Origin of the sequence: Streptomyces sp. NPDC001668 (genome assembly GCF_042893155.1) — a bacterium.
In the GTDB taxonomy this organism is placed as follows: Bacteria; Actinomycetota; Actinomycetes; order Streptomycetales; family Streptomycetaceae; genus Streptomyces.
This window is the reverse complement of record NZ_JBIAUQ010000001.1, coordinates 355,534-411,908: the sequence shown is the minus strand read 5'-3', so window position 1 is coordinate 411,908 and position 56,375 is coordinate 355,534. Positions and strand designations below refer to the sequence as shown.

Below are 56,375 nucleotides of genomic sequence, written 5' to 3'. Positions count from 1 at the left end.
GCGGCCCCGGCGGGCCCGGCGCGGGTCCTGGTGGCCCCGGTGGTCCTGGTGCGGGTCCCGGGGGTCCCGGGGGTCCGTCCGGCTTCCCCGGCGATCCCTCACGTCCCGGCGGCCCCGGCGGTCCCGGTCCCTCCGGTTTCCCCGGCGGACCCGGTGGTCAGGGCGGGCCCGGCCCCTCCGGATTCCCGGGCGATCCGTCGCGGCCGGGCGGTCCCGGCCCCTCCGGTCCTGGTGGCCCGCAGGGCTTCCCCGGCGACCCGTCCCGGCCCGGCGGCCCCGGTCCTTCCGGTTTCCCCGGTGGCCCAGGTGGCCAGGGTGGCCCCGGCCCCTCCGGTTTCCCGGGTGACCCCTCCCGTCCCGGCGGCCCCGGTGGTCCTGGAGGTCCCAACGGCCCCGGTGGTCCCGGCAACCCCGGCCCCGGCGGCTACGGCTACCCGCAGCCCGGCTCCACCCAGGCCCCGCCCGGTCCGCCCGGTTCCTCCGGTCGCGGCGGCCCCGGCCCCCAGGGCTTCGGCGGCAGCCCCACACAGCCCGGCCCCGGCGGACCCGGTGGCCCGCAGGGCTTCCCCGGCGACCCGTCCCGGCCCGGCCAGGGCGGCGGCCCCGGCGGTCCGCCGAACTTCGGTGCGGACCCCTCCCGCCCGGTCCCGCCGCCTCCGGGTCCGACCCCGCCCGCAGGGCCTGGTTCCACCAGCGGCGCCCCGCAGGGCTTCCAGGCGCAGGGCGCTTCGGCCCCGCCCGCCTTCCCTCAGGAGACCAACCGTCAGCAGCCGGGCAATCCGCCCTTCGGCGGCGGCGGTGCCGACGACTGGGTCATCTCCCCGCCGTCGTCCAACGCCCCCGGCGGTCCCGGCGGTCCCGGTGGACAGGGCGGTCCCGGCGGCTACGGCTACCCGCAGCCCGGCTCCACCCAGGCCCCGCCCGCGCCCCCCGGCCCGTCCTTCCCGCAGCAGCCGGCGACCTGGACCGCGACCATCGGCCCGGACCGCGACTACTTCATGGCGATGATGCAGCGCTCGGGCCCCGAGGCCGCGGGCCTGAACCTGCCCGCGTACTCCCCCGAGCAGCAGCGCACGCTCACCGGCAACCAGGTCACCATCGGCCGCCGCCGGCACTCCACCGGCGACACCCCCGACGTCGACCTGTCGGTGCCGCCGGAGGACCCGGGCGTCTCGCACCAGCACGCGGTGCTGGTGCAGCAGCCGGACGGCTCCTGGGCGGTCGTCGACCAGAACTCGACGAACGGCACCACGGTCAACGGCGCCGAGGAGCCCATCACGCCGTTCGTGCCGGTGCCGCTCCAGGACGGCGACCGGGTGCACGTCGGCGCCTGGACGACGATCACGATCCGCCGCGGCTGACGTACGGCCACGTCACCGGAGGGGCCAGGTGTACGGTCCCTCCGGTGAGTCCAGCCACGCCCACTCCCGCTCTCCCGCGACCGTGATGCCGTACCGCTCGCGAGACGGCTGCCCCTCGCGCTCCCACAGCGCGTACGCCTCCCGCGGTTCGAGGCTGCCGCGGCTCAGGACCAGCAGGAAGCGGAACAGTTCGCTCTCGCGGGCGGGGCGCGGGATCCCGTCCAGGTGCGCGGGCTCCGTGTCCGGCCGGCCGGTACCGCGCAACGGCACGAAGTAGGCGGGCGTGTGCAGGAAGCGCCCCTCGGCGTGCCCGGCGTCCCGCACGGTCAGGGCGATCAGACCGGTGGCGAGCGGGCTCAGGATGCGCGCGCCGGGGCGGCACTGGGCGAGCCAGGCGGTCGGGACCGATGCCAGGGTGCAGGTGGCGATAATCCGGTCGAAGGGGGCGCGTTCGGGCACCCCGCGGGCGCCGTCTCCGGTGACGACGACGGGGTGGTACCCGGCGGCGGCCAGATGACTGCGCGCCGCCTCGGTGATCTCCGGCTCCAGGTCGACGGTGGTGACCTGGTCGTCGCCGAGCCGGTGCGCGAGCAGGGCCGCGTTGTAGCCGGTGCCGGCGCCGATCTCCAGGACGCGGTCGCCGTCCCGTACCCGCAGTTCGGCCAGCATCATCGCCATCAGCGAGGGCTGGCTGCTGGAGGAGAGCAGTTCGCCGTCGCGCAGCCGGGTGGCCAGCGGGGCGTCGGCGTAGGCCCCGCGGATCCACTTCTCCCGGGTGCGCGGGTCCGGGCTCTCGCCCCAGCGCCGCTCGTAGCCGCCCACGACGCCGACGTAGTAGTACGGCACGAACAGATGCCGGGGCACCGCCTCGAAGGCCTCCCGCCACCCCGGGTCGGCGGTCCAGGCCCCGCTCGCGTCGATCCGCCGCACCAGCGCGGCCCGCGCCGAGGCGGCGAGTGCGGCGAGGTCCCTGTCGAGAGCGTGCGCGCCCATGTCTCCACTCTGCACCCTGAGCACGGGAGGTGGAGGTCCTGAGAGCACGGGAGGTCCTAAGCCTTGAGTCCTGGTCCACCCCGTCTGAGACCATGGTTGACGTGAAAGAGATCCGGCGCGGCACGCTTCAGACGCAGACCTTCTACGAGCAGGTCGGCGGGGAGGAGACCTTCCGCCGCCTCGTCCACCGTTTCTACCAGGGGGTGGCCGAGGACCCGGTCCTGCGGCCCATGTACCCCGAGGAGGACCTCGGGCCTGCCGAGGAGCGCCTCGCGCTGTTCCTGATGCAGTACTGGGGCGGCCCCACGACGTACAGCGACAACCGCGGCCATCCCCGGCTGCGTATGCGCCACGCCCCCTTCACCGTCGATCGCGCGGCGCACGACGCGTGGCTGCGGCACATGCGGGACGCCGTCGACGAACTCGGCCTGTCCGAGGAGCACGAGACGCAGCTGTGGAACTACCTGACGTACGCCGCCGCTTCGATGGTGAACACCGCCGGCTGATCACCGTCGGCTGATCACCACCGGCTGACTGCCCCTCATTGAGTGCCGGATTCCGGTCGCGCGGCGCCGGATTCCGGTCACGATCCGGTCAAGTCCGGGCTACAAGCGCTTACCCGCGACCATCCCCTCTGACATCCTCGCCGGAGATCACACGACACGGCGGGGGGCCGGGTGACGGGGTTCGGGGGGATGGCACGTCTGGTGTTCCTGCGGGCGCGGGCGCACCGGCTGCTGCTCGCCGCCGCGCTGCTGACGGTCCTGCTCACCACGGCGGTCCTCACGACCCTGACCGCCTACTCCGGCGCGATCGGTGACGCGGCCCTGCGCCACGCCCTCAAGGACCCTCGCAGCGCCGCCGACACCGCACTGGTCGTCAAGGCGGACGTGGCCGGGGAACACCGTACGGCCGCCGACACCGCCGTACGCACCGTGGCGCGGCAGGCCTTCGACGGGCTGCCGGTGACCGTGCGGACGCTGCTCAGGTCCGGCCCCTACGCGCTGCCGCGGTCGCTCCAGCCCGCGGCGCAGCGGTCCGGGGACCCGGATCTGACGCACTTCGCGGCGCTGGACCGCAGCCGGGTGCGGCTGGTCGAGGGGCGGCTGCCGCGCACGGCGGACGGGTTCGTCGAGGTGGCGCTCCCGCAGGCCGCCGCCCGCGCCCTGCACCTGGTCCCCGGCGCCCGCCTCACCCTCTCCGACCGGCTGCGCGGCCCGGCCGTGCGGGTCACGGTGACCGGCCTGTACCGGCCCCTCCGCGCGGACGACCCGTACTGGCTCCTCGACGAGCTGCACGGGCGGGGCATCAACAAGCTCGACTTCACGACGTACGGCCCCCTGCTCGCCGATCCCGGCGTGCTGGCCGACGGGACGGTGAGCGCCGGGGCGTCGGGCTGGCTGGCGTCGGCCGACTTCACGACGGTGACGACCGCGCGGTCGGACGCGTTGCGGAAGTCGGCCGTCGCGGCGAACGCGGCTCTGCGCAAGGAGTCCTCCCTCGGCGGCGCCACGACCGCGTCCACCTCGCTGCCCGAGGTCCTCGACCGCACCGACCGCTCCCTGCTCGTCTCCCGCTCGACCCTGCTGATCGTCGCCCTGCAACTGGTGCTCCTCGCGGGCTGCGCCCTGCTGCTGGTGGCCGGGCTGCTGAGCAGTGAGCGCACGGGCGAGAGCCGGCTGCTGCTGGCGCGCGGCGCCTCCCGTGCCCGGATCGCGGGCCTCGCCGCCCTGGAGGGGGTCCTGCTCGCGGCGCCCGCGCTGCTGTGCGCGCCGCTGCTGGCGGGCCCGCTGACGCGCACGCTGGCCGGGCGGGGACCGCTGGCCCGGATCGGACTGCACCTGGAGGTGCCCTCGGCCGGGCGGCCCGGAGTGTGGCTGGTGGCGGGGGTGGTGGCACTCGGGTGCGCGCTGGCGGTGACGCTGCCCGCGCTGACCTCCTCGTTCGCGCGCGGCCGGGCCCGGGCGCTGCCCGGTGCGGTGCGCGCGGGGGCGGACATCGGGCTGCTGGCGGTGGCCGCGGTGGCGTACTTCCAGCTCAGCCGCCAGACCTCCGGTGCCGTGTCCGACGACGCCTCCGGCACGCTGGGCGTGGATCCGCTGCTGGTGGCGGCCCCGGCGCTCGCGCTGCTGGCCGGAACCGTCCTGACGCTGCGGCTGCTGCCGCTTCTGGCCCGGCTCGCCGAACGCCGGGCGACCGGCGGGCGCGGGCTGTCCGCGGCCCTGGCGGGCTGGCAGATCGCCCGCCGCCCGATGCGCGGGGCGGGCCCGGTGCTGCTGCTGGTCCTCGCGATGGCGCTGGGCATGCTGGCGATCGGGCAGGGCGCCTCCTGGGACCGTTCGCAGTCCGACCAGGCCGACTTCCGGGCCGGCGCGCCGGTGCGGGTGCTGGTCTCCGGGGACGCGGGGCTCGGCCGCACCGAGCAGTACGCGGGCGTCGCGGGCGTACGGCGGACCGCCCCCGCCGCCCGCTCCGAACTGCCGCTGTCCGGCGGCCGGGAGGCGACGGTGCTGGCGTTGGACACCTCCCGCGCCTCGATGCTGATCCGCCCCGACCTGCACTCGGGACCGTTCCTCCGGGGGCTCGCCCCCAAGGGGTCGACCGCGGGCGTGCAGGTGCCCGCGGACACGGCCCGGCTGCGGCTGACGGCGGCTCTCAGCGGCTCGTTCTCGAGTACGACCGCGCCGGTCACCCTCACCCTGGTGGACCGCTACGACACCCCCTACCGGATCCCGGCCGGCCAACTCCCCGCCGACGGCCGCCCGCACGCGCTGGACGTCTCCGTGTCGGGTGGTCCGCTGACCCTCACCGCCCTGGACGTGGTCGTGTCCGTCCCGGGCGGCAGGGCCGAACAACAGCGCTTCATCGTCACCGAGTTGACGGCCACGGGCGCCGACGGGGCGGCACGGCGGCTGCGGTTGCCGACCGACTGGACGGCCGGCTCGCGGAGCGACGGGCTCGGTGCGACGTCGGACCCCCGGACCAAACCCACCCCACCGCGCCTGAGTTCGGGACCGGGGCGGCTGAGCGTGGACTACGGCACCGGGTTCGTCCCGGGGGACGACGACACCTGGAGCTCGGCAGTGCTGACGGTGCGGTTGGAGGCCCCGCAGCCGCCGGCGTCCGGGGTCACGGGCGTCGCCACGGACCGCTTCCTCACCTCGTCGGGCGCGGCCCTCGGGGACAGCCTCGACGTGCCGCTGGACGGCGGCACGGTGTCGGTGCGGATCGTGCGCTCGCTACGGGAGTTGCCCACCGTCTCGGACAGCGGCGGGGCCCTGCTGATCGATCTGCGGTCCGTGAACCGCGAGCTCCAGGACGAGTCCGGCACCGGTGTGGAACCGAACGAGTGGTGGCTGTCGACGGCGCCGGGCGCGTCGGACACGGTCGCGGCAGCCCTTCGGGCCCGGCCCGACATGGACCCCGCGCAGGTCGTGGTGCGGGACGAACTCGCCGAGCAGTTGCGCGACGACCCGTTCGGCGCGGGCCCCGAGGCCGCGTTCGCCGCGGCGGCCGCGGTGGCGGCGGCACTGGCCGCGGTCGGGTTCGCGGTGAGCGCGGCGGGGTCACTGCGGGAGCGCGGCGCGGAGTTCGCCGTCCTGCGTGCCCTGGGGGCCCCGCGGCGACGGCTGGCCCGCGCGGTCGCCGCGGAACAAGGCGTCCTGGTGGTGCTGGCGCTGCTGGTGGGCGCGCTGCTGGGCGCGGCGTTGACCCAGGCTGTGGTCCCGCTGATCGTGCTGACCGACGAGGCGACGAAACCGGTCCCGCAGGTCCTGGTCCGGCTCCCGCTGTCGCAGGCGGCCGCACTGCTGGCGGCGGTGGCCCTCGCCCCACTCCTGGTCACGGCGGCCCAGGCCCTGCGGCGAGCCGACCCGGCACGGGCACTGCGCGAAGGAGGCGAGTGAGGTGAGACGTCCCCTCACGCACCACGAGAAGACCACCGGAACCCCCCGGCTGACCGCACCCTGGATCCGCACCCGACTGCGGACCTCGCCCGGCGCCGCAATCTGGCCGGCCCCGCCGACGACGCTCACCCTCGCCCCGCTCCCGGTCACAGCGGCCCTGACCCTGCGGCGAGCCGACCCGGCACGGGCACCGCGCGAAGGAGGCGAGTGAGGTGAGACCTCCCCTCACGCACCACGAGAAGACCACCGGAACCCCCCGGCTGACCGCACCCTGGATCCGCACCCGACTGCGAACCTCGCCCGGCGCCGCAATCTGGCCGGCCCCGCCGACGACGCTCACCCTCGCCCCACTCCCGGTCACAGCGGCCCTGACCCTGCGGCGAGCCGACCCGGCACGGGCACTGCGCGAAGGAGGCGAGTGAGGTGAGACGTCCCCTCACGCACCACGAGAAGACCACCGGAACCCCCCGGCTGACCGCACCCTGGATCCGCACCCGACTGCGGACCTCGCCCGGGGCCGCGTTCTGGCTGGCGCTGCTGGTCGCGCTGACGGCGTGTCTCGCGGGCGCGTTCCCGCGGGCGGTGGACCGCTACGAGGACGCCGGGCTGCGCGGGGCCGCCGAACGGGCCCGCCCCGACCGGACCAGCGTCGAGGTGTACGCCCCGCAGCCGTCCATGATGCTGACGCCGAGCGCGCGCGAGGACGTCCTGCGGCCCGACACGCTGGCCCGGCAGTACGCCAAGGTCCGCGCCCAGGTCCCGCGCGCCCTCCCCCTCGACCCGGGCCAGTCGACGTACGGGGTGCGCAACACGGTGAACCTCGAGGCACCGGATCCGTGGCTGCCGAGGCCGACCGGCAAGCCCGCGCAGGTGACGCTGATCGCCCAGGCGGGACTCGGCGCCCACGCCTCGGTCACCCGGGGACGTCTGCCGCGTGCGGGAGACCACGTGACCGCCTCCGCATCCGAGCTGGAGGCCGCGGTCGCCGTCGAGACCGCCAAGTCCCTCCACATCAAGGTCGGTTCGGTGATCCACGTGTCCGTCGTCGGCGGCACCCTCCCGATCCGCGTCACGGGCATCGTCACCCCGCGCGTCCCGAAGGGCGCCTACTGGTCCACCCACCCCATTCTGCGCAGCCCGTCCCTGGTCCGCGAACCCACGCCGTCCACCGACATGCACTGGCTCGGCGCCCTGCTCATCGCGCCCGAGGCGGCCCCGGTCCTGCTGGGCACCCTCGGAATGCCCGAGCCCTACTGGCAGTTGGCGCCCTCGGCGCAGGCGCTGCGGGCCCGCGACACCCCGGCCCTGCTGTCCGCGCTCGCCTCCCTGGAGGCCGGCCCGGCCCTGCAAAAGCTGCGCCTGTCGATCGACGGCCCGGTGACCGAGCTGACGGCGAACGAGGGGCAGACCGAGGTCCTCACCGACCTGGACGGAGTCCTCCTCGACTACGACCGGTTCCGCGAGAGCGTCGCCCCGCTCGTCGCGGTCGCCGCGTTCGGCACCGGCACGGTCGCCGTCGTCGTGCTGCTGATGGCGGGCGGCCTCACCGCCGACCGCCGCCGCACCGAACTCGCCCTGCTGCGCGCCCGCGGCGCCTCGATGCGGGGCCTCGCGGCCCGTCTCCTCGCCGAGACGGCGGTCGTGGCCGTCCCGGCGGGCGCTCTGGGACTCGCCGCCGCGCTGCTCGCGGTCCCCGAGGGCCGCTTCCGGTACGCGCTCGCGGCCGCCGCGGCGGTCACCGCCGTCACCTGCGCGGCCCTCCCCCTCCGTGCCGCCGCCGCGCACCGCGTGGTCCGCGTCCACACCGGCCGCGAGGACGTCTCCTCCGTACGGCCGTCCCGGCGCCGTACGGTCGCCGAACTGACGTTGCTGGTGCTGGCGGTGGGGGCGGTGGCCTCACTGCGCCGGCGTGGCACGTCGGGCGGCTCCGACGACCTCGTGTCGCTGGCACCGGTGCTGGTGGGAGTGATCGCCGCCCTGGTCCTGGTCCGCCTGTACCCGCTTCCGCTGCGGGGTCTGGCCCGCCCGGCCGCCCGTCTGCGCGGTGCCCTGGCCCATCTGTCGCTGGCCCGCGCGGGCCGCACCTCGGCCTCCGCCGTGCTGCCCCTGCTCGCCCTGCTGACCGCCCTGACCACGGCGGCCTTCGGCGGCTCCGTCCTCGCCGGTGTGCGGGAGGCACGCGACCACGCGGCCCTCCTCTCGGTCGGCGCCGACGCCCGCGTGGAGACGGCGGCGCCGCTCCCGTCGGCTCTGCCGGACCGGCTGCGCCGCGCACCGGGGGTGAGCGACCTGTCCGCGGTGAGCGTCACCTACGACGCGAAGACGCAGAACGGCGCACGGTCGGTGACACTGGCCGGGGTGAACCCCCCGGACTACGCGGCGCTGTCGACGCGGACGGGGATCGGGGTCTTCACAGCGGCCCGGTTGCGGGAAAGGGCCACCGGAGGCACGACCCCGGCGCTGGCCTCCACGGCGACCGCGCAGACGTACGGCACCCGCCCCTTCCCCGTCCTCCTCCCGGACGGCACTTCGCTCACCGTCCGCATCACCGCCGTCCTCGACCGCACGCCCGCGGTGACGGGCTCGGACTTCCTGATCGTGGACCGCGAGGCTCTGAGCCCGGCGGCGGCCCGGCCGACCGCGCTGCTGCTGACGGGGACGAACCTGGACGGGACCGCGCTGCGCGAGGCGGCCCCCAGGACGGCAGCGGTGCGCCTGAGGTCCGAGGAACGGAAACGCTACGTCGACTCCCCCCTGCAGACCGGCGCCGAAGGCGTCTACGCGACGGCGGTGGCGGCCGGCACGGGCTACGCGGTCCTGGCCCTCCTGCTGTCCCTGCTGCGCACGGCCCCGGAACGCACGGCCCTGCTGGCCCGCCTGCGCACCATGGGCCTGACCCGGGCGGCAGGCCGCCGCCTGCTGATCCTGGAGTCCCTGCCCCAGGCGGTCCTGGCGGCCCTGGGAGGCACCCTCACGGGCTGGGCCACGATCCACCTCCTGTCCCCCGGCATCGACCTGACCGCCGTCGCCCTCCCCTCGACCGAACCCGCTTCCGTCGCAGCGGAGTTGCGCACGGACGCCCTGTCCCTGGCGATACCGGCGGCGGCCGTGCTGCTGCTGGCGGTGGGGACGGGGGTCGGGCAGGCCTGGTGGTCGGGGAGACGCGGATCGGTACGGGAGCTGAGAGCGGGGGACGCGAGATGAGCGACTTCGTCGCCCTCGGCAGCAGCCGGTCGGGCCGCCGGAGCGCCTCCCGACCCGCCCGGAGCACCTCCCGACCCGCCCGGAGCGCCTCCCGACCCGACCGAGGCGCCTCCCGACCCGCCCGGACCGGCACCCGCCCGACGGCACCACGCGGCCCATCGACAGGCGCCCCCACAGGAGACGGCCAGTGACCACGAACCCCACCCTCACCGACCTCGCCCACAAGGCGAACGAGTCCCGCTCCCGCCCCACCTACGGCCACGACGCCCTGATCACCTGCGACCGGCTCGTCCGCATCTTCACCACGGACGGCGTGGAGGTGCAGGCCCTCCAGGGCCTCGACCTCCTCGTCCGCGAGGGCGAACTCCTCGCGCTGGTGGGCGCGTCCGGCAGCGGCAAGTCCACCCTCATGAACATCCTCGCGGGCCTGGACACCCCCACCGCGGGCGCCGCGCGCGTCGCGGGTCACGATCTGCTGACCATGACCGCGAAGGACCGCCTGGCCTACCGCCGCAAGACGGTCGGCTTCGTCTGGCAGCAGACCTCCCGCAACCTCCTCCCCTACCTCACCGCGGCGCAGAACATCACCCTGCCCATCCAGCTCGCCGGTTCCCGGACGGCCCGCCGCGCCCAGACCGAACGCGCCCTGGAACTGCTGGAGTTGCTGGAGGTGGCCGACTGCCGCAACCGCCGCCCGCACCAGATGTCGGGCGGTCAGCAGCAACGCGTGGCGATAGCGGTCGCGTTGGCCAACAGCCCCGCGGTCCTCCTGGCCGACGAGCCGACCGGCGAACTCGACTCCCACACCGCTGAGCAGATCTTCGCCGCGTTCCGCACCGCCAACGAACAGCTCGGCACGACGATCGTCATCGTCACCCACGACCAGGCAGTGGCGGGAGAGGTCCGCCGCGCGGTGGCCATCAGGGACGGCCGTACCGCCACGGAGGTGCTGCGCCGCAGCGAGGTGGACGCGACGACCGGCCACGAGACCCTGGTGGCGAGGGAGTACGCGATGCTCGACCGCGCGGGCCGCCTCCAGCTCCCGAAGGAGTACACGGAGGCCCTGGGCATGCGCGACAGGGTGGCGCTGGAACTGGAGCCGGACCACATCGGAGTGTGGCCGGACGACAGCGACCGGGACTGACGGCGGCCGCCGCCGTTCGGGCGCCTCAGCGCACGCTGACGCCGAGCATCCCAAGTCCCCCTTGCCGTACGGCGATCGAGCCGTACGGCGTACGCAGCCGCAGCCACGCCCCCGACGAGAGGAGCGCCAACTCCCCACCGGGCCGCAGGAATCCCAGCGACTGGGCCGCGTGCACGGCCCGCACGGGCAGCCGCGTCCCCCCGACCGTCCGGGACCAGATCTCCCGCCCGATCCGGTCGAGTTCGGCCCGCGTACGCTCCTCGGGCGCCAACTCCTCGGTACGGGCCCGGAATTCGGCGACCCCGGAGTGGACGAGCGCCCGCAGCGCCTGCGGCTCGGGCAGCCCCGTCACCGCCTGCCATCCGCCCCGCGGCGGCAGCACCCCGGCCCACGGCGGCCCGGTCACCGCCTCCGGCACGACCGCCGTACCGGCGGCCTCGTCGACGGACTCCAGCAACTCCCCCGCGGAGACGGTGACATCGAGCGTGACGTCGAGCCCGTTCTCGTACGGCTTCGCGAGCCGCACCGCCCGGATCGCCAGCACTTCGAAGGACGGCGGGCGGCCGAAGACGGCGAGCGCGGTGCCGGTGCCCTGGAGGCGCACCGCGGCGGAGCGGTCGTAGTGGAGCAGCCGGGAGAGGAAGGCGGCGAGATCCGCGGCCTCCCCCTCGTCGGCGAGGTGGAGCACCGTCATGCGGCGACGGCCTCGTCCTTCTCGTCGTCCCGGTACCCCTCCAGGAACTCCCGTTCCTCAGCGGTGATCCGGCGCGGCCGCTGCGCCTCGAAGTCGAACGGCACGACCACCGTCGAGGCCCGCACGTAGACCAGGTCGTCGTCCTTCACCTCGTAGGTGATGGTGAAGGACGCCGCCCTGATCTGCGAGACCCACAGCTCGATGTCGACCGGGTGGTGCCGGTGCACGAGCTGCCGCTTGTAGTCGATCTCGTGGCGCGCCACCACGGACCCCTGCTTGAAGTCCTTCTCCGGCCGGAAGAGGAAGTCGATCCGGGCTTCCTCCAGGTAGCGGACGAAGACGGCATTGTTGACATGACCGTAGGCGTCCATGTCGGACCAGCGCAGCGGGCAGCGGTAGAGGTGACGCAAGACCGATCAGCCCCGGGTCAGCTTCTTGTAGGTGGCGCGGTGCGGACGCGCCGCGTCCGGGCCGAGCCGCTCGATCTTGTTCTTCTCGTACGACTCGAAGTTGCCCTCGAACCAGAACCACTTGGACTCGCCCTCGTAGGCGAGGATGTGCGTGGCCACCCGGTCCAGGAACCACCGGTCGTGGGAGACGACCACGGCCGCGCCCGGGAACTCCAGCAGCGCGTTCTCCAGGGAACCAAGGGTCTCGACGTCCAGGTCGTTCGTCGGCTCGTCGAGGAGCAGCAGGTTGCCGCCCTGCTTGAGGGTGAGCGCGAGGTTCAGGCGGTTGCGCTCACCGCCGGAGAGCACACCGGCGGGCTTCTGCTGGTCGGGGCCCTTGAAGCCGAAGGCCGAGACATAGGCCCGGCTCGGCATCTCGACCTGGCCGACGTTGATGTAGTCGAGCTCGTCGGAGACGACCGCCCACAGCGTCTTCTTCGGGTCGATGTTCGCGCGGCTCTGGTCGACGTAGGAGATCTTGACGGTGTCGCCGACCTTGATGGTGCCGGAGTCCGGCTCCTCAAGCCCCTGGATCATCTTGAACAGGGTGGTCTTGCCGGCGCCGTTGGGGCCGATGACGCCCACGATGCCGTTGCGCGGCAGCGTGAAGCTGAGGTCGTCGATCAGGACCTTGTCGCCGAAGCCCTTGGTGAGGTTGTTGACCTCGACGACGATGCTGCCGAGCCGCGGGCCCGGCGGGATCTGGATCTCCTCGAAGTCCAGCTTCCGCATCTTGTCGGCCTCGGCCGCCATCTCCTCGTACCGCGCGAGACGGGCCTTGGACTTGGCCTGACGCCCCTTGGCGTTGGACCGCACCCACTCCAGCTCTTCCTTGAGCCGCTTGGCACGCTTGGCGTCCTTCGCGCCCTCGACCTTGAGACGGGTCTGCTTGGTCTCCAGGTACTTGGAGTAGTTGCCCTCGTAGCCGTGCAGACGGCCGCGGTCGACCTCGCAGATCCAGCCGGCGACGTTGTCCAGGAAGTACCGGTCGTGGGTCACGGCGACGATGGTGCCGTCGTACTTGGCGAGGTGCTGCTCCAGCCAGTTCACCGACTCGGCGTCGAGGTGGTTGGTGGGCTCGTCGAGAAGCAGCAGGTCAGGCGCTTCGAGCAGCAGCTTGCACAGCGCCACGCGGCGGCGCTCACCACCGGAGAGGTTGGTGACGGCCCAGTCGCCGGGCGGGCACCCGAGCGCGTCCATGGCCTGCTCCAGCTGGGCGTCGAGGTCCCACGCGTTGGCGTGGTCGAGCTCCTCCTGGAGCTTGCCCATCTCGTCGAGGAGCGCGTCCGAGTAGTCGGTCGCCATCAGTTCGGCGATCTCGTTGAACCGGTCGAGCTTGCCCTTGACCTCGGAGACGCCCTCCTGGACGTTCTCCAGGACCGTCTTCTCCTCGTTCAGCGGCGGCTCCTGCAGCAGGATCCCGACGGTGTACCCCGGCGACAGGAAGGCATCGCCGTTCGACGGCTGCTCGAGGCCCGCCATGATCTTCAGAATGGTCGACTTACCGGCACCGTTCGGGCCGACCACACCGATCTTCGCGCCAGGCAGGAAGTTCAGCGAGACGTCGTCAAGGATGACCTTGTCGCCGATTGCCTTGCGCGTCTTGCGCATGGTGTAGATGTACTCAGCCAAGAGAAACCGTCCGGCAGCTTGAAATCTGGCAGTGGGCAGATACACCCCATCTTGCCTGAGGTCCACCCTCGGGTGGTAACCCGTTTGGGCGGGCGGCTGTGACCTGGGGGTTTCACGACCGGTGACGGTTGCTCTCCCGTCACCGGGGAGCGCGAGCCATGACCTGGACGAACACACCTCTTTCCGATCACCGTCAGGGATAGCCTGACAACATGCCGGACACCTCAGCCGCCCAAGACTCCTCGGCCGATCCCGGCCTCCACCGCCTCTCCCCCCGCGACGAGTCCCGTGTCGCCCTCGCACTCACGCTGCGCCAGCTCGCCGACGCCGTGCTCGACGCCGTGCCCGTCGACCCGGAGGCCGAGCCCGGGGAGCTGCTGCGTACCGCGCTGAAGCTCCAGCGCCGGACGGAGGACGTGGTGCGGGAGGCCGTGGTCGCCGAGCGGGAGCGGGGAACCACCTGGGCCGAGATCGGGGAGGTCGCCGGCGTCACCCGGCAGTCCGCCCACGAGAAGTGGTACGGCGATGTGCACGCCTGGGCGGCCATCGGCCGCAGCGCCCTGCCACCGCACCTGAGGACACTCGAGGTGGCGGCCGAGGCCGACGCCCGGTACGCGAGGCTGCGCCCCGACCGGCCGCACGCGGTCACCTCGGGGCTGGACGCCGTCCGCTTCCCCGGCTCGCACGCCTACGAGGCCAGCCTTCGGGTCCGCGGCTCCGCCCTGCACACCCGGCGCACCAAGCTGGACGCGCGGGCCACGAAGCTCAACGAGGCCTACAGCGCGCTGCACGCGCACGGCCCTGCCAACTCACCCCTCGGCGACGATCCCCACGCCCTGGACACCCACCGCGGACACGCGGACGCCGTACGCGCCAACCGGCTCGCCATCGCGGCCGTCCACAACGAGATCGCCGCCGTCTACGACCAGCTCGTCACCGCCGAGCCGTCCCTCGCCGAGGAACACCGCACCCAGTCCGACTGGCACCGCAACGCCTCCGAACAGGCCCGCAGCTACGCCGACCTCCTCAACGGCCCGGAGCGCTAGGTTCCGTCCGCCCGGGGCCGCAGCACGTCTCGCTGCACGGCGCTCGTCGACTCGCGGGCCGGATGCGGCAGGGCTCTCTAGTCGTCCGCCCCGCCCCGCACCGCCAGCATCACAGCGGCGCCCACGGCCACCGCCCCCGCCGACGCCATCACCCCACGGGACGTCCGCCACGACAGCACCGACCACTTCGACTGCGCCGACAGCAGTGACCCTGTGCTCAGCCAGGAGCCCGCCGAGATCAGGGACAGGGCCGAGCCGATGGAGCCGACGGACAGGGCGCTGCCGATCGAGCCGACCGACAGGGCGGACCCCACGGAGCCGATGGACAGGACCGAGCCCACCGAGCCGATCGACAGCACCGAGTCCTGTGACCACAGGGACAGCACCGAGTCCGAGGAGGTGTGACGCGCCGGTGATGCGGAGGGCTTGGTCATGACGTCATTGTGCCCGTCACCGGCGCGCCGCGGTCAGTCCTGCGCCCGGTTCTGCTTCCGGCCCGTGAGGACCAGGAAGGCGCCCCCGACCACCACCAGGGCGATGGCGGTACCGGCGATCAGCGGCGTGGTGGCGGAGCCGCCGGTCTCGGCGAGGTTGACGTCGGTGGTGGGGACGGCCACCGTGGCGGGGCTGGGCTCACTGAGGGTCTGGGTCGTGGCGCCCGTCTCGCTGCTGCGGGTGCGGCAGTCGAGGACGCCGGTGAAGCGCTCGGCCAGACCGTCGGGGCCGGTGATCGTGAAGTCGTACGCCTGGTCCTCCTGCAGCGGCACCGTCACCGTGCGGGTCTCGCCCGCCGCGATGGCGTACTCCGTGCCCATCAGCTCGAACGCGAACTCCTGATCGCCCTGGTTGACCGCTGTGATGTCCAGACCGTTCCCGGCGCAGTTCCGGGCGGCGGAGAGGGCCGGTACGGCACCCTCCTTCGCCCACGTCGCGCTCGCCGTGGCCGAGACCGTCGACTCGCTGGAACCGGCGAGGATCTGGGTCTGGCTCCGGCTCTCGGAGGCGAACGCGCGCCCGACCGGCACCGTGGTCGAGGCCTGCACGGTGAGGTCGGCCGAGCCCGCCGCCGCGTCCTCGGGGACGTCGAAGTAGAGCTCGCTGCCGTTGCCCGCCGAGGTGACCGGCCTGCCGTCCTTGCCGACGATCCGCACACCGCTCGTGGCCGCGTCCGCCGGCGGTGCCACCGTGGCGCCGGCCGCGTTGGTGTGCACCGTCACCGGGCCCAGCAGTTCGCCGGGGTGGCCGGAGACCGCGGGCGGGTCGAGCGTCAGCGACGCCGCCGGCTCCACCGCGTCACGGGCGCTCTTCTCCAGGTAGTCCGCGAGCTTCTCGGCCTGCGGGTCGGCGGCGTCGACGTCCGCGTCGTCCGAGTAGCGCCAGATCGCCACCTGGGTGCCCGCCGCCGCGTCCTGCTCGGTCAGGCCCGCGGTGATCCCGGCCTTGGCGGCGAGTGCCGCGAGATCGTTGACCTGGGGATAGGAGTTCTCCAGGATCCAGCGGATCTTGCCCGCGTCCTTGTTGGTCCCGAGCGAGGTGCCGCTCCAGTCGGTCTCGTGGTACTTGGCGTCCTTCTGCGTGGGGTTGTAGAGGTCCACGCAGTACGTCTGGAGGGTTCCGCCGCCGTCGACGGACATCTCGAACAGCCCGGCGGGCACCTGGAGATCACCGTCGGTTTCGTGTATCACCGCGTCACCGTAGGTCTTCAGGCCCCCTATGGTGGCGGTCGCGCCTCTCTGGTTCTGCGCCGCCTCGTCCGCCGACGCCGTGCCGGCGACGGCCACCGTCGCACCCGCGGCGAGCAGGCCGGAGACGAACGTGACGGCCGCGAGGCGAGCCGCCCCCCGACCGCGCACGGACAGCGCAGAGAACGCAGAAAACACGGAATTCCCCTTCGAACAGGACCCGTTGACGAGCGGGGTGGCGGTCCCACCAGCAGAATCAGTAACCCCGGGAGCTGTGTTGGGCATCCTAGGGACGCGGCCGCCCCGCTCTTCCCGGGGATGCGGTCGGAAGATCGATCCGACTCGGAATCGTTATCGCCAGGGCCTTTCACCCGCATGGCTTATCGACAAGTCGACCGGAAGCATCCGGAACGCATGCGTCGATAAGCCGCGCTTCGGTCAGACCCGCTGACGGGCCTCGACTGACGTCACGTCACCGCGACGGCCTCCTGCCGGTCCGCGGCCTCGCCCGCCGGTGTCTCCCAGGCCGGCTCCGGCTGCGCGGACGCCCCCGCGACGGTGTTCTCCGCCCGCTGGGTGCGCCGGAACGCCGAGGTGCCGCGCGCGAGATCGTGGCCGATCGCCACCGCGTCGATGTCGGCCGAGGTCCAGGCCGGCTGGCCCTCGCGCACCTCCGAACGCACCTTCAGCCGGCCATGGACGACCACGGGATCACCCACGTTGATGGACCCCGACACGTTGGTGGCGAGCTGGCGATTGGCCCACACCGTGAAGAAGTTGGTGTGCCCGTCCGTCCATTCGTTCTTCTCGCGGTCCAGATACCGCGCGGTCGCCGCCAGCCGGAACCGCACCGACGCGCCCGTCGCCAACTCCCGGTACACCGGCTGTGTCGCCACGTTGCCCACCGCGCAGATCATCGTCTCGTTCATCGCTGGAACCCCTCCCGGACATGCCTACGGGCCCGTCCCGTACGGCTGCTGCTGTCTGCGTGCCGACCGCGTCACCGCGATCGCCGCGAAGCCAGACTGCCTCCGCCGGGCCGAGCCCGCTGCACCCTGTGGACCGTCCCCGGGTTGTGGAAAACTCCGCCACCCGAACGAGGGAACGCGCCCGCGGGCCCGCCCTTCACCCCACCCCGACGACCCTGCCGTACTGCTCCCGGACCTCCCGGTACCGCAGCAGCTCCGCCGCCACCGGATCCAGCACCCGCGCCCGCCCGCACCCGGACGCCGCCTCCCGCAGCCGCCGTTCCGCCTCCACGCCGTAGCGTCGCGCCGGGCCTCGCGCCGCCATCCGGCAGCTCCATTCGACGAGCGGGCCGCCGATGATGCCGGCCACCATCAGCAGCACCGGAACCCCCAGGTTCGGCGCCATGACCCCGACGATCTGGCCCACCAGCCACAGCCCGCCCACGACTTGAAGCAGCGTCATGGACGCCTGCGCCAGCACGGCCACCGGCCACCAGCCCGGGCGCGGCGGCCGGCCCGGTGGCAGCCCGGCCCGGGCCGTCAGCTCGTCCAGCGCCTCGGGCAGCCCCTGGGAGCCGCGCACGGCCGCCTGGCGCACCGCCTGCGCCCACGGCGCGGGCAGTCCCGCCGAGGCCCGGTCGGCGAGCGTCCGTACGGCGTGTTCGACACGCTGCCGCGCGGTCGCCTCCTCGTCGGGCTGGGCGCGCAACGGCAGCCGCCCCGTGGGAGGTTCGCGCCGGTCCTGGTACCAGCGCCACAGCCGCAGCCAGGGCGTCCCGCACGCGCGGTTGGCGTTGCGCAGCCAGGCGCGCTCGGCAGCCTCGCCCGCCGCGGTGGCGCCGACCGCGTCCGCGAGCCGGGCGGCGAAGTCGTCGCGCGCCTCCTCGCTGAGCCCGGTGCGCCGGCCCGTCGCGTAGACGGGCCGCAGCCGCCACGCCGCCGCGTCCACGTCGGCGGCGATCCGCCGCGCGGGAGCTCCGCGCTCCGCCACGAACTGGCCGAGCGCCTCCCGCAGTTCACCGATGCCGTCCCCGGTGAGCGCGGACAGCGCGAGGACGGTCGCGCCCGGTTCGCCGTACTCGCCGAGGGCGATCCCGTCCTCGTCGAGCAGCCGCCGCAGATCGTCGAGGACCTGCTCGGCGGCTTCCCCGGGCAGCCGGTCGATCTGGTTGAGGACGACGAACATGACCTCGGCGTGGCCCGCCATGGGCCGCAGATAGCGCTCGTGCAGGATCGCGTCGGCGTACTTCTCGGGGTCGACGACCCAGATGACGGCGTCGACGAGCGCCAGGATCCGGTCCACCTGCTCGCGGTGCTGGACGGCGGCCGAGTCGTGGTCGGGCAGGTCGACCAGGACGAGCCCGCGCAACTGGGCCTCCGACTCGGCGCTCTGCAGCGGGCGCCGACGCAGCCGGGGCGGGATGCCGAGCCGCTCGATGAGGCTCGCCGAACCGTCGCTCCAACTGCACGCGATCGGCGCGGCGGTGGTGGGACGGCGTACCCCCGTCTCCGAGATGGCCACCCCGGCGAGCGTGTTGAACAGCTGCGACTTGCCGCTGCCCGTCGCTCCGGCGATGGCGACGACGGTGTGCTGTCCGGAGAGCCTGCGCCGGGCGGCCGCCTCGTCGAGGACCTGGCCGGCCTCGGCGAGCGTCCGGCTGTCGAGGCGGGTCCGCGAGAGCCCGATCAGCTCCCGCAGCGCGTCCAGACGGGAGCGCAGGGGGCCGTCGTAGGCGAGCGGGGCGGCGGGTGGGGCGTTGTGGCCACGGGCCTCCACGACGGCGGCCTGTTGCTCGCGTTCGCGCTCGCGCTCGCGCTCGCTCTCGGCGGTGACCCGCCGCGCGATGAGCCCGTCGTCCCAGGCACCCGCGGAGCCGGCGTCGTCGGACCCTTCCGGAGTCTCCACGGCCTCTCTGCGCCTGCGGCCGCCCTCCTCGCGCGCGTGCCCGGCACCGCCCTCCGAGCCCCCCGCGTCCTCCCCGCTCCCCACGCGCGCGTGCCCGTCCTTGCCGCCCGACCCCATTTCACCCGACTCCACTTCACCCGAGTCCACTTCACCCGAGTCCACTTCACCGGATTCACCCGAGTCCGGGTCGCTCCCCGACTGAGGCTCCTCGACCGCCCCCTCCCCGTCCTCCTCCGATACGGCGTCCCCCGCCCGCTCCGTGTGGTCCTGATCCGTGACGGCGGTCATCGGTCACCTCTCCTTCTGCAGTACGGACAGCGCGGCGATGAGTTCGGCCTGGGGTTCGGGGTGTACGTCGAGCGCGTCGAGCGGGGCGAGCCGGCGCTCGCGTTCGGTGTGCACGACCTTGTCGAGGTGCGCGGTGAGCAGCCGTCCGCCCCGGTCGCGCAGCCGCAGGGCCCCGTGGGCGCCGATCCGCTCGGCGAGCCCCTCGCCGGCGACCCGGGCCCGGCGTCCGCCGAGCAGCGCGGTGGCGACGAGGGCGGCGACCGTCTCGGGGTCGGGCGTGACCCCGCGGTCGAGGTCGCGGATCTCCTCCTCGGCGTACTCCTCCAGCTCCCGCCGCCAGCGCCGTACGGCCAGCCCGATCCGGTGCTCGGCGCTCTCCGGGGTCGGATCGCGCTCCGTCAGTTCCGGCGCGCCCGCGGCCGGTTCGCGCCGCCAGGCCTCGTCGACGCGTTCGTCGGCGGCGGTGACGGCGCACAGCAGGAGGGCGCCCAGGCTCTCCACGAGGGCGTCCAGGAGCTCCGCGGCGGTGCAGTCGAGGGGGAAGGCCCGCCACCGCTTGAGGGCGTCACCGGCGAGTACGGCACCGGCCTGGAGCCGCCCCCGCAGGCGCGCGTACTCGCTGTCGTACGCCCCCTCGACGGCGGCGGTGAGGCGCAGCGCGGCGGCGTACTGGGCGGCCGCGGCGCCGGCCAGCTCGGGCATCCTGGACTTGAGGGAGTCGAGGACGCCGTGGGCCGTACGGGCGACGGTGTGCTGCCGGGCCGCGGGGTCCTGCACCTGGTGGACGAGCCAGGTCCGCAGCGACGCCACGGCGGTGGCCGGCAGCAGTCCGCCGCCCCAGGCCGACTCGGGCAGTTCCGGCACCGTGAACCGCGGCACGTCGCCGAGGCCCGCCTTGGTGAGCAGGGCGCCGTACTGCCGTGAGACCTCGGAGACGACCTGGTGCGGCACCCGGTCGAGAACGGTCACGAGGGTGGCGTTGTACTCCTTGGCGGTGCGCAGGAGATGCCAGGGGACGGCGTCGGCGTAGCGGGCGGCCGTGGTGACCATGATCCAGACGTCGGCCGCGCAGATCAGTTCGGCGGCGAGGACGCGGTTGTCGGCGACCAGGGAGTCGACGTCGGGCGCGTCGAGGAGCGCGAGGCCCGGCGGGAGGGTGTCGGCGGTCTCGATGCGCAGCACGCGCGCGGGGTTCTCACCGGGCAGCAGGAGCTCGTCCCCCGGCTCCTGGTGCGGCACCCACACGCGGGTGAGGTCGGGCAGTACGCGCATTCCGCTGAACCAGTGATGGTCCTCCGGATGGCAGACCAGCACCGGTGTCCGCGTGGTCGGCCGCAGCACGCCCGCCTCACTCACCCGCCGCCCCACAAGGGAGTTGACGAGGGTCGACTTGCCGGCCCCGGTGGAACCGCCCACCACGGCCAGCAGCGGCGCTTCGGGGTCTCTCAACCGGGGCACCAGATAGTCGTCGAGCTGGGCGAGCAGTTCGTCGCGGTTGGCACGCGCGCGTGGGGCCCCCGCCAGGGGCAGCGGGAAGCGTGCGGCGGCGACACGGTCGCGCAGGGCGGAGAGTGCGTCGAGCAGCTGAGGCCGTACGTCCAAGGTCACCACATGTGAAGAATGCCCAATTTTAGGGGAATTCTGAAGCATATGAGCATGTCTGCGCGCCGACCGGACACAAGGGGCGGAAGGGATGACTGGGACGCAGGCACAGTCCAGGCATAACGAGTGCACAACACCCGGTGCGCGAGGCGCCAAAAGCGATGCACGATTCGTACCTGCCTGCGATTATCAGGACCGCTTCACGTAACCTCCACATCGAGCCACGGAGGCGAAGCAACAGGGACAAGGTCGTGGGAGCCCTATCCTTGTCCCCGGCAACGTCACGGAACGGCCCACACCCGGGCACCCAAGACAGAGGCCACCACACCCGGCCCCCGTAGCTCAGTGGATAGAGCAGGCGCCTTCTAAGCGCTTGGCCGCAGGTTCGAGTCCTGCCGGGGGCGCAAACACCTTCTGACCACGCACTTTGGGCAGAGGGTCTTTTCATGTCCGGCCCCCGATGCAGTAGGTGACCAAGCGCCTTCGGGTACGCACGCCCGAGGTCCAGTCACGGCTGAACGCGGACCGCTTCGGGCCCGAGGCGCTCAACACCGACTGGCCCCTGGTCGGCATCTTCGCCCAGCGCGGCACGAACCGCCCCAACCGCATCGGCGTCTCCCGCTGCCGGCTGCTGCACACCGACGGCCTCGACATCCACATCCAGGGCCTGGACACCGTCGACGGCACCCCGGTCCTCGACATCAAGCCCTACCTGGCCGAGTTCGGCCCGCAGGGCCCGACGCACCAGCCCGCCTGGGCGGCCGAGATCATGCGCGAGTACCACTGACAGTGGTACGGCGTAGAGTCGATCACCCTGACCGGATCAAGCCCTGACCGGGGACAAGCAGGGGGAAGGACCGACATGCGTCTGCGCTGCGCCGTGCTCGACGACTTCCAGCGGGCGGCGACCGAGTTCGCCGACTGGTCACCGCTCGCGGACCGGGTCGAGGTCGTCCCGTACGACACCCACTTCGCCGACGAGGACGCCCTGGCCACGGCTCTCGCCGACGCCGACATCGTGGTCACCCTGCGCGAGCGCGTCCCCTTCCCGGCCTCCCTCATCGCCCGCCTGCCCCGGCTGAAGCTGCTCATCGCCTCCGGCATGCGCAACTCCGTCATCGACTACGCGGCCGCCGAGGCGCACGGCGTCACCGTGTGCGGTACGGCGAGTTCGTCGACCCCGCCGGTCGAGCTGACCTGGGCGCTGCTCCTCGGCCTGGCACGCGGGATCGTCGAGGAGAGCAACGCCCTGCGCACAAAGGGCCCCTGGCAGTCGACCGTCGGCGCCGACCTGCACGGCCGCCGGCTCGGACTGCTCGGCCTCGGGAAGATCGGCGGCCGGGTCGCACAGGTCGGCCTCGCCTTCGGGATGGAGGTCAGTGCCTGGAGCCAGAACCTCACCCGGGAGCGCGCCGACGAGGTGGGCGTGCGCCTGGCCGGGTCCAAGGAAGAGTTGCTGGCCGAGAGCGACTTCGTCTCCGTGCACCTCGCCCTGGGCGACCGCACCCGGGGCCTGCTCGGGCCAGCCGAACTCGCCCTCCTCAAGCCCACCGCCTACCTGATCAACACCTCGCGCGCGGCGATCGTCGACCAGGACGCGCTCCTCGCCGCCCTGCACGAGGGCCGGATCGCCGGAGCGGGCGTCGACGTCTTCGACACCGAGCCCCTGCCCGCCGACCACCCGATGCGCACGGCCCCGCGCCTGCTCGCCACCCCGCACCTGGGCTATGTCTCGCGGGCCAACTACGCGACCTACTACGGCCAGGCCGTCGAGAACATCGAGGCCTACCTGGCGGGTGCACCCGTACGGCGGCTCCCCTGAGACGTGCGACCGCCGACTCTGCGCCACAAGAAGGGTGATCCGCGCAAGAACGCCGTTACCAGGAGTGAGCCTTCGCGTTGAAGGGGAAGTGCGACGGCTCGTCCTGCCGCCGCACTCACCGATCAGAAGGAGAACGTGATGTCTCGCATCGCGAAGGCAGCGGGTGTCGTCCTGGGCACCGGTGCCGTGGTCATCGGCGGCGCCGGCCTGGCTCTGGCGGACGCCACTGCCGATGGCGCGGCCATCGGCTCGCCCGGCGTCCTGTCCGGCAACGTCGTCCAGGTCCCGATCCACATCCCGGTCAACGTGTGCGGTAACACCGTCAACGTGGTCGGTCTGCTGAACCCGGCCTTCGGCAACACCTGCGCCAACATCAGCGGCGGCGACAGCCACAAGGGCCACCCGGGCCCGGGTGGGCACGGCGGCTACGGCGGCTGATCGTCCGTACGCGGAACAAGAGCCCCGGCACCTCGAGCGCCGGGGCTCTTCCCATGACCGGTCCCATGACCGGTCCCATGACCGGCCCCAGGAACCGCGGGGCCGCGGCTCTCAGGCGTACCGGTAGATCCCGCTGACGTTCTCCAGCTGATCCGGCGTCACGTCCCACGGCGGCAGCTTCTCGTGCCGGGCCACGACCCGCTCGTACTGGTCGCTCGCCGGGCCGGGCGGCCTCGCGGGCAGATAGCGGGCGCCGCCGTGCCGCCGCTGCCAGCGGTACCAGCACAGGTCGATGAAGGCGTGGTGCATCCAGAAGACGGGGTCGTTGACGGACGCGCCGCCGACCATGGCCCCGCCGACCCAGCGGTGCACCCGGTTGTGGTTGCGCCAGGCGGCACTGCCCCGGCCGCTCCCCCACCCTTCCAGCTTGTTGCGGAAGCCCTTGGTGACGGTCGAGTTCCAGGGCGAGACGTCGTAGACGGGGTCGGCGAGCGCCCCCTCCAGCTCGCTCCTGGTCGGCAGTGCGAGGGGAGCGGCGGCGTGCCCGAGGTCCCGGGTGAGGAACTGCGCGTCGGTGACGCCCTCCGTGAGGGTCCAGTTGCCGCTCGCGTAGGCGAACGGCCCGGTCATCACCTGGCGGTCCGAGCGCCGCCCGTTGCCGCCGAGGAGGTCCTTGGTCCAGGGCGCGGACGTCGTCGTACGGTCCCGGGTCCAGTCCCAGTACGGCACCGTCACCGACGAGTCCACCCGGCGCAGCGCCCGCTCCAGGTCGAGCAGGAAGCGGCGGTGCCAGGGCAGGAAGGAGGGCGCCATGTGGGCCGTGCGCAGACCGTCCTCGCCGTCGGAGGTGTAGTACTCGATGTGGGTGCGCACGAACTCGTCGTACTCGCCCCGCCGTTTCACCTCCAGCATCGCCTTCACGAACCGCCGCTTCTCTGCGGCGGTCAGGGTGCTGACGTCCTTACGCGTGTACACCATGGTGTCCCCCCGAGTGCGCGTGGTCGGCCGTGGTCGTGTCGCGCAGCCGCTGTCCCGGCCCCAGTTCGTCGACGGCCGCGCGGGCCGCCTCCAGCGGGGTCGGGTACGAGCGGTAGTGGTCGACCATGCTCAGCCAGCTGCCGTCGGCGCGGCGCATGAGGTGCAGCGGCCGGCCGTCCACGGTGACGTGCCACGGGGCGGCGCCGACGGGGTGTCCGGCGGCGATCATCCGCGAGCCGCGGATCCGCCGGCCGCGGTGGGTCTCGTCGAACCGGTCGGCCGGGTCCCCTGGTCGCGCGGACCGGCGCACCGGCCGGGAGGCCGCGACGACGGGGGCCAGCGCCAGGGCCACGGCCGTGACGAGCAGCCCGCGCAGCGCGTCCCGTCGCGCGGTGCGCACCGGCCCGGGTCTCACCGCCCCTGTTTCGGCGCTCGCCACTCCCCCACCGACGCTCACGACCATCGTGCACTCCTCGTCCGGTTCCGATGTACACAGCCGTAACCGCCCGAGGGCCCCTGTGGTCACTCCCGCGGTCCGGGTGGTCCCGGGGAGCCTGCGGGCCCGGGTGCCGCTGCCCGGCCCCCGGGCCCCTGTGCCGAGTTCGCCGCGTCGGTGCGGTCCTACAGGCCCGGTCCCGTGCCCAGGTCCGCGCCGGGCACCGTCTGCAGGACCGGGGCGAGGATGCCCGCCTGCGGGAGCTTCGTGTCGGGCAGGCCCATGTGGTCGGGGTTCGGCCGTGTCAGCGGGGCGTCCACGCTCAGGCCGGGCGACAGGGTGCGCAGGTCGGAGGCGGGTACGCCGACACCGACGTGGTCGAAGTCGGTTCCGAGGACGTGGGGCACGGGCGCGCGCATGCCCGCGCCGGGCAGGCCGCCGGTGATCGGCAGCTGCGGCAGGGTCCGCGCGGGGAGGAGCCGGCCCTCGACGAACTGCGGTCCGTCCGGCTTGCCCGGCTTCGGCAGCGGGATCTCGCCGCTCAGGCTGGGCAGCTCCATGTGGAGGGTTTTCTCGGCGGCTTCCAGCGGTACCGGGACGGGGACCGTGCCGACCGCGGCGGCGGGCGCGGCGGCAGCGCCCATGGCGGCCGCGACGCCGGTGACGACGGCGGCAAGGGTTCGGGGGGTCGACTTCATGACAGGTGCGGTCCCTTTCAGGGTTCGGGGGCTCAACGTCCTTACCGCGTAACGATCCTGGGGCGGTCACCAGCGCAAGAATCCCCCGGGTGCCGCAGTAGTACGACGAACCGACAGCGCCGGTCAGCTCGTCCAGAAGTCCCACCAGCGGGTCAGGACCAGCATGCCGACGATCCCGATGTGCAGCACCGGGGGCACCCAGGTGAACTCGTCGAGGAACGTCCTCAGCGGGGCGGGCGCGGGCAGGAACCGATGGCGTACGGCGTGCGAGGCGACGTACCAGAACAGCAGGATCGTGGCGGCCCACGCCAGACAGCACCACAGGCACAGCGCGTTGATCCGGTACAGCGACTGGAACTGCAGCCACGACACGAACCCGACGCCGAACAGGCAGCCGGCGCCGAAGAGCAGCCAGTACCAGCGGGGCAGGCGGGCGCCCGCGACCAGGCTCACACCGACGCAGATCACGACGCCGTAGGCGACCAGGCCCAGCATCGGGTTGGGGAACCCGAAGGCCGAGGCCTGGTCGCTCTCCATCACGCTGCCGCAGGACACCACCGGGTTGAGGCTGCACCCGGGGGTGAAGTCCGGGTCCTCGAGCAGCCTGAACTTGTCGAGCGTGATCACCCAGGAGGCCAGCAGCCCGGCCGCCCCCGTGATCACCAGCAGCAGGGCGAAGGCACGGCCCGCGCCCGCGGGTGCTCGCGGGTGCCGCCCCGGGCCGGCCACGGCGTCAGGCGCGCAGGCTGCGGGCCGGCAGCACGATGTGCGCGGCGGCGTCCAGGGTCTCGTCGGCGTTGACGAACTCGGCGAGCGCCTCCGGATCGACGGACTCGCCCGGCTCGGCCTCGGTCCAGGCGCGGGTGGTGAAGATCAGGTAGGCGAACCCGCGTGCCTCGACCGCCTCCAGCCACTCCGGCGGCACGGTGCACTGGACGTTGAGCCGCGGCATGGTGAGGACGGCCTGGCCCGCGACGACGAGCAGCCCGACCGGGAGACTGGGCCTGGCGATGCCGTCGACCAGCTCCCGTCCGACCGGCAGGCCGTTGTCCGTCAGCAGCCGCTCGACCGCGGCGGACGTCGCCTCCGGACCGCCCTCGGCGTTCCCGAGGGAGCAGACCAGGAGGTGGGGGATGTCGATGCCGTCGGCGTTCTCCCCGCTCCAGGGAAGTACGACGACGGTGCCCAGGTCGGCGGAGCGCAAGGGCCGGGTTTCGCTAGAGGTTGAGGTCACCGGGCGACCATAGCGACGCTCCGGAGGGCCGCAGGCCGCGTTCTCACCCGAGCGGGCGACGGGCCGCCGTCCGTCCACACGAACGAGGGACGGGCTCGAACAGCGAAGGGCCGATCCCGTGGCCTTGGACGCCACCACGGAATCGGCCCTTTTCCCGGATTGCTGCGGTGCCGGGAAAAGCGGATTCAGCCGCCCACGGGAAGAACGCCGACGATTCCGCCGTCGTTGTTCAGATCCCGGGTCGCACCCTTCACGGTGCTGAGCACGGAGTCCTTGTTCTCCGTGTCGAGCGCGTCCGACTGGTGCTGCAGGGGCATCACATCGATGGGACCCCTGGTGAGCGCGTTCACGGCGCCGTTGAGGCTGGTGGGCGTGAGGTCGGCGCTGTTGTAGGCGAACGCGGGCGCTGCGGCACCGGCGAGGACCAGGGAACCGGCAACGACAGCAGCGGCCTTCAGGGACTTCATCGTGTTCCTTTCTTCGGCAACTCATGTCACCAGAGGGAATTCTGACGCCGTGTCCAACGAGTTGCGACCGGCGCGGAAACTCCTCCTATGAGTCCTCATATGAAATCCCGCCGGCCCAACCGTTCAGCGCGTACGAGAGGCGGCGGGCCTAGCTCGACAGGCCGGGCGTCGGCAGGCTCGGCAGGCCCGGCAGGCTCGGTGCGGGCAGCTTGCCGCCCAGCAGCGTCGCGGCGACGGTGTTGACGAGACTCGTCACCGAGTGGGTGACCGCCGTGGCCACCTGAGCGGCGTCGCCCGAGGTCACCGCCTTGACCAGCTCGTCGATCGCCTTCTGCAGCGCGGCCAGCGCGTCGCCGATGACGTCGGCGGGGGCCGACACGGGGGCGGCCGGGAGGTCCGGCGTCGTCGGCGTGACGGGGGTCGTCGGCGTGACGGGGGTCGTCGGCGTGACCGGCGTCGTCGGCGTGACCGGCGTCGTCGGCGTGACCGGCGTCGTCGGCGTGACCGGCGTCGTCGGCGCTGTCGGGGTGACCTTGGCGATGGCGTCCTTCACGGCGGTGCCGAGCCTGGTCGCCTCGTCGGCGGGGAGTTGGCCGTTGTCGGCCTTGAGGACGGAGTTCAGCAGGTCGGTGACCGGCGTGAGGACGCCGCCGAGGTCACTCAGGCTCTTGACCTGGGCGAGGGTGTCCGCGTCGGGGAGGGACGCACGGGACGCCGCACGGGTGTGCTCCCGGGCCGGACCTGCGACGGCGGCCGGACCTGCGACGGCGACCAGGAGGGCGGCGCAGAGTGCGGTGGACGCGATACGCCGTGCGGGCAGACCACGCATGGGTGTTCCTTTCGATGAGCATCGGATCTGTGCCCACCGTGAGTTCACCCCCCGTGCCCCGCAACCGGTCGAGCGCCCCGCGTCCCCCGTTCGGGGGGCAACGCGGACCGGCCGCTCTCCCACGCAGGAACACGGGAGGGCGGCCGGTCGAGGCGTGACGTGTGAACGTCAGTCGTTCACGCACTGGTTGCCGAACGCCGGGTTCAGCAGGGCGATGATGTCGACGGTGTTGCCGCAGACGTTGACCGGAACGTGAACCGGGACCTGGACGACGTTGCCCGACAGCACGCCCGGAGAGTGGGCGGCGGCGGCCTGCGCGCCACTGTCGGCGGCGGCGATGCCCGCACCACCGGCGACGGCCGCGGCGGCAACGGAGGTCAGGGCCAGGCCCTTCGCGATACGCGACATGGAGAGTTGCTCCTTGGGGGGTTGACACAACACACCCGGGCGGGATGCCCGGCGTTGTGTCAACGCGCGGCGCCCGCGCGGGTTGTGCCGCCAATGGGGTGATCTACGGAGACCTCGACCATGCGCTTCCGACACAGTTGCCGCATATGCCAGCAATAGTCCGAATCGCGGCTAGAGTTGCGGACCTCCCGACGCCCCCACAGACAGCACGTCGCACGCACGGGGCGCCGTACTCCCCCGAAAGGGCACGCCGGTCATGCGTAATTCCCCAGGTCCACTGCTGCGCCATGCGATGGCGGGCGTGCTCTCCCTGGCGGCCCTGTGCACGCCGGTCCGCGCCGAAGCGGTGACGCCCGCCCCGCCCGCCCCGCCGACCGCGCAGGCGCAGCGGCTCCCCTTCACCGAGCGGTACCGCGCGACCCAGCACGGCGGCATCGTCCGCGCGGCCAACACGTCCATCAGCTGCCGTGCCTCCGGCCCGCGGGCCGCGTCCGCCTGCCCGGCCGTACGCGCGGGCGGGAAGGGGGTCAACGGCGGCTTCGACATGTTCTACGTCGACGTGGACCGCGACCCCAACACCTACAACTCCTCCCGCGCCGAGGTCCGGCTGCCCGAGGGCTCGCGGGTGACGTACGCGCGGCTGTACTGGGGCGGCAATCTGCGGGTGGGCGAGCAGAAGCCGCCGAAGGACAACGGGCGGGTGCTGATCGCCGAGCCGGGCGGCGAGTACAAGGCCCTGCTCGCGGACACCGTGGTGGGCCACCGGGTGACGCACGGCGTGGACGCCTTCCAGGCCTCGGCGGACGTCACGAAGCTGGTCCGGGACAGCGGTTCGGGCCTGTACACGGTGGCGCAGGTCAATGTGGCGATGGGCAGGTCGACGGCCGGGGCGTGGGGCGGCTGGACGCTGATGGTGGCCTACGAGAACCCGGACCAGCCGCTGCGGCACCTCGCCGTCCGGGACGGCTTCGACGCCCTGAACTCCCGTACCGCCCTGGAGATCCGCGTGGGCGGGCTGCGCCTGGCGAGGAACGGCACCGGCCGGGTGGGGCTCGTCGCGTACGACGGCGACCGCGGCCGTACGGGTGATTCGTTCACCGTTTCGGCCGGCCGCGGTTCGAACACCGTGCTCTCCGGTCCCGCCGACCCCCGGGACGACGTACTGAACTCGACGATCTCCGAGGCGGGGGCGTCCGCGCCGGAGCGTGTGCCCTCCTACGCGCACACCCTCGGTTACGACTCGGACGTGTTCGAACTCGGAAACGCTCTGCGGCGCGGCGGTGACCACCTGGCCTTCCGGCTCGTTTCCCACCGGGACGCGGCGTGGGCCGGTGCGCTCTTCGTCGTCGTCGATGCCCGGCAGTAGGCGCGTTCCGGCCCGTCCCGAGCCCGTCCATGAGCGAGGAAACCCCGCAATGCAGCAGTCAGCAACCGACCCCAGGCCGCGGGTCCTGCACCTCACGCAACCTGTGGACGGCGGGGTCGCCCGGGTGGTGACGGACCTGGTGCGGGCCCAGCTCGCCGCCGGCCTGCACGTCACGGTCGCCTGCCCGCAGGGTCCCCTCACCACGGGCCTGCGGGACCTGGGCGCGGACGTACGGCGGTGGGAGGCGACGCGCTCCCCGGGGCCCGCACTCGTCGGCGAGGTACGGCGGCTCGCCCGGGTGATCGAGGAGGTGCGGCCGGATCTGGTGCACGCGCACAGCGCGAAGGCCGGACTGGCCGGGCGGATCGCCGTGCGGGGACGGATCCCGACCGTGTTCCAGCCGCACGCCTGGTCGTTCGAGGCGGTCGGCGGCGTCACCGCCGCCCTCGCGCTCGGCTGGGAACGGCGTGCGGCGCGCTGGTCCGCGCGGACGGTGTGCGTCAGCGAGGCGGAGCGCCGGACCGGGCTGCGGGCCGGGATCGCGGGACGGTGGAGCGTGATCCCCAACGGGATCGACACCGACCGCTTCCGTCCCGCCGCGGCGGACACCGTACGGGCAAGGCTTCTTCCCGGGGTCGATCCGGCGGCGCCGCTCGTGGTGTGCGTGGGGCGGCTGTGCCGGCAGAAGGGGCAGGACGTCCTGCTGCGGGCCTGGGACGCGGTGCTGCGACGGGTGCCGGACGCCCGGCTCGTGCTGGTGGGGGACGGGCCGGAACGGGACGTGCTGCGCGCACGGGCCCCGGAGTCCGTGCGCTTCGCGGGGGCCGTCGCCGATGCCGTGCCCTGGTACCGGGCCGCCGATCTGGTCGTCCTGCCGTCGCGCTGGGAGGGCATGGCGCTCGCCCCGCTGGAGGCGATGGCCTGCGGGCGGCCCGTGGTGATGACGGACGTGGACGGCGCCCGGGAGAGCCTGCCGCCCGCGCTCGCGTCGCGCTGCCTGGTGCCCCCGCAGAACCCGGCGGCTCTGGCCGACGCCGTCGCCGCCCTGCTGCTCGACCCGCCGCTGCGCGAGTCGCTCGGCCACCAGGGGCGCCGTCACGTCCTGTCCACCCATGACGTGCGGCGCGCGTCCGAGGCGGTGGCGGGCCTGTACCGCGACCTGCTCGACGCCGAGCCCGCCGCGCGCCTCGCGCCCACCGAGTACAGGGAGCCCATCCACTCGTGACCGCGGAAAGCACCGTCCCCTCCCCCGGCGGACACGCCCGGGACCTCGGATTCTCAGCCGTCTCGATCCTGCCGCCGCGCGGCCCCGGAGCGGGATTCCGGTTCCCCGCCCGCCGGCCCCCGGCCCGCCCCGCCTCCCCGGTCCCGCTGCTCACCGCGGACCTCGTCGCCGGCCTCGTGGGGACGCTCGCGTTCAGCGGCGCCCAGTGGCGGCCGCTGCTCGTGGCACTGCTGGTGGCCGCGTCGATGCTGCTGCGCCCGCATCCGCCCCGTCAGGTGACCGGCGTCCTCGACGAACTGCCCGCCGTCTGCGCCAGGATCGCGGTCGCCTGGCTGTTCCTCGCCGCCGCGTCGGCCTCCTACGACGTGGAGCGGGCGCTCCCGGTGACCACCCTGCTCGTCGGCTTCCTGCTCCAGTCGGTGACGGCCTGCGTGGGCCGCGGCCTCGTGCGCAGGCACCAGCGCGTGGCCCGGCTGGTCCGTCCGCGCTCCGCCCTCGTCATCGGCCCCGCGGCGACCGCGCAGCGCGTGGCCGCCGCCGTACTGCGCCATCCGGGCTGCGGGGTACGGCCGGTGGGGATCGTGAGCGAGCAGCCCGACGGCGGTGAGGGGCTGCCCGTGCTGACGACCGGCGAGGAGGTCGAGCGGGCGCTCATCCAGAACGGCGTACGGGAGGTCCTGACCGTGCATCCGTCCGTACGGTCCCGGCAGGGGCCGCTGCTGCGGGCGCTCGCGGAGTCGGGCTGCGCGGTGTGGGAGATCGACGCGGAGTCGCCGTCGTACGAGATGCGGGAGCAGCTCGCCGGGTTCTCCTGCCGGCGTCTGGTGATGGGGTCGCGGCGGCGGGGCAGCGCCGGGAAGCGGGCGCTGGACGTGGCCGTGTCCGGGGCGCTGCTGTTGCTGGTCAGTCCGCTGCTGCTGGTGTGCGCGGTGGCGCTGCGGCTGAGCGGCGGGCCGGGCGTGGTGTTCCGGCAGGAGCGGATCGGCAAGGACGGGAAGCCGTTCACGCTGCTGAAGTTCCGCACCCACCGGCCGGTGGACGCGCACGAGGCGGCGACGCGCTGGAGCGTGGCGAACGAGCACCAGATGCCGTGGCTGTGCCGCTTCCTGCGACGCACCTCGCTGGACGAACTGCTCCAGCTGTGGAACGTCCTGCGGGGCGACATGAGCCTGGTCGGTCCGCGGCCCGAACGCCCGTACTTCGTCGCGAAGTTCAGCCAGACCTACCCCGGTTACGCGGCCCGTCACCGGATGCGGACCGGCATCACCGGGCTCGCCCAGATCAACGGCCTGCGCGGTGACACCTCGATCGAGGACCGCTGCCGGTTCGACAACGCGTACATCGACAACTGGTCGCTGTGGCAGGACATCTGCATCCTGCTGCGCACCGCGGCCGCGCTCGTGCGTCCGACGGGGAGCTGAGCGCGCATGAGTCTCGCCCTGAGCCTGCCGCGGGTACGGGAGTTCTCTCCCGTCCTGCCGGTGGTGGCCGTGGTCGCCCTGCTGGCGCTGCCGGTGTCGCCGACCGCCGAGAGCGGGGCGGGACCGGCCGACGCGGTCTCCGCACTGGTGGTGCTGTACTGCGTGATCCGTCTGCTGCGGGAGCGGCGGCGGCCCCTGTCGCGGACGGCGGCCGTCGTGCTCGGCCTGCCGGTGGCCGCTCTGGCCGTCGCCGCGGTGGGCGCGTCCTCACCGGTGGCCGGGCTCACCGGCATGGGCCGCTACCTCCAGGTCTTCGTGGTGGTCCCGGCGGCCGTGCTGCTGCTGGTCCGGGACCGGCGTGACTTCCGGCTGCTGGCCTGGGCGTTGGTGGCTCTCGCCGGGTGGCAGGGCGCGATCGGCGTGCACCAGTACGCGACCGGGACCGGCGCCTCCTACCAGGGGGCGGACATCCGGGCCGTCGGCACCTTCGGGCCGTCGGACGTGATGGGGATGGCGACCGTCGTCTCCTTCGGGCTGGTGTGCGCGCTCGGGCTGGCGCTCGGACGGGCGTCGGTACGGCAGCGGGTGGTCGCCGCCGGGTGCGCGCTCGCGCTGCTCATGCCTCTCGCCCTGTCCTTCAGCCGGGGCGCGTGGATCGCCACGGCCGTGACGTGCTCGGTGCAGCTGGTGCTGGCCGGGCTGCGGCGGGCGCTGGTGGTGGGGGCCGTGGTGGCCGCCGTCGGCGTGGTCCTGGTGGGCGGGTTCGGGGTCGGTTCGGCGCAGCTGCAGGAGCGGATCGGCAGCATCACTCAGGTCACCGACGCCCCCGACCAGTCCGTGACCGACCGGTACACGATGTGGGCGGCGGCCGTCGGCATGTGGCGCGAACAGCCGCTGACCGGCGTGGGGTTGAAGGGTTTCCCCGAGCAGCGGGACGCGCACGCCTCGCTGGCCCTGTCCGCCGGCAGTGACACGGAGGGCGCGGGTGCGGCCTTCCGCCGGCAGCCGCTGCTGTCCCCGCACAACATGTACCTCCTCGTGCTCGCCGAACAGGGGCTGGTCGGTCTGCTCGCCCTCGCGGGCAGCTGGCTGGCGCTGCTGGTGTGCGGGCTGCGGGGGCTGGTGCGGGCGCGCGGGTCCGGGCGGGGGCTCGACTGCGCGCTCGTCGGCTGCGGGCTGCTGGTGTGGCAGCTGACGGACTTCGCGTACGCGGACATCGGCGGCCCCTCGACGGTGCTGACCGCGGTGTGCTTCGGGGTGGTGGCGTGGTGGGCGCTGGTCGGCAGCGGTGCCGTGCCGGTGCGGGCCGGGGCCGGTTCCGTGACGGCGCGGGCCGGTGCCGCCGACGAGGCCGAGGAGGCCGGAACCCGATGACGGTGCCCCCTCCGCATGCCTCCGGGTCGGCCGGCGCGGGTCCCTCCGGGTCGGCCGGGGCGGGTCCCTCCGGGTCGGCAGGGGCGGACCCCTCCGGCTCGGCAGGGGCGGACCTCTCCGGCTCGGCAGGGGCGGACCTCTCCGGGTCGGCAGGGGCGGACCTCTCCGGGTCGGCAGGGGCGGACCCCTCCGGCTCCGACGCCGGCCTCGCCTCCGGGGCCGCGCGCTCGCACTCCGACTCCGGCCCCGCCTCCGACGACGGCGGCTCCAGCTCCGGCTCCGGCCCCGCCTTCGAGTGCCCCGGCTCCCACTCCGAACCCGAACCCGATCCCGTCTCCCGCTCCGCCGAACGGCGCCCCTTCCCCGGCCCCACCTCCGGGTCCCTCGGTTCGCACTATGCCCCGGGCCCCGCCTCCGGGGCAGTCGGCTCCACCTCGGATCCCCGCCTCGCCTGCGACAACCACGGCCCCCACTCCGCCGCCGGCCCCGCCGTCGGATGCTCCGGCTCCAGCTCGGCCCCGGGCCCCGCCGCCAGGCCCGCCGCATGGAGCCCCGACTCCCGCCCCGCCTCCGGGAGCGCCGGATCGCACTCCGATTTCGGTCTCGTCTCCGGGGGCGCCGGCTCGAACTCCGCCCCCGGCCCCGCCTTCGAGTGCCCCGGCTCCAGCTCGGCCCCGGGCCTCGCCGCCAGGCCCGCCGCATGGAGCCCCGACTCCCGCCCCGCCGCCCCCAGCACCCCCGGCCCCGGTGAGTCCCGAGCCGGGACCAAGGCCCCCGTCGGTGGCCCGCTTCCAGTTCCCTCGGCGCGTACCGCTGCCAGGCCGGGTCACGGTGTTCCCGAGCTTCCGCCCGTCTCCCGTCGTTTCCTCGCCAAGGCCACCGCCGTCACCGCCGCGCTGTCCGTCGCCGGGGCGTTGCTCGGGCTGGTGCGGGATCAGTCGTTGGCGCGGTTGTTCGGGGCCGGGAGCGGGACGGACGCCTTCCTGGTGGCGTGGACCGTGCCGGAGTTCGCGTCCACGCTGCTCATCGAGGACGGGCTGGCCTTCGTGCTGATCCCGGCGTTCAGCCTGGCGCTGGCCCGGCGTGCCCGGGGCGTTCCCGGCGACCCGGTCCGTGCCCTCGTCGCCGCCACCCTGCCCCGCCTGACCCTGGTCTTCGTCGCCGCGTCCGCGCTGATCGTCGCCACCGCCCCCTACCTGGTCGAGGCGCTGGCGCCGGGCCTGCCCGACCCCGCCCTGGCCGTGGACTGCACCCGGCTCACCGCGACCTGTGTGCTGAGCTTCGGGCTCGCCGGGTACTGCAGCGCGGCGCTGCGGGCGCACCGGCGGTTCCTGATGCCGGGCGCGATCTACGTGGCGTACAACGCCGGCATCATCACGGCGATGTTCGTGCTGGGCGGCGACTGGGGGGTGCGGTCGGCCGCCGTGGGTGTCGCGGCGGGCGGGGCCCTCATGGTGGCGGTCCAACTTCCCGCGGTGTGGCGGCAGTTGCGCCACTCCCCGGTGCGCCGGGAGGAGCCCGCCGAGACCCCGGACCGGACGGTGACCCTGGCACTCGTCGCCCCCCTCCTGCTCTTCGCGCTGTGCCGGCAGTCCCAGGTCCTCGTCGAGCGCTTCCTCGCCTCCGCCCTCCCCCCAGGGGCCATCTCGCACCTGAACTACGCGCAGAAGGTGGCCCAGATCCCGATGACCCTGTCGCTGATGCTGTGCACGGTCACCTTCCCGGTGGTCGCGCGGGCCCTGGCCGACGGCGACACCGAGCGGGCCCGTACCCGTGTGGAGCGGGACCTGGCGCTGGCCGCCTGCATGGTGCTGCTCGGTGCGGCCACGGTGATCGCGTGCGCCCCGCAGATCATCGAACTCCTCTTCCAGCGCGGCGCGTTCACCGCCCTGGACACGGCGGCCACGGCGGGCGTGATGCGCGTGTACGCCCTCGGGCTGCTCGGTCAGACCCTGGTCGGCGTACTGATCCGCTCGTACTTCTCGGCGGGCCGCCCCACCTGGTACCCGGTCTGCGCGATGGCCGCGGGCATCCTCGTCACCTCGTGGTCCGGCGCCTGGGCGGTGGCCCCCTGGGGCGTGTCCGGGATCGCCGCCGCCAACGCCGCCGGGATCACCGTGACGGCGTCGCTGCTGCTCGCCGGCATGGGGACGACGCACCGGGGCGTCCCGCGCGGCATCCCCGTGCGCACCCGGCAGGTGCTCGCGGAGCTGAGCCGGCCGGTGTGCGCGGCCGCGGTCGCGACGCCGGCGGGAGGGCTCGTCGCGAGCCGGGCCGGTGAGCCGCTGCCGGGACTGCTCGCGGGGGCGGCGACCGTGGCCGTCGTGTTCGTGCTGCTCGGCCTGGCCCTGGGCGCCCAGGGCTTCGCACCCGCCCTCCGTTCCGTACGGGCCGCCGCCCGTACCTTCACCCGAAGGCTCACGCATGGCCGTTGACTCCGCCGGCACCCGTACGGCGCCCCGCCCCGGCCCCGCTCCCTGGGTGGCGATGTACCACTCGGTGACGGACTGCCCGGACGACCCGTACCGCATCACCGTCACTCCCGACCGGCTGGAACGGCAGCTGAGATGGCTCGCCGTGCGGGGTGTGCGGGGCGTGTCCATGGCCGAACTGCTGGCCGCACGCGCGCGCGGCGAGGGCCGGCGCCTTGCGGGGCTCACCTTCGACGACGGCTACGCCGACTTCGTCGACCATGCCCTGCCCGTGCTGCGCCGGTTGGACTTCGGCGCCACCCTCTTCGTACTGCCCGGCCGGCTCGGCGGCGACAACGCCTGGGACCCGCTGGGCCCGCGCAAGCCGCTCCTGACGGCGGACGGCATCCGGCAGGCGGCACGGGCGGGGATCGAGATCGGCTCGCACGGGCTGACGCACGTGGACCTCACGGCGGCGGACGACCTCCGGCTGAAGGCCGAGGTCGTCGAGAGCCGGGCCGCGCTGGAGGACCTGCTCGGCGCGCCGGTGGACGGCTTCTGCTACCCCTACGGCACGCTCGACCAGCGAGCCGTCGAGGCCGTACGGGGCGCCGGGTACCGCTACGCCTGCGCCATCGACCCCGGCCCGCTCACCGGCCCGCTGGCTCTCCCCCGCCTCCACGTCGGACAGAACGACGGCGCCGTACGCCTGTTCCTCAAGTACCGGCTGCACCGGCTGCGGCGCCGTCCTGTGGAGGGTCTGTGACATGAGGGCCCTGCACATCATCACCGGCCTCGGCGTCGGCGGCGCCGAGCAGCAACTGCGGCTCCTGCTGCGCCACTTGCCCGTCGACTGCGAGGTCGTGACGCTCACCAACCCGGGCGCGGTCGCCGACGGCCTCGTCGCGGACGGGGTGCGGGTCACGCACCTCGGCATGGCCGGCAACCGCGACCTGGCCGCGCTGCCCCGGCTGGTCCGGCTCATCCGCCGGGGCCGCTACGACCTCGTGCACACCCACCTCTACCGGGCCTGCGTCTACGGCCGGCTCGCCGCGCGCCTCGCGGGCGTCCGGGCGGTGGTGGCCACCGAGCACTCGCTCGGCGACTCGCAGATGGAGGGGCGCAGCCTCACCTCGGGTGTCCGGGCGCTGTATCTGGCCAGCGAGCGGCTCGGCCGGGCCACCGTCGCCGTCTCCCCCACGGTCGCCGAGCGGCTCAAGCACTGGGGGGTGCCCGCGCCGCGGATCGCGGTCGTCCCGAACGGCATCGACCTGGACCGCTTCCGCTTCGACCCGGCACAGCGGCTGCGCACCCGGCAACGGCTCGGGCTGCCGGAGACCGCGTACGTCGTCGGCGGCATCGGCCGGCTCACGGCGGCCAAGCGGTTCGACGTACTCATCCACGCCCTCGCCCAACTGCCGGACAACTTCTGGCTGTTGCTGGTCGGCGGCGGGCCCGAGGAGTACGTCCTGCGGCGCACCGCGCACGCGGCCGGGGTGGCGGACCGCGTCCTGTTCACCGGCGAACGCCCCTGCGTACCCGACGGTTCCCCCGGCCCCGACCTCCCCTCGCTCACCTCCGCGATGGATCTGCTCGCCTCGCCGTGCCCCGAGGAGGCGTTCGGACTGGCCGTCGTGGAGGCCCTGGCCGCAGGGCTGCCGGTCCGCTACGCCGCCTGTCCGGCGGTCGAGGACCTGCCCCCGCACTCCGCGCCGGCCGCGCGCCGCGTGAGCGGGGGCCCCGACGCGTTCGCCCGGGCGCTGGTGGCGGCCCGCGCCGAGGGCCCCCTCGCGCGCACCGCGCCCGACGCCGCCCACCACTACAGCATCGCCCGCAGCGCCGCGCGGCTCATGGACGTCTACGCGGCCGCCCATTCCTCGCCCTCGTCACCCCACGGAGTCAGTTCCTCATGACCGAGAATCCCAGCGGCCCCCGCCGCCCGTCCCCCGCCCTCACCCGTGTGAGGGCGCTGCCGGCCTGGTCCCTGCTCGCGGCCGGTGTCCTCGCCGGCGGTCTGCTCGGCGGCACGTACGGCCTGGTCAGGACGCCCACGTACACGGCCACCAGCTATGTCGTCGCGGTACCGACCGACAGGTCCGACTCCGCGACCGCGCTGGGCTTCGCGCAGGCCTACGGCCGGGTCGCCACGCAGCTCGCGGTGCTCGGGGACGCGCAGGTGTGGGCGGGCGTGCCGGTGCGGACGCTGGAGTCGAGCGTGCAGACGGCGACCTCGCCGGACGCCCCGATGGTGGCGATCACGGCGACCTCCTCGCGCCCGGACCTCGCCGCCGACATGGCCAACGCCGTCTCGCGCGCGCTGACCCGGCACGCGAACGACTCCCGGGCCGACACCCACGTCGAGCTCCGGCAGTTCGCCCGCGCCACCCGTCCCGGCGGGCCGTCCTCGGCGTCCCCGGCGGTGACGGGTCTGGTGGGGGCGAGCGCGGGCGGTCTGCTCGGCGGCCTTGTGCTGCTGGTCCGGCCCCGCCGGGCCACGGACGAACCCGCACGGCCACCGTCCGTGCCCAGCCCGGCCACCGCCGCCGATGTCCACGGACAGCTGTGAAGTACACCGTCGAACTCGTCACCGACGACAGCGCGTTCACCGAACTCGCCCCGGACTGGCACCAGTTGTACGGGAGGTGCGCGGCGGCGACCCCGTTCCAGAGCCACGCCTGGCTGCACTCGTGGTGGCTGTCCTACGGCAGCCGGGGCCGGCTGCGCCTCCTGCTGGTCCGCGACGGCCGTGAACTCGTCGCCGCCGCCCCGCTGATGCGGGTACGCCGTCCGGTGCCGACCCTCGTGCCGCTCGGCGGGGCGATCTCCGACTACGGGGACGTGCTGCTGGACGACGAGCGCGGCGAGGAGGCGGTGACCGCGCTGACCGAGGGGCTCGCCTCGGTGGCCCGCACCGCGCTGATCGACTTCCGTGAGGTACGGCCCGGGGGCGCGGCCGAGCGGATCTACGACCGCTGGCACGGACCGCGCCGCCGGGTCAGCGACTCGCTGTGCCTGGAGCTGCCCGCCGTGCCCATGGACGAACTGGTCGCCCGGCTGCCCTCGGCGAAGGCCCAGCGGGTGCGGGCCAAGCTGCGCAAGCTGACCGCGCTCGGCGTCGAGCGTCAGGTGGTGCGGCCGGAGGAGGTCGACACGGCGCTGCGCCGGCTGCTGGAGCTGCACCGGCTCCAGTGGCAGGGGCGGAAGGTGACGTCGGAGCATCTGCGGACGCGGTTCTGCGACCACCTGGTGCGGTCGGTCGGGCCGATGGTGCGCTCGGGGGACGCCGTCGTCACCGAGTTCCGGCTGGGCGAGGACGTGGTGGCAGTGGACCTGACGCTGCTGTCGCGACGGCTGGCGGGCGGCTATCTCTACGGCGCCCACCCGCGGCTGCGGGAGTGCAAGGCGGACGTGGCGGTGATGCTGCTGGACGCGTGCGCCGAGCACACCCGTGCCGGCGGACGCGGCACGCTGAGCCTGCTGCGCGGCAACGAGCCCTACAAGCATCACTGGCGCCCCGAACCGGTCGTCAACCAGCGGCTGTTGCTGGCCCGGCGACGCACCGCCCCGCTGCTGTCGGCGACGCTGTGCGACGTGGCCGCCCGGCGGCGGGGCAAGGAACTGGTGCGACGGTGGAGGGAGCGCGGTGGCGACGGGCCGTGACCGACCCGCCGCCGCCTGGGGGTCACCGGCTGCGCGACCACCAGTCGAAGCGCAGGCACAGCTTCCCGCCGAGCCAGTACTCGACCCAGTCGCCCAGTTGCAGCGGCGAGCAGTTGGCCGGGGGCACGGGCGTGACCGGTGCGGTGGGAACGGCCGGAGTCGTCGGTGCGGGCGGAGTGGTCGGTGTGGTGGTCCCGCCGGGTTTGGTCGGCTCCGGGGCCGGATTCTCGGTGCGGCCGGAGAGCACGGACCGGTAGACCTGGGAGGACCTGGGGTTGTCGGCGCACTGCCAGACACCGTGCGGACAGTAGTCCGTCAGCGTGTTGTACAGCGGCTTGTGCGCGTCCATCCACGCGAGCATGCCCCGCATGTACGCGGAATTGTCACCGTTGCGGAAAAGCCCCCATTCCGGATAGGAGATGGCCTTTCCGTGCGCCTTCGCGAAATCCACCTGGGCCTGGAGGCCGTACGGCTCTGTCACCTGCCGCTCGAACGACAGTCCGCTGGGCTGGTCGTACGAATCCATTCCGACGATGTCGACCGTGTCGTCCCCCGGATAGCACTCCGTCCAGGGAACGGCGTCCCGGCCGCGACTCGGAGCGAAGTCGAAGCGGAATTTCTGGCCCGGCACCGCGCGCATCGTGGTGACGATCCTTTTCCAGTACGTCTTCCACGCCTCGGGGTCGGGTCCGCAGCGGTGGGTGTACGTGGTGCCGTTCATCTCCCAGCCGAGGACGACGACCGTGTCCGGCACCTTCAGCTCGACCAGCCGCTCGGCGAGCGCGCGGAAGTGGCGGTCGTACTCCCCGGCGACGCCCCGGCGCAGCAGCTGCCGTACCTCGGCGTCGGAGACGTTCTCCTCGTTGTGCTCCATCATGGGCACGTTGAGGACCAGCATCCGGTCGGCCTGCCGGGTACGCCAGTCCGCCCACACGTCGAGGAAGCCGTGCCGGCCCTCGATGTTGGTCCAGCGGTCGCCGGGCAGATAGGTGTGCCCGACGCGCAGCTCGGCACCGCCCAGCCAGTGGCTGAGCTCGGCGATGCGGGCCACGCCTCGGGGGCCGTAGTCGAGGTAGGCGCCGAAGGCCGGACCGCTCTTCGGCGGTGGGGTCGGCGTGTCCGGGGCCGGTGGCACCGGCGGGATCGTCGGGACCGGCGGGGTGACCGCCGGCGCGGGGGTCGGCGGGGCGACCGCGGGTGTCGGAGCGGGCGGATCGGCGACCCGCGCCGTCCCCGCGGCGAAACCGGGACCCGATGCCAGGACGACCGACGCGGCGACCGCCGCCGTGGTGACCGCCAGTCGTCGGGAACGGGCCCCTCGCTGCTGTGAGGACATGCCTGCTCCTTTCTCTCCGATAACTGACACTCAGTCACATCAATATGACCAACGCCACCGTGGTTACGGCTTTCGAGTGCACCGATCGCCCGCCCGAGTGAAACCACCCGAAGGAAAATGCCCGTGTCGCTGCTCGACACCCGAGTTCCCGCCGTCCTGCTGCGGATCGACCGCAATCCCTTTCACCACGGAACACTGGGGGCCGTACGCTCACTCGGCAGGGCGGGGGTCCACGTCCATCTCGTCGCGGATTCCACCGGAAGTCCGGTACGGCAATCCCGTTTCGTACGCCAGATCCATCCCCCGCCGCCGCCCGGCGCCTCCCTCGGTGACATCGCCGTCGCACTGCGCCGGATCGCGACCGGCGTCGCGCGTCCGGCCGTGCTGATCCCGATGGACGACGCGAGCGGCATCGCGGTGGGCCGGCTGCGCGAGGAACTGACCCCCGCCTATCTGCTGCCCCAGCAGCCGGGCACGCTGCCCGAACGCGTCGCCGACAAGGCGGAACTGGCCGAGGTGTGCGCGGTGGCGGGCGTGCCTCATCCGGAGACGGTCATCCCGGAGAGCGCCGAGCACGCCGCGAGCGCCGCCCGGGGACTGGGGCTCCCGGTGATCGCCAAGTGGAGCAGGCCCTGGCTCGTGCCCCCGGGGACCGGACTGCGCAGCACGAGCGTGGTCCGCTCGGCACAGGAGGCGCGGGACCTGTACCTGCGCACCGGGGAGGCCGGCAGCCGGCTGCTGCTGCAGGCGTTCCTGCCTCCGGGCCCCGACCGGGACTGGTTCTTCCACGGGTACGCCGACCGGTCCGGGACCGTGCGCGGCGGCGGCCCCGGCGTCAAGACACGGGCCTGGCCGCGCGGCGCCGGGCTGACGGCGGTGGGTCGCTGGGCACCCAACGCGCAGGTGCAGCTGCTCGCCGAGCGGCTGGCGGCCGAACTGGGTTACCGCGGCATCTTCGACCTCGACTTCCGCCGCTGCGGCGCGACCGGGCGCTATCACCTGCTCGACTTCAACCCGCGCCCCGGCGCGCAGTTCCGGCTCTTCACCGACTCCGCCGGGCTGGACGTCGTACGCGCCCTGCACCTCGACCTGACCCACCGTCCGCTGCCGGACGGCGTGCCGCTGCCGGGGCGGGAGTTCGTGGTCGAGAACTACGCGCCCCTGACCGCGCTGCGGCCCGCCCCTCCCGCCGGCCGCGAACTGGCCTGGAACGCACGGGACGACCGGGGCCCCGGGCAGGCGCTGTGGGGCCTGTGGGCGCGCCATGTGTCGGGTCGGCTGCTGGACCGCGTACGCGGGGCGGCCGCCGGGGCCTCGGCGCGCACCCCCGCACCCGCCGGGCACCACGCGGCACCCACCCCCCGGACCGCCGAGTTGCCCCACACCATGTCCCACGATCTGTCCGAAGACGTCTCCGACGAGAAGGCGAGCAGTTGCTGATGTACGACCTACTGGTGGTGGGCGCCGGGCCCTACGGCCTGTCCATCGCGTCCCACGCCGCGGCCGCCGGGCTGAGACTGCGCGTCTTCGGCCGGCCCATGGCGTCCTGGCGCGACCACATGCCCCGCGGCATGTTCCTCAAGTCGGAGCCCTGGGCCTCCAACCTCTCGGACCCGCACGGCCGTTGGCAGCTGGACCGGTACTGCGCGGACCGGGGGGTGGCGGCCCGGCACGGGGAGCCGATCCCGGTGGAGACGTTCGCCGAGTACGGCCTGTGGTTCGCGCGCAACGCCGCGCCCGAGGTCGACGAACGCACCGTGACCCGGGTGACCCCCTGCCCCGGCGGCTTCGAGGCGGTCACGGAGGACGGCCAGTCCGTGCACGCCCGTACGGTCGCCCTGGCGGTCGGCGTGATCCCCTTCGTCGAGATCCCGCCGGCCCTGCGCGACCTGCCCCCGTCCCTCGTCTCGCACAGCAGCCACCACCACGACCTCTCCCGCTTCCGCGGCCGGGACGTGACGGTCGTCGGCGGCGGCCAGGCGGCCCTGGAGACCGCGGCCCTCCTCGCCGAACAGGACACGCGGGTACGGGTGTTGGTGCGTGCCGAACACGTGTCCTGGAACGACGTGCCACCGCCGTGGGAACGCCCCTGGTGGCAGTCGGCCCGCGCCCCGCACAGCGGCCTGGGCTGCGGCTGGCGCAACTGGTTCTACTCCGAACGCCCCGGCCTCTTCCATCGTCTCCCGGAATCGACCCGGGCCCGCGTCGCCGCGACGGCACTCGGCCCGGCGGGCGCGTGGTGGGTGCGGGAGCGGGTCGAGGGAGCGGTGGAGGTACTGCCCGGCCACGAGGTCGCGGCGGCACGACCGATGAGGGACGGGAACGGGGTACGGCTGGAGGTGGTCCACCGGACAGGTGCCGGGGGGCCCGGAGTCCCGGCGTCCCTGGAAACCGAACACGTCATCGCGGCCACGGGCTTCTCGGCCGGCTGTGACCGTCTGACCCTTCTCGATCCCGAGCTGCGCACCGCCCTCACCAGGACCGGGGCCGGCTCACCCCGGGTGACCTCAGCCTTCGAGTCCTCCCACCCCGGCCTCTTCCTGGCCGGCCTGATCACCGCCCCGGGCTTCGGCCCGGCGATGCGGTTCGTCCAGGGGGCGGCCTACACGGCGGAGACCTTGGTACGGGGGGTGCGGCGCCGGCTGCGGGCCGGGGACGTGGGTGCGGTGGTGCCGGTGCCGGGGAGGCGGGGGCCCAGCGGGGCACCGGCGGGCGCGCGCCGCTGACGCGGGCCGGGCCCGGGGTCTCGTGCCGCGAGTACCGGGCCGCGGGTGCCGGACGTTCCCTGTCCGGCACCCGGCGCACTATCGGCGGGAGGCGGCTCGGCCCCGGCGGTACAGGACGACCCCACCCACGATCATCGCGGCGCTGGCACCCGATGCGGCCAGCATGGCCTCGGCACCGGTGTGGGGCAGCTGGGGCGGGGGCATGTGGTCCCCACCGGGGGGCGGAGTGTGCTCGCCACCGGGGGGCGGCGTGTGCTCGCCACCGGGCGGAGGCGTGTGGTCGCCACCAGGAGGCGGAGTGTGATCCCCACCCGGCGGAGGCGTGTGGTCCCCACCAGGAGGCGGAGTGTGATCCCCACCAGGAGGCGGAGTGTGATCCCCACCAAGAGGCGGCGTGTGGTCCCCACTCGGCGGAGGCGTGTGGTCCCCACCAGGAGGCGGCGTGTGATCCCCACCAGGAGGCGGAGTGTGATCCCCACCAGGAGGCGGCGTGTGATCCCCACCCGGCGGAGGCGTGTGGTCCCCACCAGGAGGCGGCGTGTGATCCCCACCGGGCGGAGGCGTGTGGTGACCCCCCGGCGGAGGCGTGTGGTGACCCCCCGGTGGTGGCGTGTGATGGCCGCCCGGCGGAGGCGTGTGGTCGCCGTAGCCGCCGCCCTCCTCGTGCCCGGGGGTGTCGCCGTACCCGCCGCTCCCCTCCTGCCCGGAGTCGTCGCCGTAACCCGAATCGTCGCCGTGCGGCACGCCGCGGGAACCGTGTCTGCCCGAACTCGGTTCGACGGCACAGGAGTTACCGAACGCCGGGTTGAGTGCGGCGGCCACGTCGACGGAGTCGCCGCAGGCGTTGACGGGGACGTCGACGGGCGCCGCCACACTGTCGCCGGACACGACGCCGGCCGAATCCGTGGCGGCCCCGCTCGTGTGCGTGTCGGCGAGGACAGGGCTGCTGCACAGGGACAGAATGCTTGTCGCGGCGGCGGCCGCGACCATTCCCCTACTCAGGGTCTGTCGCAATCTCGTTGTCTTCCTGCTTGTAGAAGTGGGAAAAGCCGGCCCTGGACGGAATCGAGCGGTCCAAGGCCGGCCAGGACAGCCGGTACGGCTGAGGTGTTACGAGGTCAGTGGTTCACGCACACGTTGCCGAACGCCGGGTTCAGCGCACCGATGACGTTGACCGTGTTCCCGCACACGTTGATCGGCACGTGGATGGGGATCTGGACGACGTTGCCCGAGAGAACACCCGGGGAACCGATGGCGGCACCCTGGGCTTCGGCGTCCGCGAAGGCCGGGGCGGCCACGCCGAAGGCCATGATCACGCCCGCGGCGACAGCGGCGGTCTTCTTCATGAGATTTCCCTTCTCTGCGGTCATGCCCCTTTGTCGGCGTGTGACCGAGCGAGCACAGACGGAGCGGCTCGCGCCATGACCTGCAGGCTGTAGAACGAGGGATAGCCGACAGAGAAACTACCGAACACGTGGCGCGGGAGAATTCACTCGATTGCCCTGTGCCGTCACTCATTCCACTCCCGACCACGCGGGAAAAGGCCCACGCAGAAAGCCCGGGCGGCCCGCGGACAATGCCGCGGGCCGCCCGGCCAGTCGGATTCGGCCTACTTCTCTCCGTGGGCCGTTTCCGATTCCTCGGTGGCGGCCGACAGAACCGACAGGTCCTCGAGGACGTGCGACAGCGCGCCGTCCCGCTTGGACTGGGTGGAGTTGTCGGAGCACTGCTGGGTCAGCTGGTCCGACAGGATCGGCACGTCCTGGACGTTGACGATCTGCAGAACGCCGACGTTGGTGTCGCTCAGGCCGAGGCACGGCTTGTTGAGCGTGCCCTGGACCAGCGAGAGCTGGGGGCTCATGTCACCCTTGGTCGCCGAATTGCCGAACGACGACGTGGCGCCGTTACCGTTGGCCACGGTCGGCCCGTTGTCGTTGCCGATGGCAAGCGCCGTCGGAGCTGCCGCCACCGACATTCCGACGACAGAAGCGGCGGCCGCCGCGGCGGCCATTGCCTTCTTAAGCACTTCGCGTTCCTTTCCTCGTAGCGACACAATGCCCTACGGCCACATCAACCCGGCATGCGAGGAATGGTTGCGGGCGTTCACTCCATTGGCCCTGTCGCCGACTTGGGCGCCCCGCGGGCACCGGGTTCCGGCCGGGGCTCTCGGCCGCTCCCCGCTGTCCGCCGTCGGAGTGAACGGGAGAAACCTCGTCACGAGCGCGCAGTTAGCCAGAACGCTCCGGTCCCCGGGGCTTCCTCAGAAAGGACTGGCCAGTGATCAAGAAGATTGTTGCCACCGCGGCGATGGCCGCGTCCGCCGTGGGTGCCTCCGCCGCCGCGGCCCCGCAGGCACTCGCGATCGGCAACGACCAGGGGCCGACCGTGGCGAACGGCAACGGCGCGTGGCAGAGCTTCGGCAACTCGAGCACCTACGGGAACATGAGCCCGCAGATGGCGCTGATCCAGGGGTCCTTCAACAAGCCCTGCCTCGCTGTCAGCGACCTGCCCATCGGTGTGCTCCAGGTGGTCAACGTCCAGGATGTCCCGATCCTGTCGGACCAGCAGACCCAGCAGTGTGCCGAGAACTCCACCCAGGCCAAGCGGGACGGTGCGCTGGCCCACCTGCTGGAGGACGTGTCGATCCTGTCCTCCAACCAGGAGTCCAACAGCAAGGACTCCGGCCACAAGGACTCCGGCCACTGATCCCGGCCTCCTGGTCGAGGCCGAAGGGGCCGCCGAGCATCTCGGCGGCCCCTTCGGCGTGTCAGCGCCGGTACAGCGCCTCGATCTCCTCCGCGTATGCGGCGCTCACCACATGCCGCTTGACCTTGAGGGACGGTGTGAGCATGCCGTTGTCCTCGGTGAACTCCCCCGCGACGAGCCGGAAGGCGCGGATCGACTCGGCGCGGGAGACGGCCAGGTTGGCGTGGTCGACGGCCTTCTGGATGTCGGCGCGCAGCCGTTCGTCCTTCGCGAGCTCGGCGAACGGGGTGTCGGCGGGCAGGCCCCGGACCGACAGCCAGTGGGCCATCGCCTCGGGGTCGAGGGTGATCAGGGCGGCGACGAAGGGGCGGTTGTCGCCGACGACGAGGCACTGGCCGACGGGGGCCCGGCTGCGCAGCCGGTCCTCCAGGACGGCCGGGGAGACGTTCTTGCCGCCGGAGGTGATGAGGAGGTCCTTCTTGCGGCCGGTGATGGTGAGGTAGCCGTCCTCGTCGAGGGCGCCGAGGTCGCCGGTGGCGAACCACTCGTCCTTCAGGACGGCGTCGGTGGCCTCCGGGTTGTTCCAGTAGGCACCGAAGACGACCCCGCCCTTGATGAGGACCTCGCCGTCGTCGGCGATGCGGATCGCGGTGCCGGGGACCGGCTGTCCGACGGTGCCGGGGCGGGGGCCGAGCGGCGGGACGACGGTGGCGGCGGCGCTGGTCTCGGTGAGCCCGTAGCCCTCGTAGATGATGATGCCGGCGGCGGAGAAGAACAGGTTGAGCTCGCGGTCCAGGGGTGAGCCGCCGCTGATGGCGTAGCGGGTGCGGCCGCCGAGTTCCTTGCGGATACGGCGGTAGACCAGCAGGTCGTACAGGGCCCAGGCGGCGTAGAGGCCGGGGCCCGGTCCCTTGCCGCGGTCCAGGAACTTGTCCAGGTAGGCCGCGCCGAAGCGGACGCCGACGCGGTGGGCGCGGTCGAAGGAGGCGGCGCGGCCCAGCTTCTCGGCGGTGGCGCGGCCGGTGGCGTGGATCTTCTCGAAGAGGTACGGCACGCCGACCAGGAAGGTCGGGCGGAACTCCTTGAGGGCGGGGCGCAGTTCGTCGGGCTTGATGCTCGGGCAGTGCCCGATCTCGATGCGGCCCATCAGGCAGGCGATCTGGAGGGTGCGGCCCATGATGTGGGCGAGCGGGAGGAAGAGGAGGGTGGAGGCGGTCTGGTCGGTGACCTCCTTGAAGATGGGGTGGAGCAGCTCGACGGTGTTGGCGGCCTCGGCGTGCAGGTTGGCGTGGGTGAGGACGCAGCCCTTGGGGCGGCCCGTGGTGCCGGAGGTGTAGCAGATCGTGGCGATGGTGTCGGGGGTCAGGGCGGCGCGGCGCTTGGTGACCTCGTCGTCGGGGAGGTCGTGGCCCAGGGCTTGGAGTTCGTCGAGTGCCCTGGAGTCCAACTGCCAGATGTGCGGCCTGGCTTGGTGTTCCGCCGTGCCGGTGGTGACCGTCGCCGCGTTCTCGGCGTTCTCGGTCACGATGTGCCGGGCTCCGGAGTCGCGGACGATCCAGTCGACCTGCTCGGCGGAGGAGGTGGCGTAGACGGGGACGGTCTGGCCGCCGGCGGCCCAGATCGCGAAGTCCAGGACCGTCCACTCGTAGCGGGTCCGCGACATCACGGCCACACGGCCGCCGGGTTCGACACCGGCGGCGATCAACCCCTTGGCCACGGCGGTGACTTCGCGGGCGAAGGCGGCTGCCGTGACGGGCTTCCAGCCCTCCTTCTCCTTGCGGCGCAGCACCACCGCGTCGGGCGTCTCGGCAGCGTTGGTGAAGGGGAGGTCCGCGATGCTGCCGGTGGCCGGGGGCGGGGCGAGGGGTGGCGTGCGGGCCTCTCGTACGACCCCGCTCTCGTCCTTGACGACCTGGACCCTGGTCCGGCCCGCCAGGTGTTTCGCCCGCTTCAGGTCCTTGCGTACGCCCATGATGGCTCCCCGGTCGGCTCCGACTGGGTGGTCAACTTACTCGTAAGTAAGGAAAGGTCAATGGGTCCGGCGTCAGTCCGCGAGGCGCCGGGCCCGGCTGATGGTCTCGGCGAGTCGGCGTACCGCGCTGTCCTCGGTGCGGTCTGCCAACTCGTCGGCCCAGTAGGCGAGTTCGCTGAGGGACGGCCTGCCCGGCAGGCGGTTGTCGGCGCCGCTGTCCCGGAGGGCGTCGGCGAAGTAGGCGGCCACCGCGTCGACCTGGAAGCGGGGGTTCGCGTCCCGCAGCGAGGTGTCGAAGGTCTCAAGGCCGGCCGACTTCTCGTGCGGGGCCCGGGTCTTCGGGTCCTGCCAGCGGACGGTGGCCGTGGCGAGGTGGCCGTCGGCGCCGGGGCGGGTGCGGACCGCGTAGAGCGCGGTGACCGTGTGGCCGGGGCCGACCTCGCCGCCGTCCACGCGGTCGTCGCGGAAGTCGTCGTCGGCGACGCGCCGGTCGTCGTAGCCGACGAGGCGGAAGGAGGCGACGTTCTCGGGGTCGAAGGCGACCTGGGCCTTGGCGTCGCGGGCGGTCAGGTCGATGTTCTGCGGGAGCTGTTCGCAGAAGACCTTCTCGGCGTCGTCGCCGGAGACGTAGACGGTGTGGCCGTCGCCCTTGTCGGCGAGGCGTTCCATGAGGGCGTCGCCGTAGTCGCTGCCGACGCCTACGCCGAAGAGGGTGATGCCGTGCTCGCGGCGGGCGGTGTCGATGCGCTCCAGGATGGAGTCGGGGTCGGTGTCGCCGTCGTTGGCGAGGGCGTCGGAGATGAGGACGACCCGGTTGGTGGCGCCCTCGCGCAGGCCCTTGACCGCCGTCCGGTAGCCGGTCTCGACGCCCGCGGCGAGGTTGGTGGAGTACGTCGGCCCCAGGCTGTCGATCGCCTGGTGGATCAGGTGGCGGTGGTCGCCGAGGCGGGTCATCGGCAGGACCGTCTCGGCCTGGTCGCTGAAGGTGACGAGGGCGACCGAGTCGTCGTCGCGCAGCCGGTCCGTCATGGTGTCGAGGGAGTGCTGGGCGAGGTCGAGGCGGCCGGGTTCGGCCATGGAGCCGGAGATGTCGATGACGAAGGTGAGGGCGGCGGGCGGGCGCCTGGCGGAGTCCTCGGCGGCACTCCTCGTGGCGAGGCCCACGCGGACCAGGGACCAGTCGTCGCGGTCGGTGCGGGCGCCGTCGACGGTGACCGTGAAGCCGTTGCCGTCGGGGCGGTCGTAGTCCTGGCGGAAGCTGTTGACGAACTCCTCGGGGCGGATCGTCGAGGGGTCGGGGCGGCGGCCCTCGGCGAGGGTGCGGCGGGCGTAGCCGTAGGAGGCGGTGTCGACGTCGAGGGCGAAGGTGGAGAGGTAGTCGGGGGACGGGGTGACGTAGTCGCCGCGGGACCCGTCGGGGTCCTGTTCGCCCTGGGGCTGGTCCGGGGCCGGGAAGCCCGAACCGTGGGAGCCGCCCCTCGCGCCGTCCGCGCTGCTCTTTCCTCCGTCGTCGCCCCCGGCGCAGCCGGTGAGCATGAGGCCGCCCGCCAGTGTGAGGGCGAGCATCACCTGTCGTGTCCGCTGTCGCTCCATCGTCCGTACCCCCTGGGCCTGTTGACGTCGGCTTCTGCGACTGTGACGGGCCGGGGGGCCGGAACGTGCGCTACGGAGCGTTGCGGATGGGTATCGAAGGGGGCACGGAGACGGCCCGTCGAGACCGGTGGGAGATCTTCCGGTGACCTAGGAGACCACGTCCTTGCGGGCGAAACCCCTGAAGGCCAGGGCGAACAGCACCAGGGCGAGCGTTATCGAGAGTGACGTGCCCTGGATCATGTCGGACCACTGCAACGCGGGCTGTACGGCGTCCAGCCACGCGTACTGCCAGTGCGAGGGCAGGAAGTCGCGCCAGTCGCCGAGGGCGGTCACCTGGTCCAGCACATTGCCGACGATGGTCAGGCCGACCGCGCCGCCGACCGCGCCGAGGGGGGCGTCGGTGCGGGTGGAGAGCCAGAACGCGAGGGCGGCGGTGACGAGTTGGGAGACGAAGATGTACGCCACCGTGATCAGCAGCCGCTGAGCCGCCGTGCCCGGTTCCAGTGAGCCGCCGGTGGGCAGCTGGAGCGGGCCCCAGCCGTACGCCGCCGTGCCGACCGCCAGGGCGACCAGCGGGAGCAGGAGCATCGCGGCGAGGCTGAGGGTGAGGCCGACCACGAGCTTGGACCAGAGCAGGCGGGCCCTCGGCACTGGTGCCGCGAGCAGATAGCGCAGGGAGGACCAGCTCGCCTCCGAGGCGACCGTGTCCCCGCAGAACAGCGCGACCGGGACGACCAGCAGGAAGCCCGCGGAGGCGAACAGGTTCACCGCGGCGAAGTTCGCCCCGGACACCGTCGCCGTGTCCATCAGGTTGACGCGGGTGTTGCCCGAGCCCGGTCCGCCGCCGAGCTGGAAGGCGATCAGCAGGACGAAGGGCAGGGCGGCCAGGATGCCGAACATGACGAGGGTGCGGCGGCGCTTCAACTGCCGTACCAGCTCGACCCGGACCGGCAGCGTACGGCCCGCGCGGTAGCCGTCGGCGACCTCCGCGCGCTCGGTCAGCGTGCTGCTCATGCGGAGTCTCCGATCAGGGTGAGGAAGGCGTCTTCGAGCCGGCGGTGGGGGCCCACCGACTCCACGGGGACCTCGAGCCGGACGAGTTCGGCTACCAGGCGGGCCGCGCTGCCGTCCGCGTCGAGCCGTACGAGAAGGCCGTCGTCGGTGGTGACCGCCGACGCCACGCCCGGCAGGGCCGCGACCTTCCCGGCCACGGGCTCCTCGACCGGTACGGCGGTGCCGACCAGCAGGGTGTCTCCGGAGCCGACGATCTCGGCGACCGGGCCCGCCTGGATCAGCTTGCCGTGGTCCATGACGACGAGGTGGGTGCAGGACTGCTCGACCTCCGAGAGGAGGTGGCTGGAGACGATGACCGTGCGGCCTGCCGCCGCGTAGCGGATCATCACCTCGCGCATCTCGCGGATCTGCGGCGGGTCGAGGCCGTTGGTCGGTTCGTCGAGGATGAGCAGGTCCGGCAGGCCCAGCATGGCCTGGGCGATGGCCAGGCGCTGGCGCATGCCCTGGGAGTAGGTGCGGACCGCGCGGGCCAGCGCGTCGCCGAGGCCCGCGATCTCCAGCGCCTCGTCCATGTGGGCGTCCTCGGGCGGGCGGCCGGTGGCCCGCCAGTACAGCTCCAGGTTCTCCCGGCCCGACAGGTGCGGGAGGAAGCCCGCGCCCTCGACGAAGGCGCCGACCCTGGAGAGCACGGGGGCGCCGGGCGCGATCGCGTGGCCGAAGACGCGGACCTCGCCGCCGTCCGGCCTGATCAGGCCCATCAGCATGCGCAGGGTGGTCGTCTTGCCCGCGCCGTTCGGGCCGAGCAAGCCGAGGACCTGGCCCTTCTCGACGCGGAAGGAGAGGTCACGGACCGCGTAGCGGTCGGTGGACTTGGCGTACCGCTTGCTCAAGTCCGTTATCTGAAGGGGGACTTCGGCCAGCTCCGGATCGGGGGCGGCGGGGGCGGTCGTACGGCGGCGGCCCGTCACCACGAGGAACAGGGCGAGCACCGCGCCGGCCGGCGGGAGCCACCACACCCAGGCGGGCAGGGGGGCCTGGGTGTTCTTCTCGCCGAGGGGCTCGGGGACGTTCAGGTCGCCCTTCAGGGAGACGGTGTACGTCGCCGGGGCCGCCGGGGAGGCGTAGCCGAGGTCCGTGGAGGCGAGGACCAGCTTGAGGCGGTGGCCGTCCTCGATCTCGTGGTCGATCGCCGGGAGGGTGATCCTGACGTCCTTGCCGGCCTTGGCGCCCTCGACCTTGAGGGGCTCGACGAGTTGGGAGGGCAGGGTCTGCCGCCCGTTCGCGCCCACGTCGTACAGCTTGGCGAAGAGGACGGCGTCCTCGCTCGTCGACTTCACATGGACGGTGACGGTGGGCGAGCCGGTGATCCGGAGGTCGTCGCGTACCGGCTTCGACTCGAACGCGGCGTACTGGCCCGGGAAGTCCAGGGAGACGCCGACGCCCAGGGAGGAGAGCTGGGAGAGGCCGCCTCCGCCGAGGCCGGGGAGGGCCGAGACGGCGGGCGGGTTGGCGCCGGCGGGGTTGGCGAAGTCCTGCTCGCGGCCGGTCAGGGCGATCCTGTGGTCGTCGCTCTCCAGGCCCGGGTAGGTGTCGGCGGTGACGCCGGTCAGGCGGGTCTCGCCGTCGCCGGTGTCGGTGCCGACGGTGCGGGTGACGCGGAAGGCGGGACCGGTGCCGGCGGACTTGTCGTCCTTGAGGTAGCGGTCGAACCAGTTCGTCACGCGGGACTGGACGCGGCTGGTCTCCAGGTCGCCGCCGTCGTGGCCGCCGGCGATCCAGTCGACGTCGACGGGGGCGCCGTTCGCGCGGATCGCCCTCGCGGCCTGGTCGGCCTGGTTCAGGGGGAAGAGGGAGTCCGTCTGGCCCTGGACCAGCAGGGTGGGGACCTTGATGTCCTTGGCGACGGCCGACGGGGAGCGTTCCTCCAGCATCTTCTCGGCCTGGGCGTCCGGGGTGCCGGACTGGGCGACGCGCTGGTACATCGCGCAGATCCGCGGCTCGAACTTGGCGCAGCCGCCCGCGGAGTTGACGAAGATGCCGGCCCAGAGCTTCTTGAAGACACCGTTCGGGAAGAGGGCGTCCGAGAGGTTCCAGTAGGTGATCGACGGAGCGATCGCGTCCACGCGGCGGTCGTGACCGGCGGCGAGGAGGGAGATCGCGCCGCCGTAGCTCGCGCCCGCCACGCCGACCCGGGGGTCGCCGGGCTTGTCCAGCTGGACCTGGGGTTGCCTCGCCAGCCAGTCGATCAGCTTGCTGACGTCCTTGACCTCGGCGTCGGGGTCGTTGAGGCCGACCTTGCCGGTCGACCTGCCGAAACCGCGGGCGGACCAGGTGAGGACCGCGTAGCCGTCCCTCGCGAGGTCCTCGGCCTGCTGGCGTACGTCGTTCTTGCTGCCGCCGAAGCCGTGGCCCATGAGGACCGCGGGGCGCCTTTCGGTGCCGTTCGTCGTGAAGTACGAGGTGTCTATGCGGACGCCGTCGATCGACATCATCTGGTCCGCGCGGTGCACCGGGGGTGGGTCGTCAGAGGCGGCGGCCGTCCAAGTCCCGGCTGCGGCGAGCACGACGACGGAGGCCGCGGCGGCGATCCACCGCGGCCTCCGGAGGCGTCGAAGATCCATGATTCAACGGTACGGGGTGAAGCTGTCGGGGACTTATCTACTCGGGGCTGAACTCCGGGCCATCCTGGGGGTGGATGAGGAGTCGCGGTGTACAGCGGGTGCGGTACGGCTACGGGGGTGGTGCGTCCTCTTCATGGCCGTCCGCGGGTCCGCTGTGGCTGGTCGCGCCCACGCGGCGGAGCCGCACATCGACACAGCCCCGCGCCCCTGACTTCTCACACCTCCGGTATCGATACGAGCCACCTTGTTTCGGCTCGGGGGCGGAGGTAGAGGGCCCAGTACAGCGTCGCCGCCGCTGTGATGCCGCCCGTCCACAGCAGGTACTCCGTCTCTTGCTGGGTCAGGATGTACGTCAGGACCGCTATCAGGAGCACCGGCATCGCGGGCCACAGGGGCATGCGCCAGGCCGGGGTGTGCTTGTGGTGGTTCCGGCGGGACAGGAGGGCGGCGATCGCGACGAGCAGGTACATGCCGGTCACCGAGACGCCTGTCACGCCGTACAGGGTGTCCAGGTTCACGAAGCACAGAGCCGCTCCCGGGACGCCCACCGCGAGGGTCGCGACCCACGGGCTGCCGAAGCGGCCCAGCTTCGAGAAGAGGCTGTTGACCGGGGACGGCCAGGCCTTGTCCCGCGCCGAGGCGAACAGGACCCGGGAGTTCTGGATGACCATGACGATGCCGGCGTTGATGATCGCGAGGGCGACGCACAGGCTGACGAAGGTGCCGACCGCCGAGTCGGACCAGGCCGTGACCATGGAGCTGATGTCGCCGCCGGTCAGTTGCGTCAGGTCGGAGGCGCCCATGGTGATCGCGACCACCGGGACCAGGATGATCACGGTGGAGATGGCGAGGGTGGCCAGGACCGTGCGGGCCACGTTGCGGCGCGGGTTCTCCAGTTCCTCGGAGAGGTAGACGGCCGTCGAGAAGCCCTGGGTGACGAAGAGGGCGATCGCGAGGCCGGAGACCACCAGCATGGCCGTCACCGTGTCCGCGCCCCCGTGCGCGCCCGCCACCTGCAGGGACAGCAGGCTGCCGGGGCCGCGTTCGGCGTGGGTGAAGCCCAGGAGCGCCACCACCGCGGCCGCGATCACCTCCAGGACCAGGAAGATGCCGGTGATCCAGGCGTTGGCCCGCAGGTCGAGGAGGCCGGCGAGGGTGGCCAGGAGCATGACTCCGGCGCCCGCCAGGGAGGGGTCCAGGTGGATCACGGGGGCCAGGTAGTCCGCGGTGCCCATCGCGATCACCGGCGGGACGATCATGACGACCAGGAGGGACAGCACGAAGACGAGCCAGCCCGCGAGCCGTCCCGCGAGCGTGGAGACCATCGCGTACTCGCCGCCCGCGCTGGGGATGAGGGTGCCCAGCTCCGAGTAGCAGAACGCCACGGCGACACAGAGGAGGGAGCCGATGGCGATCGTCAGGGCGGTGGCGGTGCCGAGCGAACCGAAGAGGTCGGGGACGACCACGAAGAGCGTGGACGCCGGGGTCACACAGGACAGGGTCAGCAGGGTGCCGCCGACCACGCCGATGGAACGGTTGAGCTTGGCGTGGCCGTGCTCCAGCGCCTCTGGGACGGCGGTGTCGGCAGGGCGGAGGGTGTCGGTCATGGTGCTGCATGGAACCCCGACGAAAACCAGCACGTCAATAGGTGTCGAGCTGCGAAATCCGTAGATCCAGAGCGTCTTGAATGGCGAATACGGCAGTCCTGTGCGGCCGCTTCTGCTGTTCAGGCTCTACGGGAACCGCAGCGTCGGCCTGAAAAAACGTCCCGCTAAAGTCTGCCTTCAAAGGTCATTCACAGGGGGGCACATGAAGCTCAAGTACACCGCTGCCTGGGTGGGGTTCACGGCGGCGGCGATGGTCGCGGTCACGGCGTGCGGCTCGGAGGGCGTGAAGAAGGCGGCGGACGTCGTCGACAGGACGGACGCGATCATGGCGGCGCTCGCGCGGGCGACCGACCGGACGGAGAACCTGGGGTCCGCCGAGGTGAAGGTCTCCACGGCGACGCCGGGCACGGCTCCGATCAGCATGGAGGGCACGTACTCCTGGGGCGGCGGCTACGCCTTCGACGTCGAGATGGACACGAAGGCCGCGCAGATGCAGCGGCTCCAGGACGCCCCGACCACGCGCATGCTCTTCGTGGACGGTGCCTACTACTACGACATCGACCCGCAGCCCGCGGGCCCGCTCAAGGGCAAGGAGTGGATGAAGATCGACGCGTCGGCCGTGTTCGGCGACAAGGGCGCGCAGGCGTTCAGCGGGGCCGGCGGCGGGAGCCCGGCGGCCTCCATGCGAGGCCTGAAGTACGCCAACAACGTCGAGGACCTCGGCAAGGAGACCGTCGACGGGCAGCGCACGACCCACTACCGGGCCCGGATCGACCAGACGCAGATGGGGAAGTTCAAGGACGCCTACGGCGACGCGGACAGCATCGCCGGTTCGGTCACCGGCGGGGCCTCCTCGATGACCATGGACATCTGGGTCGGCGGCAAGGACCTGCCGGTGCGCCTGAAGCAGAAGATCGGCGCGATGACCGTGACCATGGACTTCGAGAAGTTCGGGAAGACGGCCGTGGTCAAGGCGCCGCCGGCCGCCGAGACCGGTGACCTGAGCGAGGCCGTGAAGGGCGCTGCCGGCAAGCAGTGAGCACGGCCGGGGGGGGGGGGGCCGCCCCCCCGGGGGGGGGGGGGGCCCCGGGGGCCCGGGGGGGGGGGGGGGGCCCCCCCCCCCCCCCCCCCCCCCCCCCCCCGGCGGGGGCCCGCGGCG

49 protein-coding genes, 1 tRNA gene and 2 pseudogenes (1 of these 52 running past the window's edge) are annotated in these 56,375 nt (G+C 73.1%); 25 read left to right on the top strand and 27 right to left on the bottom strand.

Annotation, left to right across the window (positions count from 1 at the left end; translation table 11 throughout):
• Window positions 1-1,361, top strand: the 3' portion of a protein-coding gene (locus ACFYZ8_RS01900) for an FHA domain-containing protein (protein WP_388536599.1). It extends 499 nt beyond the left edge of the window; only the last 1,361 of its 1,860 coding nucleotides appear in the window; its start codon lies off the left edge, out of view; it ends in the stop codon at window positions 1,359-1,361.
• Window positions 1,362-1,373: 12 nt separating this feature from the next.
• Here the strand turns inward: ACFYZ8_RS01900 and ACFYZ8_RS01895 are convergent, their stop codons facing one another.
• On the bottom strand, window positions 1,374-2,354 hold the full coding sequence (locus ACFYZ8_RS01895; protein WP_388536597.1) for a methyltransferase domain-containing protein: 981 nt from the start codon (window positions 2,352-2,354) through the stop codon (window positions 1,374-1,376).
• A gap of 92 nt (window positions 2,355-2,446) precedes the next feature.
• Here ACFYZ8_RS01895 and ACFYZ8_RS01890 point away from each other — a divergent pair, with 92 nt between their 5' ends.
• The 6 genes from ACFYZ8_RS01890 to ACFYZ8_RS01865 all read left to right on the top strand — a co-directional run bounded on the left by ACFYZ8_RS01890 (window position 2,447) and on the right by ACFYZ8_RS01865 (window position 10,607).
• On the top strand, window positions 2,447-2,860 hold the full coding sequence (locus ACFYZ8_RS01890) for a globin (protein ID WP_359031816.1): 414 nt from the start codon (window positions 2,447-2,449) through the stop codon (window positions 2,858-2,860).
• Window positions 2,861-3,049: 189 nt separating this feature from the next.
• Window positions 3,050-6,259 (top strand): FtsX-like permease family protein, encoded by a 3,210-nt coding sequence (locus ACFYZ8_RS01885; RefSeq protein ID WP_388536595.1) that lies wholly within the window; start codon window positions 3,050-3,052, stop codon window positions 6,257-6,259.
• Window position 6,260: 1 nt separating this feature from the next.
• A complete protein-coding gene (locus tag ACFYZ8_RS01880; RefSeq protein ID WP_388536593.1) occupies window positions 6,261-6,470 on the top strand; it encodes a hypothetical protein in 210 nt (69 codons plus the stop codon).
• 1 nt (window position 6,471) lies between these two features.
• Window positions 6,472-6,681 (top strand): hypothetical protein, encoded by a 210-nt coding sequence (locus ACFYZ8_RS01875; RefSeq protein ID WP_388536591.1) that lies wholly within the window; start codon window positions 6,472-6,474, stop codon window positions 6,679-6,681.
• Window position 6,682: 1 nt separating this feature from the next.
• Window positions 6,683-9,463, top strand: a complete 2,781-nt coding sequence (locus ACFYZ8_RS01870) for an FtsX-like permease family protein (protein ID WP_389049718.1) — start codon at window positions 6,683-6,685, stop codon at window positions 9,461-9,463.
• A 187-nt stretch (window positions 9,464-9,650) separates the two neighbouring features.
• A complete protein-coding gene (locus ACFYZ8_RS01865; RefSeq protein WP_359031820.1) occupies window positions 9,651-10,607 on the top strand; it encodes an ABC transporter ATP-binding protein in 957 nt (318 codons plus the stop codon).
• Window positions 10,608-10,632: 25 nt separating this feature from the next.
• On the opposite strand, the gene ACFYZ8_RS01860 is transcribed toward ACFYZ8_RS01865, so the two are convergent.
• Genes ACFYZ8_RS01860 through ettA form a run of 3 tightly spaced genes read right to left on the bottom strand, consistent with a single transcriptional unit; the run spans window position 10,633 to window position 13,382 of the window.
• Window positions 10,633-11,301: a hypothetical protein gene (locus ACFYZ8_RS01860; RefSeq protein WP_388536587.1), complete on the bottom strand. Its 669-nt coding sequence runs from the start codon at window positions 11,299-11,301 to the stop codon at window positions 10,633-10,635.
• On the bottom strand, window positions 11,298-11,711 hold the full coding sequence (locus ACFYZ8_RS01855) for an acyl-CoA thioesterase (protein WP_388536585.1): 414 nt from the start codon (window positions 11,709-11,711) through the stop codon (window positions 11,298-11,300). The genes ACFYZ8_RS01860 and ACFYZ8_RS01855 overlap by 4 nt, the downstream gene beginning before the upstream one ends.
• Before the next feature lie 6 nt (window positions 11,712-11,717).
• Entirely contained in the window at window positions 11,718-13,382 is a 1,665-nt protein-coding gene (gene ettA, locus ACFYZ8_RS01850; protein ID WP_359031823.1) for an energy-dependent translational throttle protein EttA, read from the bottom strand.
• Between the two features lie 212 nt (window positions 13,383-13,594).
• Here ettA and ACFYZ8_RS01845 point away from each other — a divergent pair, with 212 nt between their 5' ends.
• Window positions 13,595-14,428: a hypothetical protein gene (locus ACFYZ8_RS01845; protein ID WP_388536583.1), complete on the top strand. Its 834-nt coding sequence runs from the start codon at window positions 13,595-13,597 to the stop codon at window positions 14,426-14,428.
• A gap of 77 nt (window positions 14,429-14,505) precedes the next feature.
• Here the strand turns inward: ACFYZ8_RS01845 and ACFYZ8_RS01840 are convergent, their stop codons facing one another.
• From ACFYZ8_RS01840 to ACFYZ8_RS01820, 5 genes are all read right to left on the bottom strand, one after another.
• Window positions 14,506-14,862, bottom strand: coding sequence for a hypothetical protein (locus tag ACFYZ8_RS01840; RefSeq protein ID WP_388536581.1), 357 nt, complete (start codon window positions 14,860-14,862; stop codon window positions 14,506-14,508).
• Window positions 14,863-14,895: 33 nt separating this feature from the next.
• Window positions 14,896-16,308, bottom strand: coding sequence for a TQXA domain-containing protein (locus tag ACFYZ8_RS01835; protein ID WP_388536580.1), 1,413 nt, complete (start codon window positions 16,306-16,308; stop codon window positions 14,896-14,898).
• A 269-nt stretch (window positions 16,309-16,577) separates the two neighbouring features.
• Window positions 16,578-17,039: a single-stranded DNA-binding protein gene (locus ACFYZ8_RS01830; RefSeq protein WP_388536578.1), complete on the bottom strand. Its 462-nt coding sequence runs from the start codon at window positions 17,037-17,039 to the stop codon at window positions 16,578-16,580.
• Between the two features lie 196 nt (window positions 17,040-17,235).
• Complete coding sequence (locus ACFYZ8_RS01825; protein WP_388536576.1) at window positions 17,236-19,272, bottom strand: GTP-binding protein; 2,037 nt, start codon at window positions 19,270-19,272, stop codon at window positions 17,236-17,238.
• A gap of 3 nt (window positions 19,273-19,275) precedes the next feature.
• The gene (locus ACFYZ8_RS01820) at window positions 19,276-20,883 is read right to left on the bottom strand and encodes a dynamin family protein (RefSeq protein ID WP_359031829.1); all 1,608 of its coding nucleotides are present in this window, start codon (window positions 20,881-20,883) and stop codon (window positions 19,276-19,278) included.
• 322 nt (window positions 20,884-21,205) lie between these two features.
• Here ACFYZ8_RS01820 and ACFYZ8_RS01815 point away from each other — a divergent pair.
• The 4 genes from ACFYZ8_RS01815 (at window position 21,206) to ACFYZ8_RS01800 (ending at window position 23,134) form a co-directional block, all read left to right on the top strand.
• Window positions 21,206-21,278, top strand: a tRNA-Arg gene (locus tag ACFYZ8_RS01815).
• A 65-nt stretch (window positions 21,279-21,343) separates the two neighbouring features.
• The gene (locus tag ACFYZ8_RS01810; protein ID WP_388536574.1) at window positions 21,344-21,661 is read left to right on the top strand and encodes a TrmO family methyltransferase; all 318 of its coding nucleotides are present in this window, start codon (window positions 21,344-21,346) and stop codon (window positions 21,659-21,661) included.
• Window positions 21,662-21,736: 75 nt separating this feature from the next.
• Complete coding sequence (locus ACFYZ8_RS01805) at window positions 21,737-22,696, top strand: D-2-hydroxyacid dehydrogenase family protein (protein ID WP_388536573.1); 960 nt, start codon at window positions 21,737-21,739, stop codon at window positions 22,694-22,696.
• Window positions 22,697-22,834: 138 nt separating this feature from the next.
• Complete coding sequence (locus tag ACFYZ8_RS01800) at window positions 22,835-23,134, top strand: chaplin (RefSeq protein ID WP_359031533.1); 300 nt, start codon at window positions 22,835-22,837, stop codon at window positions 23,132-23,134.
• 111 nt (window positions 23,135-23,245) lie between these two features.
• Here the strand turns inward: ACFYZ8_RS01800 and ACFYZ8_RS01795 are convergent, their stop codons facing one another.
• From ACFYZ8_RS01795 to chpG, 8 genes are all read right to left on the bottom strand, one after another.
• Complete coding sequence (locus ACFYZ8_RS01795; protein ID WP_388536570.1) at window positions 23,246-24,112, bottom strand: tyrosinase family protein; 867 nt, start codon at window positions 24,110-24,112, stop codon at window positions 23,246-23,248.
• Entirely contained in the window at window positions 24,096-24,575 is a 480-nt protein-coding gene (locus ACFYZ8_RS01790; RefSeq protein WP_359031530.1) for a tyrosinase cofactor, read from the bottom strand. Before ACFYZ8_RS01790 ends, ACFYZ8_RS01795 begins: the two co-directional genes overlap by 17 nt.
• A gap of 158 nt (window positions 24,576-24,733) precedes the next feature.
• Window positions 24,734-25,246, bottom strand: coding sequence for a hypothetical protein (locus ACFYZ8_RS01785; protein ID WP_359031529.1), 513 nt, complete (start codon window positions 25,244-25,246; stop codon window positions 24,734-24,736).
• 123 nt (window positions 25,247-25,369) lie between these two features.
• A complete protein-coding gene (locus ACFYZ8_RS01780) occupies window positions 25,370-25,975 on the bottom strand; it encodes a vitamin K epoxide reductase family protein (RefSeq protein ID WP_388536568.1) in 606 nt (201 codons plus the stop codon).
• Window positions 25,976-25,979: 4 nt separating this feature from the next.
• Window positions 25,980-26,480, bottom strand: a complete 501-nt coding sequence (locus tag ACFYZ8_RS01775; RefSeq protein ID WP_359031527.1) for a DUF5949 family protein — start codon at window positions 26,478-26,480, stop codon at window positions 25,980-25,982.
• 185 nt (window positions 26,481-26,665) lie between these two features.
• A complete protein-coding gene (locus ACFYZ8_RS01770; protein ID WP_359031526.1) occupies window positions 26,666-26,947 on the bottom strand; it encodes a hypothetical protein in 282 nt (93 codons plus the stop codon).
• A gap of 148 nt (window positions 26,948-27,095) precedes the next feature.
• The gene (locus tag ACFYZ8_RS01765) at window positions 27,096-27,776 is read right to left on the bottom strand and encodes a hypothetical protein (protein ID WP_388536566.1); all 681 of its coding nucleotides are present in this window, start codon (window positions 27,774-27,776) and stop codon (window positions 27,096-27,098) included.
• Between the two features lie 168 nt (window positions 27,777-27,944).
• Window positions 27,945-28,184, bottom strand: a complete 240-nt coding sequence (gene chpG, locus ACFYZ8_RS01760; protein ID WP_359031524.1) for a chaplin ChpG — start codon at window positions 28,182-28,184, stop codon at window positions 27,945-27,947.
• Window positions 28,185-28,440: 256 nt separating this feature from the next.
• On the opposite strand from chpG, the gene ACFYZ8_RS01755 reads away from it, so the two are divergent.
• From ACFYZ8_RS01755 to ACFYZ8_RS01715, 9 genes and pseudogenes are all read left to right on the top strand, one after another.
• Window positions 28,441-29,550, top strand: coding sequence for a DUF3344 domain-containing protein (locus tag ACFYZ8_RS01755; RefSeq protein WP_388536564.1), 1,110 nt, complete (start codon window positions 28,441-28,443; stop codon window positions 29,548-29,550).
• 49 nt (window positions 29,551-29,599) lie between these two features.
• Window positions 29,600-30,775 (top strand): glycosyltransferase, encoded by a 1,176-nt coding sequence (locus ACFYZ8_RS01750; protein WP_388536562.1) that lies wholly within the window; start codon window positions 29,600-29,602, stop codon window positions 30,773-30,775.
• On the top strand, window positions 30,772-32,196 hold the full coding sequence (locus tag ACFYZ8_RS01745; RefSeq protein ID WP_388536560.1) for an exopolysaccharide biosynthesis polyprenyl glycosylphosphotransferase: 1,425 nt from the start codon (window positions 30,772-30,774) through the stop codon (window positions 32,194-32,196). Before ACFYZ8_RS01750 ends, ACFYZ8_RS01745 begins: the two co-directional genes overlap by 4 nt.
• A gap of 6 nt (window positions 32,197-32,202) precedes the next feature.
• On the top strand, window positions 32,203-33,570 hold the full coding sequence (locus ACFYZ8_RS01740) for an O-antigen ligase family protein (protein ID WP_359031520.1): 1,368 nt from the start codon (window positions 32,203-32,205) through the stop codon (window positions 33,568-33,570).
• A 779-nt stretch (window positions 33,571-34,349) separates the two neighbouring features.
• A pseudogene (gene murJ / locus ACFYZ8_RS01735) lies at window positions 34,350-36,005 on the top strand (murein biosynthesis integral membrane protein MurJ); the annotation flags it as partial.
• Window positions 35,995-36,747 (top strand): polysaccharide deacetylase family protein, encoded by a 753-nt coding sequence (locus ACFYZ8_RS01730; protein WP_388536558.1) that lies wholly within the window; start codon window positions 35,995-35,997, stop codon window positions 36,745-36,747. The pseudogene murJ and the gene ACFYZ8_RS01730, both read left to right, overlap by 11 nt.
• 1 nt (window position 36,748) lies before the next feature.
• Window positions 36,749-37,894, top strand: coding sequence for a glycosyltransferase (locus ACFYZ8_RS01725; protein WP_388536557.1), 1,146 nt, complete (start codon window positions 36,749-36,751; stop codon window positions 37,892-37,894).
• On the top strand, window positions 37,891-38,547 hold the full coding sequence (locus ACFYZ8_RS01720) for a lipopolysaccharide biosynthesis protein (RefSeq protein WP_388536556.1): 657 nt from the start codon (window positions 37,891-37,893) through the stop codon (window positions 38,545-38,547). The genes ACFYZ8_RS01725 and ACFYZ8_RS01720 overlap by 4 nt, the downstream gene beginning before the upstream one ends.
• Window positions 38,544-39,641 (top strand): GNAT family N-acetyltransferase, encoded by a 1,098-nt coding sequence (locus ACFYZ8_RS01715; RefSeq protein ID WP_359031516.1) that lies wholly within the window; start codon window positions 38,544-38,546, stop codon window positions 39,639-39,641. The genes ACFYZ8_RS01720 and ACFYZ8_RS01715 overlap by 4 nt, the downstream gene beginning before the upstream one ends.
• A gap of 22 nt (window positions 39,642-39,663) precedes the next feature.
• Here ACFYZ8_RS01715 and ACFYZ8_RS01710 read toward each other — a convergent pair whose 3' ends face one another.
• Window positions 39,664-40,977 carry a glycoside hydrolase family 26 protein gene (locus tag ACFYZ8_RS01710; RefSeq protein ID WP_388536554.1) on the bottom strand — a complete coding sequence of 438 codons (1,314 nt, stop codon included), beginning with the start codon at window positions 40,975-40,977 and terminating at the stop codon, window positions 39,664-39,666.
• A 117-nt stretch (window positions 40,978-41,094) separates the two neighbouring features.
• On the opposite strand from ACFYZ8_RS01710, the gene ACFYZ8_RS01705 reads away from it, so the two are divergent.
• The gene (locus tag ACFYZ8_RS01705; RefSeq protein WP_388536552.1) at window positions 41,095-42,417 is read left to right on the top strand and encodes an ATP-grasp domain-containing protein; all 1,323 of its coding nucleotides are present in this window, start codon (window positions 41,095-41,097) and stop codon (window positions 42,415-42,417) included.
• On the top strand, window positions 42,417-43,703 hold the full coding sequence (locus tag ACFYZ8_RS01700) for an NAD(P)-binding domain-containing protein (protein WP_388536551.1): 1,287 nt from the start codon (window positions 42,417-42,419) through the stop codon (window positions 43,701-43,703). The genes ACFYZ8_RS01705 and ACFYZ8_RS01700 overlap by 1 nt, the downstream gene beginning before the upstream one ends.
• A 78-nt stretch (window positions 43,704-43,781) precedes the next feature.
• Here the strand turns inward: ACFYZ8_RS01700 and ACFYZ8_RS01695 are convergent, their stop codons facing one another.
• From ACFYZ8_RS01695 to ACFYZ8_RS01680, 4 genes and pseudogenes are all read right to left on the bottom strand, one after another.
• Window positions 43,782-43,907, bottom strand: coding sequence for an LPXTG cell wall anchor domain-containing protein (locus tag ACFYZ8_RS01695; RefSeq protein WP_351988162.1), 126 nt, complete (start codon window positions 43,905-43,907; stop codon window positions 43,782-43,784).
• Window positions 43,908-44,495: 588 nt separating this feature from the next.
• Window positions 44,496-44,693, bottom strand: a pseudogene (locus ACFYZ8_RS01690) (chaplin); the annotation flags it as partial.
• 128 nt (window positions 44,694-44,821) lie between these two features.
• Window positions 44,822-45,073: a chaplin gene (locus ACFYZ8_RS01685; RefSeq protein WP_359031513.1), complete on the bottom strand. Its 252-nt coding sequence runs from the start codon at window positions 45,071-45,073 to the stop codon at window positions 44,822-44,824.
• A gap of 239 nt (window positions 45,074-45,312) precedes the next feature.
• Window positions 45,313-45,729, bottom strand: a complete 417-nt coding sequence (locus tag ACFYZ8_RS01680; protein ID WP_388536548.1) for a rodlin — start codon at window positions 45,727-45,729, stop codon at window positions 45,313-45,315.
• A gap of 251 nt (window positions 45,730-45,980) precedes the next feature.
• Between ACFYZ8_RS01680 and ACFYZ8_RS01675 the strand changes: the two genes are divergently transcribed.
• Entirely contained in the window at window positions 45,981-46,409 is a 429-nt protein-coding gene (locus tag ACFYZ8_RS01675; RefSeq protein ID WP_359031511.1) for a rodlin, read from the top strand.
• A 61-nt stretch (window positions 46,410-46,470) separates the two neighbouring features.
• Here the strand turns inward: ACFYZ8_RS01675 and ACFYZ8_RS01670 are convergent, their stop codons facing one another.
• The 5 genes from ACFYZ8_RS01670 to ACFYZ8_RS01650 form a co-directional block, all read right to left on the bottom strand.
• Entirely contained in the window at window positions 46,471-48,381 is a 1,911-nt protein-coding gene (locus ACFYZ8_RS01670) for an AMP-dependent synthetase/ligase (RefSeq protein WP_388536546.1), read from the bottom strand.
• A 72-nt stretch (window positions 48,382-48,453) separates the two neighbouring features.
• The gene (locus ACFYZ8_RS01665; RefSeq protein WP_388536544.1) at window positions 48,454-49,974 is read right to left on the bottom strand and encodes a von Willebrand factor type A domain-containing protein; all 1,521 of its coding nucleotides are present in this window, start codon (window positions 49,972-49,974) and stop codon (window positions 48,454-48,456) included.
• A 147-nt stretch (window positions 49,975-50,121) separates the two neighbouring features.
• The gene (locus ACFYZ8_RS01660) at window positions 50,122-50,988 is read right to left on the bottom strand and encodes an ABC transporter permease (protein ID WP_388536542.1); all 867 of its coding nucleotides are present in this window, start codon (window positions 50,986-50,988) and stop codon (window positions 50,122-50,124) included.
• Complete coding sequence (locus tag ACFYZ8_RS01655) at window positions 50,985-53,609, bottom strand: CocE/NonD family hydrolase (RefSeq protein ID WP_388536541.1); 2,625 nt, start codon at window positions 53,607-53,609, stop codon at window positions 50,985-50,987. The genes ACFYZ8_RS01660 and ACFYZ8_RS01655 overlap by 4 nt, the downstream gene beginning before the upstream one ends.
• A 215-nt stretch (window positions 53,610-53,824) precedes the next feature.
• Window positions 53,825-55,216 carry an APC family permease gene (locus ACFYZ8_RS01650; RefSeq protein ID WP_388536540.1) on the bottom strand — a complete coding sequence of 464 codons (1,392 nt, stop codon included), beginning with the start codon at window positions 55,214-55,216 and terminating at the stop codon, window positions 53,825-53,827.
• A gap of 202 nt (window positions 55,217-55,418) precedes the next feature.
• Between ACFYZ8_RS01650 and ACFYZ8_RS01645 the strand changes: the two genes are divergently transcribed.
• The gene (locus tag ACFYZ8_RS01645) at window positions 55,419-56,255 is read left to right on the top strand and encodes a hypothetical protein (RefSeq protein WP_359031505.1); all 837 of its coding nucleotides are present in this window, start codon (window positions 55,419-55,421) and stop codon (window positions 56,253-56,255) included.
• Window positions 56,256-56,375 lie beyond the last annotated feature (120 nt).

Excerpts from the sequence above, each read along its gene's own strand:
- ACFYZ8_RS01895 (WP_388536597.1), bottom strand. The coding sequence starts at position 2,354 with ATGGGCGCGCACGCTCTCGACAGGGACCTCGCCGCACTCGCCGCCTCG.
- ACFYZ8_RS01890 (WP_359031816.1), top strand. The coding sequence starts at position 2,447 with ATGGTTGACGTGAAAGAGATCCGGCGCGGCACGCTTCAGACGCAGACC.
- ACFYZ8_RS01885 (WP_388536595.1), top strand. The coding sequence starts at position 3,050 with ATGGCACGTCTGGTGTTCCTGCGGGCGCGGGCGCACCGGCTGCTGCTC.
- ACFYZ8_RS01860 (WP_388536587.1), bottom strand. The coding sequence starts at position 11,301 with ATGACGGTGCTCCACCTCGCCGACGAGGGGGAGGCCGCGGATCTCGCC.
- ACFYZ8_RS01845 (WP_388536583.1), top strand. The coding sequence starts at position 13,595 with ATGCCGGACACCTCAGCCGCCCAAGACTCCTCGGCCGATCCCGGCCTC.
- ACFYZ8_RS01840 (WP_388536581.1), bottom strand. The coding sequence starts at position 14,862 with ATGACCAAGCCCTCCGCATCACCGGCGCGTCACACCTCCTCGGACTCG.
- ACFYZ8_RS01830 (WP_388536578.1), bottom strand. The coding sequence starts at position 17,039 with ATGAACGAGACGATGATCTGCGCGGTGGGCAACGTGGCGACACAGCCG.
- ACFYZ8_RS01825 (WP_388536576.1), bottom strand. The coding sequence starts at position 19,272 with ATGACCGCCGTCACGGATCAGGACCACACGGAGCGGGCGGGGGACGCC.
- ACFYZ8_RS01805 (WP_388536573.1), top strand. The coding sequence starts at position 21,737 with ATGCGTCTGCGCTGCGCCGTGCTCGACGACTTCCAGCGGGCGGCGACC.
- ACFYZ8_RS01800 (WP_359031533.1), top strand. The coding sequence starts at position 22,835 with ATGTCTCGCATCGCGAAGGCAGCGGGTGTCGTCCTGGGCACCGGTGCC.
- ACFYZ8_RS01795 (WP_388536570.1), bottom strand. The coding sequence starts at position 24,112 with ATGGTGTACACGCGTAAGGACGTCAGCACCCTGACCGCCGCAGAGAAG.
- ACFYZ8_RS01790 (WP_359031530.1), bottom strand. The coding sequence starts at position 24,575 with ATGGTCGTGAGCGTCGGTGGGGGAGTGGCGAGCGCCGAAACAGGGGCG.
- ACFYZ8_RS01785 (WP_359031529.1), bottom strand. The coding sequence starts at position 25,246 with ATGAAGTCGACCCCCCGAACCCTTGCCGCCGTCGTCACCGGCGTCGCG.
- ACFYZ8_RS01770 (WP_359031526.1), bottom strand. The coding sequence starts at position 26,947 with ATGAAGTCCCTGAAGGCCGCTGCTGTCGTTGCCGGTTCCCTGGTCCTC.
- ACFYZ8_RS01765 (WP_388536566.1), bottom strand. The coding sequence starts at position 27,776 with ATGCGTGGTCTGCCCGCACGGCGTATCGCGTCCACCGCACTCTGCGCC.
- chpG (WP_359031524.1), bottom strand. The coding sequence starts at position 28,184 with ATGTCGCGTATCGCGAAGGGCCTGGCCCTGACCTCCGTTGCCGCCGCG.
- ACFYZ8_RS01755 (WP_388536564.1), top strand. The coding sequence starts at position 28,441 with ATGCGTAATTCCCCAGGTCCACTGCTGCGCCATGCGATGGCGGGCGTG.
- ACFYZ8_RS01750 (WP_388536562.1), top strand. The coding sequence starts at position 29,600 with ATGCAGCAGTCAGCAACCGACCCCAGGCCGCGGGTCCTGCACCTCACG.
- ACFYZ8_RS01740 (WP_359031520.1), top strand. The coding sequence starts at position 32,203 with ATGAGTCTCGCCCTGAGCCTGCCGCGGGTACGGGAGTTCTCTCCCGTC.
- ACFYZ8_RS01730 (WP_388536558.1), top strand. The coding sequence starts at position 35,995 with ATGGCCGTTGACTCCGCCGGCACCCGTACGGCGCCCCGCCCCGGCCCC.
- ACFYZ8_RS01725 (WP_388536557.1), top strand. The coding sequence starts at position 36,749 with ATGAGGGCCCTGCACATCATCACCGGCCTCGGCGTCGGCGGCGCCGAG.
- ACFYZ8_RS01720 (WP_388536556.1), top strand. The coding sequence starts at position 37,891 with ATGACCGAGAATCCCAGCGGCCCCCGCCGCCCGTCCCCCGCCCTCACC.
- ACFYZ8_RS01710 (WP_388536554.1), bottom strand. The coding sequence starts at position 40,977 with ATGTCCTCACAGCAGCGAGGGGCCCGTTCCCGACGACTGGCGGTCACC.
- ACFYZ8_RS01705 (WP_388536552.1), top strand. The coding sequence starts at position 41,095 with ATGCCCGTGTCGCTGCTCGACACCCGAGTTCCCGCCGTCCTGCTGCGG.
- ACFYZ8_RS01700 (WP_388536551.1), top strand. The coding sequence starts at position 42,417 with ATGTACGACCTACTGGTGGTGGGCGCCGGGCCCTACGGCCTGTCCATC.
- ACFYZ8_RS01695 (WP_351988162.1), bottom strand. The coding sequence starts at position 43,907 with ATGCCCCCGCCCCAGCTGCCCCACACCGGTGCCGAGGCCATGCTGGCC.
- ACFYZ8_RS01685 (WP_359031513.1), bottom strand. The coding sequence starts at position 45,073 with ATGACCGCAGAGAAGGGAAATCTCATGAAGAAGACCGCCGCTGTCGCC.
- ACFYZ8_RS01670 (WP_388536546.1), bottom strand. The coding sequence starts at position 48,381 with ATGGGCGTACGCAAGGACCTGAAGCGGGCGAAACACCTGGCGGGCCGG.
- ACFYZ8_RS01665 (WP_388536544.1), bottom strand. The coding sequence starts at position 49,974 with ATGGAGCGACAGCGGACACGACAGGTGATGCTCGCCCTCACACTGGCG.
- ACFYZ8_RS01660 (WP_388536542.1), bottom strand. The coding sequence starts at position 50,988 with ATGAGCAGCACGCTGACCGAGCGCGCGGAGGTCGCCGACGGCTACCGC.
- ACFYZ8_RS01655 (WP_388536541.1), bottom strand. The coding sequence starts at position 53,609 with ATGGATCTTCGACGCCTCCGGAGGCCGCGGTGGATCGCCGCCGCGGCC.
- ACFYZ8_RS01650 (WP_388536540.1), bottom strand. The coding sequence starts at position 55,216 with ATGACCGACACCCTCCGCCCTGCCGACACCGCCGTCCCAGAGGCGCTG.
- ACFYZ8_RS01645 (WP_359031505.1), top strand. The coding sequence starts at position 55,419 with ATGAAGCTCAAGTACACCGCTGCCTGGGTGGGGTTCACGGCGGCGGCG.